A 57,671-nucleotide genomic window follows, 5' to 3' on the forward strand; every position below is an offset into this window, starting at 1 on the left:
AGGAAGCTTTTGAAGTGGCCGACCGCGTGGTCATCATTAACAAAGGAAAAATTGAACAGACGGGGACGCCGGCCGAAGTCTATGAAAATCCTGCCAATCCTTTCGTTTATGACTTTATCGGGAACGTCAATCAAGTGCGGGGCAGGATCCGTCAGGGCTACTTCGTCAATGGAGATATCCGGATACCTTTTGAAGGCGGTAGCCAGGGAGAGACGAGCGGCGTCGCTTTTATCAGGCCCGATCAGATGACGATCACCGCATCGGATCAAAGGGCAGGCGAACGGGCATTTTCAGCTACGGTCACCCATATTCATCCTGTAGGGCCCGTCATCAGGCTCGATCTGGAAAGGCCGGATGCCGGCCAGCGTCTGGAGGCGGTAGTGACAAAGCAGGAATTTGAAAAGATCTCGTTAAGCGAGCAGCAGCATGTTTTTCTGGAGCCCAGGCAGGCCAAAGTATTCACCATCGGTGCATCCGCCGGGGAACAGCGAACTTAAGCCGGTTCCATGAATGTTCCGCATCCGCTTAGTATTTTTTGATTAAGGAAAGAAGGGATACCTTGAATAGAAACAGCCTGACCTATGAAACCTGGCCTGAACATCAGCTTCCTGAATTTGCGGCGGATCATCCGCTAAAAGGGGCGGATCGTGTCCTGCGCTGGACATACGATACGTACGGCGATCGAGTCGTTTACTCGTGCAGCTTTGGCGTTGAGGGCATCGTGCTGATTGATCTAATCAATCAGATCAAAGAAGATGCAACGGTCCTCTTTTTAGATACGGATTTCCATTTCAAAGAAACCTATGAACTGGTCGATCGTGTAGAAGGGCGCTACCCCCGCCTTCATGTGATCCGGCAAAAGCCGCTTCTGACGCCGGCCGAACAGGCGGCCAAGTACGGTGCATCGTTATGGTCCCGGCAGCCCGATCTCTGCTGCCGGATCAGAAAAGTCGAACCGCTGTCCAGGAGTCTTAAAAACTATGATGCCTGGATTTCCGGACTCCGGCACGAGCAGTCGCCTACCCGAAGAAACGTGCAATTTGTCAACAAGGATGAAAAGTTTCAATCGATCAAAATCTGTCCGCTGATTCACTGGACCTGGCAGGAAGTATGGGACTATGTCCGGCTCCATAATCTGCCTTACAATCCTCTCCATGACCGGAACTATCCAAGCATCGGCTGTGCCTATTGCACATCGCCCGTCACGGAAGGCGGCGATCTGCGGGCCGGACGATGGAGCGCTTTCGACAAAACGGAATGCGGTCTTCATATAAACAGTCAGAATAAAAGATAACAAACTTTCGCGCCATGTTTTCATTTCTTCATACAAAAGAACTGCAGTGAAGGCGCCTGCCTGTTCGTGTTTTCATGTTTCATGAAACACCATGCGGCTGCCGCATAGAAAAAGGAGTGGGAACAAAAATGACAAACGCTGCTCATGGCGGCCGGCTCGTTAATCGCCAGTCTTTCGGTAAAGATATCTCCGAAATAAAAAAGACGGTAGCGATTGACCGTGTCGCACTCAGCGATCTTGAATTGATCGCAAACGGGACCTACAGCCCGCTTACCGGCTTTCTCGATGAAGAAAATTATCATTCCGTTGTGGAAACGATGCACTTGAAAAACGGACTGGCCTGGACGATTCCGATCACGCTTCCCGTATCGGAACAGACGGCAGGTGCCGTATCGGCCGGGGACAAAGTCAAACTGAGTTATAACGGAGAGATTTACGGCATTCTCGACGTGACGGAAAAATTTCGTCCTGATAAAGAAAAGGAAGCAGCCCGCGTCTACCTGACCACTGATCCGGAACATCCGGGCGTCCGGCGCCTTTTCAGCCGCGGCCCGATCAATCTGGCGGGTCCGGTCGAACTGATCAAGCGGTCGCCGCGCCCGGCAGAATTTGCGCGCGATTATCTTGATCCGGCCGAAACAAGACGGCTGTTCACAGAAAAGGGCTGGCGGACGATCGTCGGCTTTCAGACGCGCAATCCGATCCACCGGGCTCATGAACATATCCAGAAAACAGCGCTTGAGACAGTCGACGGGCTTTTTATCAACCCGCTTGTCGGCGAAACAAAGGCAGACGACATCCCGGCCGACATCCGGATGCGCAGCTACCACGTCCTGATCGACAACTATTATGTCAAAGAGAGAACGGCGTTAGCCGTCTTCCCCGCCGCGATGCGCTATGCAGGACCGAGGGAAGCCGTCTTTCACGCGATCTGCCGCAAAAATTTCGGCTGTACGCATTTTATTGTCGGACGCGATCATGCCGGTGTCAAAGATTACTACGGGCCCTATGACGCGCAAAAAATTTTCGCGCACTTCACGCGCAAGGAACTTGATATACAAACCCTGTTTTTCGAAAACAGCTATTACTGTACGAAATGCGGCGGAATGGCTTCCAACAAGACCTGCCCCCATGATTCGTCGTTTCATGTCGCTCTCTCCGGGACAAAGGTCAGGGCCATGCTGCGGGCAGGCGTCCGTCCCCCCGAAACATTCAGCAGGCCCGAAGTCGTCGATGTCCTGATCGAGGGACTGAATCGAAAACAGACGGCAAATGCCGATCATCAGGAGGTCTGAACTCATGAACCCTATCGTCCAGCACCCGGCAACCGTAAAAAAAGCCGACCGTGAGAAAGCAAGCGGTCATAAAGGAGCGGTCGTTTGGCTGACGGGACTGTCCGGGTCCGGCAAATCGACATTGGCCAATCGCGTGGAAGCCGCACTCTTCTCCCGCGGTATCCGCACCTATTTGCTTGACGGAGACAACATCCGCAGCGGTTTGAACAGCGACCTTGGTTTTTCGGACGCCGACCGAAAGGAAAATATCCGCCGGATCAGCGAAGTTGCCAAACTGTTCGTCGACAGCAATGCCGTCGTCCTGACTGCATTCATTTCTCCATTTAGAAAGGATCGTCTTGCAGCCAGAAAACGGTTCGAAAGCGACGAATTTATAGAAATTTATGTCGCGTGCCCGCTGAAAGTCTGCGAATCACGCGATCCGAAAGGTCTGTATCAAAAAGCCCGCTCCGGTATCATCAGCGATTTCACAGGTATTGATTCCCCCTATGAAGCGCCGGAATCACCGGAACTTGTCGTCGACACCGATAAACAAACGCTTCCTGAAAGTGCGGATCAGATTGTCCGTTTTCTTGAAAAAAGAGGCATTATCGGCAGAGTGACGGATCAGGCCTAAACGGGACAGCCAACGTCGATCAGATCCGAAGGAACACGGCGGCTGCGGCTGCCGGAACAGAACCGGAATGAAAAGAACTCATTTTCATCCGGCCCTTTTTCAGACGCTTTTCAGACCCAAAAACAAATAAAGGAAAAAAGCGGAGAGAAAAGGCCGGGCTTTTCTCTCCGCTTAATTATTTTTTGGCGGCTTTCAGGTCAGCCTCTTCCTGCCTGATCAGGCTCTGAAAAGGCCCGGACGGCCCTGAAAACCGCGCCGCCGCAGCCCATGTCAATCATTTGAAAAAAGGCCGTCCTACAAACTATCGGTTGCGGCCATTCCCGGCATAAAAATTTTTATCCCATAAAAAGCGCGCCGAACAGCAGTGCGCCGGCAATGATAAAAGCCGGGTGGAGGCTGAACCGCTGCATCAGAATGAAGCTGAGTGTGCCGATCACGATCATCGGCAGCCAGCCGGACGCCTGTTCGGATGCGGCAAAAAAGTTATATGCCATCATGCCGAGCATGACGACAATGATCGGGCGGATCAACATCGTCAGCCGCCTTACCTTGGGGGAGTCCTTGAATCTGTACAACAGTTTGAGCAGCAGAATCAGCAGAATCAGCGACGGGGCGACCGTCGCGAAGATGGCAATCAGCGAACCGGCGGCTCCTCCTTTTGCAAAGCCTATATAGCCGGCCAGTTCCGGCGCAATCGGGCCGGGAAGCGAGTTGGCAAATGCGAGCACGTTGCTGAAGGTGGTGACCGACATCCAGTGGTAGCGGCCGACGACCTCGTTTTCGATCAGCGGGATCGATGCCGGTCCGCCGCCGTAGCCGAGAATGCCGGGAATGAAAAACGCAAGGAAAATCCGCCAGTAAAGAATCATTTTCGCCCACCTGCCGATTCTTTCCGTTTCACAGGCATAATGAGCACATAGAGTAAAGTCAGTGCGATCAGTATCGGCGGCTGAACATGGAGGATTTCCATCAAAATGAAACTGACTGCGATCAGAATCAGACTGACCGTCCAGCCCATCCCCTTTTTAGCGCTTGAAACGAATCGCCAGGTCAACTGTGCCATCAGCACACCGACAACCGGAAGTACAGCCTGCGTCATCCCTCTGACCCATCTCTGCTGCTGAAAAACATCGAGAAAGCCGAGCAGGACGATTAACGCGACCACCATCGGAAAGACGCAGGCAACCAGCGCCGTCAGCAGACCGCCGATCCCCTTCAGCTTCCAGCCGATATAACCGGCCAGTTTCGTATTGATCGGACCCGGCAGTGCATTGGCTATAGCCACAATATCGCCGAATTCCTCGAGAGCCATCCACTTGTACTTTTTGACAACCTCGGCCTCAATCAGCGGAATCCCCGAAGGACCGCCGCCGAAGCTCAAAATGCTTGAACGGAAAAAGGCAATGAAAATATCTGAATAGTGAGCCCGAGGGCCTCCTTTTGCCGCCGCCCGCTTTCCCCGGCCGTCCTTTTCTATCTGCGCCATCCAATCGACCTTTCTGTTCATATGTCTTCTGCTGCTTTTTTGTCTGAATACTTATTTTAAAACACCATTTATTAAGTTCATACCTTTTCAGGCAAACATTTTTTTAACTTTTTAACAGCCGGCAGTGTGCGGTCCCCGCTCAGACTGAACTTCAGATTGTGATCGGACAGCATCGAAAAAGAACCTTTTCAGCGCCGTCTGTCTCTTCCGGACTGTTTGTATTATCCAAAGTTAAGGAGCGGTTTCTGCAGAACACTCCGCACCTCGTCAGTCGTTCGTACGTTACATGAATACAAGATCTTCAACTTCGCCTATAACGGCGGGGGATGCTTAAATTATTTCCATGCGACGGGACAGGCTATTGGGAACCGATGCTCGGTATTTGTTCAGTTCCGGGATCACCATGCGGCGATCATCCCGTCGGCCCGCGATTCCGTGCCCCCTGTCAGGACACCGGTATCGTTGTTCCGCCAGATAATCTGTCCGCGGCCGAAGGAACCCGGATCGAGAGCGACTTCAATGTGATGCCCGCGTCTTGCCAGCGCACGGGCGATCGAATTAGGAAAATCCGGCTCAACGATGACCTTTTTCCCGCTTATCCACTGCCACCGCGGCGCATCAAGCGCAGCCTGGGGATGAAGATGAAAGTCGATCGTGTTTGTAATCACCTGCAGATGGCCCTGAGGCTGCATGTACCCTCCCATGACGCCAAACGGGCCGACTGGTTTCCCGGCCCGGGTAAGGAAACCCGGAATGATGGTGTGGTACGTCTTTTTCCCCGGAGCAAGTGCATTGGCATCCGTTTCATTCAGCGAAAAAGTATGACCGCGATTTTGAAGCGATATACCGGTTTCCGGGATGACGACGCCTGATCCGAAGCCTTTGTAATTGCTCTGAATGAATGAAACCATGTTGCCTTCCCCGTCGGCCGCCGCAATATAGACTGTCCCGCCCTGCGGAAGCGTCCCGGCTGCCGGCTCAAGCGCCTCAGTCCTTATCAGCTCGGAGCGTTTTCGCGCATATTCCTCCGACAGAAGATAAGAAACTTCATCTGTCATGCATCGGGGATCCGTAATGTATTTTTTACCATCTGAGAAAGCAAGTTTCAAAGCCTCAATCAGTTTATGGCTTGTATTTGCAGATTCCCTGAAGTTCAGGTCAAAGTTTTTAAGAATGTTCAGTGCGATCAGTGCAATAAGGCCCTGACCGTTCGGCGGCATCTCCCAAACATCGTAGCCGCGATAATTGACCGAGATCGGATCCACCCATTGCGGCCGATAATCCTCAAGATCGCTCTTTCTGATAAAGCCCCCGTGTTCTGTCGAAAAACGGTCAATTCGTTCTGCAAGATCACCCTTGTAAAAGGCTTCTGCCCGTGTTTCGGCAATTTTTTGCAGCGTTGCGGCCATTGCCGGAGAGGACCACATCTCTCCGGCCCGGGGCGCGCGGCTGTCCGGCGCAAACGTGTCAAACCACGGCTTGAACAGCGGGTCGGCCGGCTTTTCATGAAAGCGCCGATAGGCTGTCTCCCAGTTCTTTGCCACAATGGGAGACAGCGGAAAGCCATTTTTTGCATAGTTGATTGCAGGTTCCAAAAGGTCTGCAAACGGAAGCCTGCCGAAACGGCGGGAACATTCCGCCCATGCTGCCGGTGCACCCGGAACCATAACCGGTTCAAAACCATGCACGGGCATTGCATCATAGCCTCTTTTTCTGACCGCGTCGATCGATATTGACTGCGGAGCGACCCCGCTCGCATTCAGGCCGTGTAATTTCCCCTCTGTCCAGATCAGTGCAAACGCGTCGCTTCCGATCCCGTTCGATGTCGGTTCAAGAACCGTCAAACTGGCTGCCGTCGCAACGGCGGCATCGATCGCATTCCCGCCTCGTCTTAATATATCCAGCCCGGCCTGCGCCGCAAGCGGCTGTGCCGTCGCCACCATGCCTTTCCGTGCAAAGACCGGTGTCCTGCGAACCTGATAAGGAAAATCCTGATAATCGAAGTGCAATTGAACTGCCCCCTGTCTCCCTTTTGTTTTTTCGAATTAACCTTATTTTAAATTATAATAGCGAAAAATCTTTGAAACAATGATAACCTCGGTCAACAGTTGCTGCTGTATTCCGGAACTTCATCATGGACACTGCCTTTGTTCCTCATCAGGCGGCCGATCGGTTCTTTATCGCTGTTTATAACAGATACACCCTAAGCTCGTTTTGCATTGCGGCAGCGATCCGGCACAACGGTCCGGATTTCCCGATGCAAAAAGGACACCGCATTGTCCGGCCTTCAAAAGTCGGACCATCAGGCAGCGAAGGGAGTGTAAAAAAAATAGGTATCCCCTCAACTCATGTATCCAGCCGGGCCGCGGCGTGAAAATGCCATCGGTTCCTCTGAAAAGCGATCGATTTGCACGGACGGCAGTCTATTCCTCCGAATGTTCATGCAAACAGCGGTGCATTCCTCTGAAGGGAGATATCCTGCGTTACATGGGCGGAAACGCCTGATCTTTTTTCGGACCGCTGCGTACTCCTGCAAGTCGGGATGAAAATCGCCGGGAAACGAGAATGTATCATCAGTAAAAGTGAAAAATATCTACAGTTCAGCGTGAAAAACCGACAGTAATCGGATTGAAATCAATAAGAGTGAATAATCGGCCGGTTTGGGTATCCTTCCGGCCGGATTTCGGGTTCTATCGGCCAATTCCCGGTCCCTTCCGGCCGAATTCAGCGTTCTATCGGCCGAATTCGCACCCCTTCCGGCCAAATTCAAGGTTCTTCCGGCCGAATTCGCACCCCTTCCGGCCAAATTCAAGGTTCTTCCGGCCGAATTCGCACCCCTTCCGGCCGAATTCAGCGTTCTATCGGCCGAATTCGCACCCCTTCCGGCCGAATTCCGGGTTCTATCGGCCGGGTTCCGGTGTTAGGCACAGTTTTTCGGTCGGCGCAGAAGTTTATTAATCGCCGAAATGCTCTGTTTCCAAGAGATTATGGTTTCAGAAGGGGTCGATCATCAATCGACGCCGCAGCAGAATGATGAGCTGAGGGGATATCCGTAAAATAAAAAATGGGGCTGTTCCATCATCGAAAAATCGATGATGGAACAGCCCCATCTAAATTCCTAATTCCAGTCCCGGTCCGCGGGCTGCTTAATCAAAAGGCCTATGGAACAGCCTCCGGATTTGATTGTCTACGGCATTTCCCGCAGCCGGATTTTCTCAAAAAACGCTGCTTTGCGTCCAGTCATTTGTTATTGGCCGTTTGTTCCGGTGCCTGCCTGATCCGCGTTTGTTGATTGCGCAGCGGACGACGGGGCTTTCACATCAGTCGTTCCTTTAGCCATATAGGCTTCCGGACTGACCGGTGCATCGTTTTTGCGGATTTCAAAATGCAGATGGGTCCCGATGCTTTTGTTGAATGCTTCCGTACCGGCCGTACCGATTGTTTCGCCCTGAGCAACCTGCTGTCCAAGCGATACGTTGATCGACGCCAGGCTCTGGTAAAGGGTTTCAACTCCATTGCTGTGTTTGATCGTTACCACATAGCCGAGAAGGCTGTCTTTTTTCGCCTCCGTCACTTTTCCGCTCATCGCCGCCGTTACCGTAAACGCTTTTCCATCTTTCGCTCCAATGTTGATGCCCGTATTTTGGACGTAAGTTTGATCATAGTTTACGAGAGCGGCTTGCTGTTCCTGCTGCGATCCGTTGACATCATAGTAAGGCTGAATGACTTTTGTGTCCGCCTGGACGGCCGGCCATTCAAATACTTCGGCAGTGGCGGCCGCCGGCGCAGCCGGCTTGTCCTGATTAAATACAACCTGGTTTTCTTCCTTCTGATTCTTTGCCTGCTCCGTGCCCAGTACCTGAAACAGGAGCATGCCTGTTATAACCAGAGAAGCCGCGCCAAGATATAAGGCAGGATAGAACCAGCGCCGTTTTGCTAGTTTGCGAAGACCGGTCAGCTCTTTCTCCTGTGAATTCTTTTGATTCTTGTCTTCTGTCATCTTGCATCACCTCAGCAATCATTGTGATCAGATTGCGGGCGATCTATACATCGGCAATGAAAAAATGCCGATTTTTTTCAGAAAAATCGGCTATTTCTTTAAAAAAGCAAAATTTGTTTCCTATTTTCCGAGATTTGGTCCCCTATTCGAACCGTTTTCCCGAATTTCTTTAAACAATCATGCCTCTTTGCTGTGATTTAATTTATGGCAACAGCATGATCGGCGGTCACGGTCATCCGGCTGATCGAGGTCCCCCGATAGTAGTATGCGGCAATCTGAGCGGCATTCTTTCCTTCTCCCGCCATTCCATCGGCTCCGTACTGGCTCATGCCGACGTCGTGCCCGCTGCCGCTCATGGTCGCAATAATCCGGCCGCCGTTCCGGATCAGCTGAAAGTCGGTAGAAGCAAGATTCAATTTTTCACGTATCTCTCTTCCCGTAAAGTCACGGCCGGCGATCCGGTAAACAGCAATGTGATGAGTCGCCGTTCGCCGGATTACTTTGCCGAGTTCACCGCTTCCGCCGCCCGGTTTAACATGAAGAGCATGTTCTACTTCGGCAGCGGCGAGCGTTTTTTCGGTTTTATATTTCGGAGAAAGTTTATCCCATGGACTCGGCACGGACCTCAGATAGGGAACGTCCGCCGTCCAATAGTCGGCAGCGTTTTCCGTCTGTCCGTTACTTGTCGAGAAAAAAACAGGGGTAATCAGTTTTCCCCGGTAGGTGATGACCTCATTTTCCGTCTGTGACACGGCCGCTTCGACTTTTGCCATTCTCCGCCCGTAATCCTTTCCCCATATCTTTTCCAGATCTTGACGGCTCTTATACACCTGATTCTGTACGGTATCCGTCACCGCGGCAGTCGGGTTATCGATTATCCGTCCTATAATATAGGTGCGTGCCGCAAGGGCCTGCGCCTTCAGTGCTTCGAGATGAAAAGTCGCCGGCATTTCCGAAGCGACCACTCCGGCCAGGTAGTCATCAAGCGCAACATGATCGGTCTTTCCCTGTGCCGACCGGTAAACGGCGACAGTGACAGCCGGGGGCCGGTCCTTTTCGACGACTGCCTGCGGCAGAGCCTTCCCCGCCTGCTGCCGGCCGCTGTTTTGCGAAAAGAGCAGAACGATGGCGGCTGGAACAGCCATGGCAGCTAGAGAAAAAAGGAACAGCAGTGCGGCGGCTTTCTTCATATTCTGACCTCCAACACATTTTTACCCTATTTCTATGCCTGTCCGGCCCCTCATAGAACTTAAGAGGGCAAACCCGGCAGCCGCTCTGCACCCTTCAACGTCGGATCGGGAGCCTCGCTTTTTATTGACGAATCCGGTCTAAATAAATTTAGGAGGCATATAATGCTGAGTGGGCAGAGCCCGCCGCCGTTACAAAAACTTCGGCATCTTCTTTGCTCATATACGGCGGTCTATCGGCTTAAAAGGCTATGTTCTCCTTCGACAGCCGATAAAAATCCCGGCAACAATCAACATTTCACTGCTAACGGCCGATATATGTATGGAGGATTGATATTTCAGACGATAGTCGTACTGCGTGAGCCCCGTTTTATCTTGGGGTAAAAAAAAGAGACGCCGGTTTTATCACCGCATCTCCGTCAGATCTTTTGATTTGATTATGCAAATTTCGGATTGATTCCGATCTGTGTTCCCAGCGGCTCCGCGACAGCCGCTGCGGGCTGTTCCGCTTCTTCAACACGCACGCGTTCAATCTCGGCGCCGAGTGCCCGCATTTTCCCCGCCAGATCGACGTAACCGCGGTCGATATGGTGCAGGCCATTGACACGTGTATAGCCCTTGGCGGCAAGGCCCGCAATCACAAGCGCCGCTCCGGCGCGCAGATCGGTAGCCGCTACTTCGGCCCCCTGCAGATCGCACGGAGCGCTGACAATGGCAGAACGGCCGTCAATCTTGATCGAGGCGTTCATCCTCCGAAATTCTTCGACATGCATAAAACGATTTTCAAATACCGTTTCCGTTATGACGGAGGTTCCGGCTGCTTTAAGAAGCAACGCCATCATCGGCGCCTGCAGATCCGTCGGGAAACCCGGATGAGGCATTGTCTTAACATCTACAGCCTGCAAATGATCCGTCCCAATGACACGGATACCGCCCAGTTCCTGATCCACTTCAACGCCCATTTCGCGCAATTTGGCGATCAGAGGGCGCAGCGCATCCGCTTCGGCATTTTCAACCAGTACATTGCCGCCTGTAATGGCTGCGGCAATCATGTACGTTCCTGCTTCAATCCGATCGGGCAGAATGGTGTGTTCCGCACCGTGCAGCTGATCAACACCGATGATTCTGATTTTGCTTGTGCCGGCGCCGCTCACTTTTGCACCCATCGCGTTGAGGTACTGTGCCAGACTGACGATTTCCGGCTCGCATGCCGCATTATCGAGGATTGTTTCGCCTTTTGCCAGCGAGGCCGCCATAATGATATTTTCTGTGGCGCCGACACTCGGGAAGTCGAGACAGATGATCGAACCCTTCAGTCTTCCGTCGACGCGTGCTTCAATACAGCCGTTCCCGATCGTCACGTCTGCGCCCATCGCTTCAAACCCTTTAAGATGCTGATCAATCGGCCTGGATCCGATTGCACACCCGCCGGGAAGAGCGATTTTGGCATGACCGATCCTTGCCAGGAGAGGACCCATGACAAGAAAAGACGCCCGCATTTTCCGTACATACTCAAAAGGAGCTTCCGTTAATAATTCGGCCACCGCATTGACGGTAATCGTTCCGTTTTTATAACTTACCGATGTGTTCAAATAGCGCAAGACTTCGTTTATCGTGTATACATCAGCCAGTTCCGGTACATTATATATTGTGCTTATGCCTTCGTTTGCCAGCAGCGAAGCGGCAATTACGGGAAGTACAGCGTTTTTCGCGCCTTCAATTTTAACTGAGCCAGAAAGCCGTTTCCCTCCACGAACAATAATTTTCTCCAAACTTTTCCCCTCCGCGTCCATTTATCTCTCGCTCGATCCGGAAGTGCCCTCCGTGCTACATCCAGTGCATAGCGGTTCCGTTTCTTGGAAACCATACTCTACATTAATATTCAACCGTAATGATTGGCGTGCCCAAAGTGATGGCGACACGGCCATCGTCATTTCTTAAAGCCACCTGAAGATTCATTTTTTGTTTTCCGGAATAAATGCCATCGTTCCATGTCTTAGTATATGCGGATATCGATACAAACGTTTTTTCATCCACTTGTTCAATGGGAACAGCTGAAAACAGCTTCAGATAGCGTTCTCCTTCTTCAGATAAGCCAAGACTCATTTTATCACTCCCATGGGCCTTTACACAAGAGAAGAATTGCTCTTGTCCGCTGAAAATTTCAGCCATATCTTTCTTCATTTGCTGTTCTTGAGCCGGCCACCGGTCCGCCTGAAATGAATGATTTTGGAATTGGTAGAGCAAGGCCGTTTGCAGACGGCTGCCGACAGGATAAGCAAGATAAGTTATTCTGATTTCCGTTCCTGACGGCTTTGATTTTTTTACGCCTTCCCAGCCTGTGTACTCATCCTTTTTCCCGATTTTATGCCAAGCGTAACCGGCAAACTTTCCAGTCATCTGACCGGCCTTTTCCTGAAATTCCCCTTCATTGTCCATGGCCTGCTGTTGCTCGCGCGCATAGACCGTCCAACTGTCGACTGCTGCGGAACGCTCCTTCAGTGCTTTAACAAACAAAGGAACACGATCCATTGCATCCGTTCGTCCGGTAAAAGTGCTGTTGTCAGCCGCCTTGCCTGCATAGGTTCCGCTGAAAATCAGCGAAGCGATTAAAAAAGCAGCCAGTGCGAACAATAAGTTCCGAAACATATATTTCACGCCCCTCTCCCTTTTTCAGTATTTCCTTTAGAGAGAGGAAGGTATACTTGGAACTTTTCGTCAGCACAGGCGTTGATTCGCGCCTAATCGGCCGTTTTTTCCTCCTGCCTCGAGAAATGTTCAGCCGTAAATCTTAGGCAGCGTCAGCGACCAGTCTATATAGCTGAGAAAGAACTCGGCTACCGGATAGCTGATGGCAATAGCCAGAAGAACATACAGAACTCTCACTTGCGGGCTTTTCGGATGACGAAACAAATCGTCAATTTTGAGGCCTTGGAGCGCCCACCACGTCAGAACCAGCGTAATCAGATGAACCAGGAGACTGATCAGGGCCTGTAGGCCGACATTCATGATCTTTGACACCTGCCTGAGCCTTAAATATGTATTGCTCCCTCCCACTTCTGCGCTTCAGCACAGATTGCCGCTTAAATCCGGTTAATGAAAAGCAGCATACTTGCAAAAGCAGGCCAAAAGTGGAAACTTACCAGCCATCTCCTTGTCTGTTACACAAATGTAATATAACAGTAATACAAGAATAATCTTGATTGACCTGTGTATATTCTAACGCGATTGACATAAAATGACCATACTTTTAACGATGATTGTTTTTTCAGAATTAATACATGATGTCGAAAAAAAGCATTTTGTTACAATTTCATTACTTGAAATTGCGGTATTTCCCGATATTGTTACAAAATCGAAACCGAATCGGTCCGCAGAGGTTTGCAACATTTACCAGGCCTGCATGCCGGAAATTCGCCGATAAATTCATTATATCGGTTATTTCTAAACAAAAAATGAACAAATAGGATCGCGTCCGCTTTTTCAGACAGACCGGCAGCTAAAAAAAGAAGAGCGCCTCAAAAGTCGAAATACCGGCTTTGAGACGCCCTTTATCGGAAAGGCCGACTGCCTCTCCCTGTAATCAGCTTTCCTGGACTTTTTCTTTGATGGCGGCCGTACTCAGACGCAATTCGGCTCGTTTGAGTTTCAGCAGAGCCGCCGCATAACCTTCCGAGCTCTCGTGCAACGTGCTGAGCGCCTTCTGAGCCTCATCGCGGGCTTTCTGCGCCCTTTCGACATCAATCTGATCTTTCATTTCGGCAGCTTCCGAGAGAATCGAGATCCGATCAGGAGCCACCTGGATAAATCCGCCGTGAACGGCCGCATAATCAACATTTTCTTCATTTTCGTGTTTTAAGCGAACCAGGGCGATTTCAAGAGGAGCGACAATCGGCATATGATGCGGGAGTATCCCCATCTCGCCGCTCGTCGCCCGCACGCATACCATGTGAACGTCTCCTTCATAGATCTTGCCCGCGGGTGTGACGATATCCGTATGCACTGTACTCATCTGCAAGCCCCCTTTTGATGGTCTGACCGATTCATCCGATCCCGGACAGATCAGGCCAGTTGTTTCGCTCTTTCCAGAACATCTTTCATCGTTCCGGTGTTCCGGAAGGCTTCTTCGGGAACATCGTCATATTTGCCGTCGAGGATGCCCTTGAATCCCTTTATCGTTTCCTCAACCGGAACATAAGATCCCGGAACGCCGGTGAACTGTTCGGCAACGTGGAAGTTCTGGCCAAGGAAGAACTGGATGCGGCGGGCACGGCTGACAGTCAGCTTGTCTTCATCGGAAAGTTCGTCCATGCCGAGAATCGCAATAATATCCTGAAGTTCGCGGTACTTCTGCAGTGTCTGCTGAACACGTTCGGCAATTTCGTAGTGCTCTTCGCCGACTATCTCCGGAGCGAGCGCACGCGATGTCGACGCCAGCGGATCGACGGCAGGATAAATACCGATCTGCGTCAGTGAGCGTTCCAGGTTCGTTGTTGCGTCAAGGTGTGAGAACGTGGTTGCCGGAGCGGGATCGGTATAATCGTCGGCAGGCACATACACGGCCTGAATCGACGTTACAGAGCCCTTATTTGTCGACGTGATCCGTTCCTGCAGGCGGCCCATTTCAGTGGCCAGCGTCGGCTGATAGCCGACGGCGGAAGGAAGACGTCCGAGCAGAGCGGACACTTCGGAACCGGCCTGTGTGAAACGGAAAATGTTGTCAATAAACAGCAGCACGTCCTGACCTTCTGCATCGCGGAAATATTCGGCCATGGTCAGACCGGAAAGTCCCACGCGCATACGGGCACCCGGCGGCTCGTTCATCTGGCCGAACACCATCGCTGTCTTTTTGATAACTCCGGAATCGGTCATTTCAAAGTATAAGTCGTTTCCTTCACGGGTCCGCTCGCCAACACCGGCAAAAACGGACACACCGCCGTGTTCCTCGGCAATGTTATGGATCAGTTCCTGAATCAGCACCGTCTTGCCGACTCCGGCACCGCCGAACAGCCCGATTTTTCCGCCTTTAATGTACGGCGTCAGAAGGTCGATAACCTTAATTCCCGTTTCAAGTACTTCCGTTTCGGTCGACAGTTCTTCAAATTTCGGGGGATCTCTGTGAATAACGTTTCTTTGGACGTCTTCAGCGATCGGCTTGCCGTCGATCGGCTCGCCGAGAACATTGAAAACACGGCCAAGTGTTGCATCGCCAACGGGAACGGAAATCGGTGCGCCCGTATCGACAGCTTCCATACCGCGGACCAGTCCGTCCGTAGAGTCCATGGCAATCGTCCGGACAGAATCATCGCCGAGGTGAAGGGCCACTTCAAGCGTCAGATGGATATCCGTTTCGTTGGAGGACTTGGCTTTATAATTAATAGTCAAAGCGTTGTAGATTTCAGGCAAACGACCGCGTTCAAACTTAACGTCGACGACCGGTCCTGTAACCTGAGTTACATACCCTTTGTTCATCACACTACCTCCTATCAGCATTTTTCCAGCATTAAATTTATTCGAGGGCGGCAGCGCCGCCGACAATTTCGGTAATTTCCTGAGTAATTGCGGCCTGACGCGCACGGTTAAAGGACAGGGACAGACGATCGATAATTTCGTTTGCATTATCCGATGCACTTCTCATCGCCGTCATTCGCGCCGCATGTTCCGCCGCCTTGGCGTCAAGAAGCGCTCCGTAAATTTGTCCTTCCGCATAAAGAGGCAGCAGCGCCGCCAGAACCTCGTCTTCGTCAGGCTCATATAAATAGACTGCCCTCTTTACCGGCTTTTCTTCAAGATTAGTCAGCGGAAGCACTTGAGTATTAACCAGCCGCTGCGAAATGGCGTTGACAAAATGGTTGTAGATCAGGTGCAGTTCATCAATCTTCTTGTCGCTGAAAAGCGCGACCGCATCCTTTGCAATACCGATCACATCATCAAATGAGAGATTGTCGGGCAGAGCGGTTTTACTGAACGCGACTGGATAACCGCGTTTCGTAAAATAATTCAGCCCGACCTTACCGGTGACGATGACCGTATATTCATCCTTGGACTGATGCTTCTCCTGAATCAGCTCCTGTGTGTATTTCAGCACGTTGCCGTTATAGGCGCCGGCAAGGCCGCGGTCGGCAGTAACGACCAGATAAGCCGTTTTCTTTACCGGCCGGCTTTGAAGCATCGGATGCCTGATGCCGCTCCCCTTGGCAGTGCTGGCTATACTCGCAACGACTTCTCTGAGTTTATCCGCATAGGCTGAATAAGCCTGGGCGTTGCTCTGTGCATGATTCAGTTTAGCCGCCGATACCATCTGCATCGCTTTGGTTATTTTGCTCATTTGCTTTGTGGATGCGATTTTTTCCTTGATGTCACGCACTGAAGGCATGTTCCGTTCACCACCTTTGCAAGGTTGTTAAATCGAGCAGCTTACGTGTGTAAGAGGCTCATCCTGCAATTATGTTTGAAATAAAAGAATCCATGCAGCTGCTTTTATTGGGTATCTGAGGCCACAAATGTCCTTTTAAAGGCTTTTATCGCTGTTTCAAAAGCTTCCGCATCCGGAAGTTCACCGCTCTGATGAATATTATCCAGAATATCGGCATTGTTCTGTTTCAGATAGGCAAGCAGTTCTTTTTCGAAACGCTTGATATCGGAGATGGCTACATCGTCAACGTAACCTTTTGTCAGCGCATAAAGAATGACAACCTGATTCTCGACCGGATACGGATTGTGCAGATCCTGTTTCAGGATTTCTACCGTACGGGCGCCTCTATCCAGTTTGGCTCTCGTCGCCTTGTCCAAATCGGATCCGAATTGGGAAAATGCCTCCAATTCACGGTAAGAAGCAAGGTCCAGCTTGAGCGTTCCGGCTACTTTCTTCATCGCCTTAACCTGCGCGTCGCCGCCGACACGGGAAACCGAGGTCCCGGCATCGACTGCCGGCCGCACGCCTGAATAAAAGAGGTTCGACTCCAGAAAGATCTGGCCGTCGGTGATCGAGATCACATTTGTCGGAATGTAGGCTGAGATATCTCCGGCCTGTGTTTCAATAATCGGCAGGGCCGTAATCGAACCGCCGCCGAGTTTGTCGCTTAATTTTGCCGCCCGCTCAAGCAGCCGGGAATGAAGGTAGAAAACATCCCCAGGGAACGCTTCACGGCCCGGCGGACGGCGAAGCAGCAAGGAAAGTTCACGGTATGCCGCCGCTTGTTTTGACAAGTCATCATAGACAATCAGCACATGTTTGCCGTTGTACATGAACTCCTCGCCCATCGCTACACCGGCATAAGGCGCCAGATAAAGCAACGGAGCGGGTTCGGAAGCTCCGGCCGAAACGACGATCGTCTTTTCCATAACTCCGTAATCTTTCAACGTATTCACAACGCCGGCAACGGTTGATTCCTTCTGTCCGATGGCGACATAGATGCTGATTACATCCTGGTCTTTCTGATTAATGATCGTGTCGATTGCGATCGCTGTTTTACCGGTCTGACGGTCGCCGATGATCAACTCACGCTGTCCGCGGCCGATCGGAATCATCGCGTCAATCGATTTAATCCCGGTTTGCAGAGGTTCGGAAACGTGTTTCCGCTGCATAACGCCGGGTGCCTTTTTTTCAACCGGACGGGTTTTATCCGTATGGATCGGTCCCTTGCCGTCAATCGGCTGACCGAGCGGATTGACGACACGTCCGAGCAGTGCTTCACCGACGGGAACTTCCATAATCCGGCCGGTACGCTTGACTTCGTCCCCTTCATGAATGCCCGTGAAAGGGCCGAGAATGACGATACCAACGTTATCTTCTTCAAGGTTCTGGGCCATGCCCATGACACCGTTGGAAAATTCGACAAGCTCGCCCGACATGATGCTGTCAAGGCCGTGGACGCGGGCAATTCCGTCGCCGACAGTGATCACTGTGCCGACTTCGCTCACTTCAACCGTCGATTGATAATTCTCAATCTGCTGTTTGATTAATGAGCTGATTTCTTCCGCTTTAATGCTCACGATATTTTCACCCCTATTTACCTACTTTAATCTCCTGTCTGAAGCCTGCAAGTCTGCCTGCCATGGTGCCGTCATAGAGAAGATCGCCGATCCGCAGCAAAATGCCGCCGATAATCTCCTTTTTGACTTTGGCATGCATACGCAACTTCTTTCCGAGAACGTCGCCGAGACGCCGGGCCAGATCCTGACGCTCCTCTTCATCCAGAGGGACGGCAGTCGTTACGGTCACATCAAGAATGCCTCGTTTGACGTCCGCCATATGCGTATAGGCTTCAAGCACTTCATCGATGATTGCTTCGCGTTTACGATCAATGAGCAGTCTCAGGAGGTTCATAACTTCCAGCCCGACCTCTTTATCGAACAGCTTGTCAACCAGTGCCTTCTTTTCAGTGCTGTTTACTTGCGGATGCAGCAATACCCGGCGAAGCTCTTCATTTTCCGAGATCGCATGCGCAACGGAAATCAGCTGACTCTCAATCGTATCAACAGCATCACGTTCTTCCGCGACTTCAAAGAGTGCCTTTGCATAACGGTTAGCTACAATTTCGCTCATTGCTGATTCCCCACCTGCTTCATCAGCTGATCGATTTCTTTAGAGTAGTCTTTCGCATTGATCTCTTTTTCAAGCAATTTGGATGCAAGCAGGACAGAAAGATCGGCTACTTCATCACGTATTGAAGCGACGGCTTTTTCTTTCTCCTGATTGATTTCTTCATATGCTTCTTTGATCAGACGATCCGACCGGTTTTTGGCCGCATCGATAATACCCTGTGACTCGGCTGCTGCCTGCTTTTTCGCCTGTTCAATCATTGCGCGCGATTCTTCGCGCACCTTGTCCAGTTCAACTTTCTGCTGCGCCAGATATTTTTGCGATTCTTCACGCGAGTTTTCCGCTTCCGTGATCTGATTGTTGATGTATTTTTTACGCTTTTCCATAATAGCGGCAACCGGCCCGACAGCCTTCCAGGCGACGAGAGCCATCAAAATCAGAAAAATCACTATCTGGGCAAGAATCGTTCCTAAGGAAAATGACATCGCATGGTCACTCCTTTCGCCAATTGTTTTTTGCCATCAATCGTTGTCTGTTCTATTCGGAAATTTCTCGGGCGGCACCGGTCGCCGCGCGCCCGTCTCTTAAATCATTAAAGGTTTTTACAAGAAAGCGGGGGTGAAAAATTCCCACGACCGTTTTTCTTACCCGACAAGTCCGAAGAGTACCAGAATACCGAAAGCGATGGAAATAATCGGCAGGGCTTCAATCAGACCGAAAAGGATCATCGTCTGGCCGAACAGAGTGCCCCTTGCCTCAGGCTGGCGGGCAATGCCTTCCATATAACGGGCGAACAAAATACTGTCGCCGATACCTGCTGCAAGAGCTCCTAAACCGATCATGAGTGCACCAGCAAGAATTGTAGTCATAAAAAGATTCCTCCCAAATGTCTTATGTTTTGTACCACACTAAATGTGTAAAATCCCGTAACCGGACGGTTAATTTGCGGACACTTTCTGTCCGATGTAAACCATTGCCAGAACAGTAAAGATGTAAGCCTGGATGCAGCCGACAAAGACGGAAAAGCCCATCCACACAATGAGCGGGACTGCCGTCAGGTACAGTGCGCCGTCCCGTAAAATGAGAATCAGCACTTCGCCGGCGAAAATATTCGCCCAGAGCCGGGCCGCATGAGTGACCGGCTTTGCCAGTTCATCAATGACGTTGAATGGAAACATCCACCAATACGGTTTAAAATAATCTCTCGCGTAAACAAGCGGATGTTTCACCGCACCGGCAAGATGCGCATAGATCATGATGGCGCCGGCCATCGCGACGGTCACATTCAGATCCGAAGTCGGTGATTTGAACCAGCTGACCGTATGAGTCGTTTTCAGCATATCCGCCGTAATCCCGAGTGAGGGAACCGGTCCGGTAACCTGCGCCGTGGCAATGACAATAATGCCCAGCAGATTGGCGATCAGGACGAAAAGAAATGTGGTCAGTGCAAAACTGATGTATTTATAGGATTCCTTCTTTTCCATCATGATGCCGGTAATACCGTCGATAAAATCAATGATGTACTCCATCACGTTCTGTTTTCCCGTCGGACGGATGCTGAGACGACGCGTCAGCGCCATGACAATCAAAAATACAATTACGGCCGTAACAAGGCTTCCTATAATGACCGTCAGATCAAATGTCATTCCGAGAAACTTCACTTTCGGAGTCAGATCCAAGAGTCTCCCCCCCTTCATCCGAAGAAGCTGTTTTTCTTAAAGAGCAAAAACTCATCACCGCCACAAGCAAGATACAGTCGGACAATAAGGACAGTACAAAAGACCGGAAATCAATCAGGACCGGAAAACGGCAACCCGTCAGTACAGCGGCTGCAGCCGTCGGAAAAACGGCCTTCATCTGCAGCTCTGCCTGCATGCGGGAACCTGACAAAACCCGGAGGCCTGTCATCCTCAGTCAAAAAGAAAGATAGAAAGATTATATAAACTGATTAATCTGCCGAAGAGAAACCGTTCACGAACGCCTTCATCGGTCTGATAAACCAGATTACCCCAAAAAGCAGCGGGAGTATACGCGAAAATCGGAACCGCAGCGAAAACAGCCTGACAGCGGCTCAGTCCTTCATAAAAGATTTCAGCGTATAATAGCAGCTGAACAAACCGAAGAAAAAACCGGCAACGGCACAAATCGGCAGCCACAGATGAGAGAAGCCGAAATGTCCGTCAAGGTATTTGCCGATAAGAGCACCAATGATAATAAATGCAAAAATTTCAAAGCCCATGGCACTGACCATTGCAGCCATCTGTATCGGTTTGATGTCCTTTTTCCCAGCCAAAACCAGACCCCCTTCACGGCTTTCCGGCCCCGTCCGGGCCGCTTTTCCGGAAAGCGGAACGAAACCGCCCTGCCTGCCGGAACATCATTTTATGCACCCGGCCGCTTATTGCTGCCGGCGAGTCGGACAAATCAGGATGCGACATAAATTCTGCAAAAACAGTCTGGAAATTTAAGGAATAAAAAAAAGCTCGATACAGTTATTATCGGTCGGCACTCTTCGAAAAATACCGCTACTGTTACAGTTTAGCGAAAGCGCTGTCTTTATGTCAACATCATTTCGATTTTTTGTGATAAATATCACGTCTGTATAAAGAAAGATGTCTCATCCTGACGTTTTCCGCCGGTCTATTCCTTATACCTAGAATTCTAAACATATTTACCGAAACCTGAACACGTAAATTGTGACAAATCTTTAACAAAGAAAATAAACATCGAATGCATTGACTGCTGGACGAAATATTTTTTCATGACGCTCTCAGCATTTTTTCGCCTTATTTTGTTCCAAACAGCCTGTCGCCGGCATCTCCGAGTCCGGGAACGATATAGCCCTTTTCATTCAGTTTCTCGTCAAGCGCCGCAAGATAAATGTCGACATCCGGATGCACTTTCTGCACCTCGCGGACGCCCTCAGGCGCCCCGATCAGGCACATCAGCTTGATATTGACACCGCCGTGCTGTTTAAGAAAGGTGATGGCGGCAGACGCCGATCCGCCGGTTGCCAGCATCGGATCGACAACAATCAGGTCGCGTTCGGAAATATCCTGAGGCAGTTTGACATAATACTCGACCGGTTTGAGCGTATCGGGATCGCGATACAGGCCGATATGGCCGACTTTCGCCGCCGGAATCAATTGAAGCATGCCGTTGACCATTCCGAGACCGGCCCGAAGAATCGGTATAATCCCCATTTTCTTTCCGGCTATTCTATAAGCCCTTGCTTTAGCCACCGGCGTCTGGACTTCCACCTCTTCAAGGGTCAGATCCCGTGTAATTTCAAAAGCCATCAGTGTGGCAACTTCGTCCACCAGTTCCCGGAACGCTTTCGTACCTGTCCTGTAATCCCGGATCATCGTCAGTTTATGCTGAATCAGCGGATGATCTAAAACAACTAACTTACCCATTCAATTGCCCCCCATTTTTGGAACGATGCGGGTTCCGTTCTGCTTTATCTGTCCATAAATAAAAGGGGGATTCCCCCTTGAAATGAATGCCGGACCGCCGCGATGAGCGGGACGCAGCGGAAAAACCGGCAAATTTTTTCAATCATAGTATCATTCGGTTCGCCGGTCATTTTTACGGGCCATTCCCGCGCCTAACCGGCTGATTGTCAGACATTGTCAGACGCCGGTGCCTGTTTTCTCGGTATAGAGCGGATACTTATCCGTCAGCGCTCTGACACGTGACGCCGATTCGGCAAGGACGGTCTCATCGTCCGGATTTTTCAGTGCTCCGGCAATGACAGATGCGACTTCCCGCATATCGTCTTCATTGAACCCGCGCGTTGTAACGGCCGGCGTCCCCATGCGAATGCCGCTCGTTACGAAAGGCTTCTCCGGATCGAACGGAATGGTGTTCTTGTTTGTCGTAATGCCGATGCTGTCAAGTACGGCTTCCGCCTTTTTTCCGGTGATCCCGAGGTTGCGCAGATCGACCAGTACGAGATGATTGTCCGTTCCGCCGGAAACAAGAGTCAGCCCGTGCTTTTGCAGTGCCTCGGCAAAAGCCTTTGCGTTAGCAACAATGCGGCCCTCATACTCCTTAAATGACGGCTGCAGTGCTTCGCCGAAAGCGACCGCCTTGGCAGCGATAATATGCATCAGAGGCCCACCTTGAATACCGGGGAAAATCGCCTTGTCCAATTTCTTGGCAAACCGTTCCTTGCAGAAAATCATACCGCCGCGGGGACCGCGCAATGTCTTGTGTGTTGTCGTCGTGACAAAATCGCAATAAGGAATAGGGCTTGGATGAAGGCCAGCGGCAACAAGGCCGGCAATGTGCGCCATGTCCGCCATCAGATAGGCACCGACCTCATCAGCAATTTCACGGAATTTCTTGAAATCGATGATGCGCGGATAGGCACTTGCACCGGCGACAATCAGCTTCGGTTTATATTTAAGCGCCTGACTTCTTACTTCGTCGAAATCAATCCGCTGCGTGTCTTTAGTGACGCCGTAGTCAACGAAGTTATAGAGACGGCCGCTGAAATTCACCGGGCTGCCGTGCGTCAGATGGCCTCCGTGCGACAGTCTCATGCCCAGCACCGTATCGCCCGGGTCGAGTATGGTTTCATAGACAGCCATGTTCGCCTGTGCTCCCGAGTGAGGCTGAACATTCACATGATCGGCACCAAATAGTTTCAGGGCCCGGTCTCTTGCCAGGTTTTCAACTATATCGACAAATTCGCAGCCCCCGTAATAGCGATGACCGGGGTAGCCTTCCGCATACTTGTTGGTCAGAACGGAACCGGCCGCCTCAAGCACTGCCGGACTGACAAAGTTCTCCGAAGCAATCAGCTCAATTTTGCTTCTCTGTCTCCCTAATTCCTTTTCAATTGCCCGGAACACATCGGGATCATGCGCTTCAATTGCCTTCATGAATGGTGTGCAACTCCTCTCAAAATCTTTTTCATGTAAAGTTTATCATATTTTATTGATAAAAAGCTTTATTAAATTCATCTGATTGTCAAATTCAACTTTTTTACTGTCGTAAAGTCCGCCGATCATCGTCATTTCACGGATGTTTTTAAATTTTCCGGCAATTATGGGTCAAAAAGTTTTTAATGAGTATCCCCTCCATTTATGTATCCAGCCGGCCGCGGCTTAAAAACGGCAGCGGGTCTTCCGAAAAGCGACCGTTTGGCACGGGAGCCGGCCTTTTTTTGAATGCTCAGGCGAACGACGCTTGACTCCGCTGAAAAGGAGGATATCCTGCGCGGACAATCATTGCATGGCGAAAACACCCGATCTTTTTCTTGGCTCGCCGCATATTCCTGTAAATTGTGGTGAAAATCGGCAGGAAGTGCCGGCTTATCACCAGAAAAAGCAAAATATCAACAGTAATCGGCAGCAATGTGCGGAAGATCAACAGTAACGGCCAAATAATCACAGTAAACGAACCAAAATCAATAAGTGCAAGTAATCAGAACAGCAGGCTTGTCTGATGGATGGATCAACGCGGCCGGAGTTTTATCAACTTCCGGCCGGATTTGCATGGCCATCAGCCGGATTCAAGGTCCTTCCGGCCAAATTCGGGGCTCTTCCGGCCGTTTTCAAGCTCCTTCCGGCCAAATTCAGGCTCCTTCCGGCCAAATTCGGGGCTCTTCCGGCCAAATTCAGGCCCCTTCCGGCCAAATTCAGGGTTCTTCCGGCCGGCGCGCCCGATTCCGTTGCACCCGATTGATCAAGTCGTTGCGGAAGCTTATTGATTGCGGAAACGCTCTCCGTCTTTCGAGAGATTGACAGTTTCAGAAACAATTGCTCATCATTGACGGCACAGCAGGAAAATGAGCTAAAGAGATACTCATAAAGAATTTTTTAAGACATCCATCACTAAGAACAAGCCTATAATCGTAAAAAGGGAAAGCAGCCCGCTTTCCCTTTTTACAGTTATGCTATATTCTCCACACCTTTGCCGCTTCCGGATAGACGGCACGTTCTCCGCCGATCAGTTTCGGCCGAGTCCGTGCCATGGTGATATGCGCGTGTCCGATGTGCACAACTCCGCTCCTGACCGGAACCGCAACGGGTTTAAGATGCATGCCGATCAGTGTGTCGCCTATGTCAATGCCGCCGTCCGCTTTGATAAATTCGACAACGACCGGATCCTGCAGATGCTCATAGGCATAAGTCGCCATTGCCCCGCCTGCGTGCCGTACAGGCCGAACGGTAACCGGTTCGTAGCCGCGCTGCTCCGCAATCTTCCGATCCATGACAAGTGCGCGATTCAGGTGTTCGCAGCACTGAAAAGCGAAATGCACGCCTGTCCGGTCATGGCAGGTTGCCACAGCCCGGTAGATCGACGCCGCCACGTCCATAGAGCCCGACGTACCAATGCGTTTTCCGCCCACTTCGCTTGTGCTGCACCCTAAAACAAGCAGATGGCGGGCATCGAAAGCCATCGCTTTCTCAAGATCATGAAGTGCCCGACCTACTTCTTCTATAATATCCTCATTGAGTACTTCCATTTCCATTCCCTTCTTGTTCGAGAGAAGTTCTCTGCCTACTAAGTTTATTATAACAGGTTGAGCACGAATTGATGTCCTAATCTGTGGGAAGCCGAATATTCAAGCATGTCTAGGGCCGGCGCATAAAATAAATCCGTCCGCCTCTACAAAAAGGCAGACGATACAATCACAAGCGGAAAAATCCCGACAGAATCAAAACATCTGATTTTCACCAATCCCTCCGGCACGGCTGGACACCGATTCGACATTCCGTCGGAAATTTTTAAGCCCGCTCTCGACAATTCCCCGGGAAATTCTGTGTTGAAAAAGCGGAAATCAACGCAAAAAAAGAGGAGCGAACGGGACATACAAGGAGAATATGCACAGTTTGCTTTAGTTTGTTTCCTTTTGTCAGAGGAGGGTTAAGGCCGTCTATCCTTGGAGCAGAGAAAGTCCCATGGAACTTACGCATCGAATCGAGAAGGTTAAACTCCACGGAAGCGGCAATGCTGCGTTCCGGCTATTCTCGGCTATGACGGGAATGACTCCCCTGTGTCTGCTCTTCTCAGCGCAATTTATCGGTCGTTACGCTGAGTTTATCGGTCGTCGATTTATCGGCCTTCCGCTCATGTTTATCGGTCGTCACCCATTTATCACTGTATCCGCCTGCCGCATTCTGCAGATCGGACCCATCTTGAACTACATGAGTCAGCCTGACAAATGCTCCGTTCGCCTTCGGTCAGAGATGAAGGTGAAACAGCAGCTTTAAGCCGAATATGAACATGATCATGCCGCCCAGCGCCTCCCCATACCGCCCGAAAAAACGATGGGTTCGTCTTCCGACAAAAAAACCGGCCCAGGCCATAATCATACTCAGCAGGCCGAAAAGGAGAATCGTGAACATGACTCTCGCTCCGAAAATGCCCATGCTGAGTCCGACCGAAAAACTATCAATGCTGACACTGATGGCAAAAAGCATCAGTCCGGCGTCTGTCGTGTAGATCAATTCTTTCGGTCCCCGGTCACGGCTCATTACGGAAAAGATCATCTGGATCCCAATCAGAATCAGAAGAACGCCGCCGGCTCTTCCGGCAATATCACCGAAACGATGGGACAGAATGTGCCCGAGAGCCATGCCGGCAAGCGGCATCAGCGAGTGAAAAAAACCGATCATCGTGCCGATTTTCACGGCCTGTCTCAGCCGAAAATCGCTCATGCCCATTCCCATGCACACAGAAAAGGCATCCATCCCGAGAGCCAGCGCCATCATACATAAGGTCATGCCTTCGCCGATCAGATCAGCTGCCGTCAAGCCCGCTCCCCCCTTCCTGTCCCGTAAATCACTTTATGCATGTCCACCGGACAATAGAAGGAGAAATGAAACGTTTTGATGAGAAAGCCAGATGCTGCGCGGCTTAGAATGCCAAATTGCGGATACAGCGGCTTCACATGAAACCGCTCTGCGCACAGAAGCCCAGATTTCTTCTTCAAAAAAGAAAAAATCTGGGCTTACGGAATTCCAACCTATGAAATAAACGTTTAATCAAGCATCTATCTTTTATGTCTGCCCGACGGTCCCGGGCAGCAGGCAGCGCCCGGTTCTCTTTCTGCAAAAGCCGGACGTTTCCTACTCTATGACCCGGCCGGCCGCCGCTTTGGACAGACGGTTCATAATCGCCTTGCCGATGCCTTCTTCCGCAAACGTTTCGCTATAGATTACATCGACTTTTCTGCTGTCAAAATCCCTGAGTACGGCGAACAGATTGTGGGCAACGCTTTCCGGCTCACTTCGCCGGCCGCAGGCAAGCACGACATCGGCAAGCGGATAACGGGTTCTGTTTTCTTCCGTCGTCAGAACGCCGACCCGCCGATCGCTGTTTTTCTCGTGAGCGACGAGGCCGCGGATCTGTTCCCCGCCGCCCGGCACTAGATACATGACGGCTTCCGGAGCATAATGCTTGTACTTCATTCCCGGTGCTTTTGGAGTCTGATCCGGGCGGGTCATGGCCGGGTCGTCGGCAACCGGACCGATTGCCTCAATCAGCTGTTCGCGGGAAATGCCTCCGGGACGAAGAATGGTAACGGGCGTGGTTGTGCAGTCGACAACAGTGGATTCGACGCCCACCCCGGTCTCGCCGCCGTCAATGATTCCGGCGATACGGCCGTCCAGGTCATGCAGTACATGCTCGGCTTTCGTCGGGCTCGGATGCCCGGACCGATTCGCCGACGGGGCCGCGATCGGCAAATGGGCTGCACGGATCAACGCGCGGGCTACCGGATGGTCCGGCATTCGGATCGCTACGGTCGACAGTCCGGCCGTTACTGCATCGGATACTTCGCCGCGCGAAGGCAGAACGAGGGTCAGCGGCCCCGGCCAAAAAGTATCCATCAGTTTTTTGGCAATCGGATTGATCTCCGTACAGATTTCCCTGACCTGCTCCAGCGTCGCAACATGAACAATCAGCGGATTGTCGCTCGGCCTTCCTTTTGCTTCATATATTTTCTTAATCGGTTCTCTTGATTTCGCATTTCCCCCCAGTCCGTACACCGTTTCCGTAGGAAAAGCGACGACCTCACCTTCGATCAGGCATTGCGCCGCAGCTTTGATCTGCGGATCATTTTCCAGCCCGGCGGCCTGAGGATCCGCCCGCCACTGTTTTGTCTCTACCATGACGATTTCTCCTTTTTATTCAATAAATTAACCGCTCCGTCCCGTTTGCTTTCAGATCACCACACTGCAAAAACCGGCTTTTCGGCCGGTCCGTTTGCTTTATATTTGCTATCAGTATACACCATTTTACCATTCTTAGGCTGTGCCCCTCAACGGTCCGCCGTGAGCTCCGCCTTTTTATCCCATCACTGCATCCCAGAGTTTCACAACAAAGTCAAAGACGAACGAGTGAACTTCAACCTGCTTGGCCTGAGCCCCTGCCCGGCCGGCCGCTGCGGTTTTCATTGAAGCCTTCTGCGCAGAGCCGGATGTGCCATTTGTATAGTTGTCCCTGACCGCCTCGCTGTTGGAAAAGTCGAGGAAACAGAGCGGAGGAAACAGGACACACCACCAGTTGGCTCCCTTCCCGTCACCGAGTGAGATCACCAGAGCCTTATATTTTCCGGCAGGGTAGACATAATTTCCGTACATTTTTGTCGGAAAGTCCGCCTCTCCGAGTTTTATATTGAAAGTCTCACTTGCATGAACCTTGCGCAGCGTTTGCCTGACAATCTGCCGCAGTTCAGGCATGTGAGAGCGGATGACCGTATCGGCCTGCTTCTCCGATTTCAGATCTCTGACCCAGCCGGTGATGTTGCTGTTGACCGCATCGCGCACCTGGCGTTTCACTGCCTGATCGGCGGGCGTGTCGCTGTTTGCAAGAATACGCAGCCGGATCGCATCCTGCGGGATCGGTCCCTGCCCGGCCGCCTGGAACGGACCGTTTTGCCAGAAGAAAAAAACAGATGCTAGAGTGATAGATAATAGAATAAATGCGGATAAGGATTTTTTCATGAGACCCGCCTCCTTATCCGACATTGTAGTCAGGAAGACGGGAAACTAAACATGCCCGGCGGAGATTATTTTTTCTCGATGACAGCCAGAACGTTGCGGTCGCGCCCCGACAGATCCTTTTCAACCGCCAGATTTTCAATCCGGCCCGGAAATGCCTGTTCCACCAGTGCCTGTACCGCCGGGCCTTGCGAAGCGCCGATCTCGAACGCCAGCAGAATACGGGGCCTGCTCCCGATGATTGCCGGAAGTATCTGCAGAATCCGGCGATAAAAATCGAGGCCGTCTTCCCCGCCGAACAAGGCCAGATGCGGTTCATAATTCTTCACCGTGTCGCTCAATTCCCCCATTTCCAGGCAGGATATATAGGGAGGATTGGAAACAAGCACATCGAACGCTCCGCCTTTGAACGGTTCAAGCAGGCTGCCCTTCCGGAACAGGACCGGCGCCCCCAGAATCTTCGCGTTTTCCTCGGCAATCACAAGCGCATTGGCTGAGATATCGACTGCGGCCACCCGCCATTCGGGATGTTCCAGAGCAAGCGTCACGGCAATCGCTCCGCTGCCGGTCCCAATATCGCAGACGGACAATCGGGAGCCGGCAGCGAAAAATCGCTTGGCCCAGACCCCGACCCGGTAAACCAGTTCTTCCGTTTCCGGGCGCGGAATCAGTACATCGGGAGTCACCTTGAACAGGCGGCCGTAAAACGGCGTCTGTCCGACCATATACTGGGCAGGCGTCCCTTTCAGCGCATGCTCCGTGATATGCTCTCTCAGCCAGGCGGCGTCCTGATCCGAGAGCGGTTCGCGGATATCGGCCAGAAGATCCGTCCGCGTCAGGCCGAGCCTGCTGCAAAGTAGAATTTCGCCGATGTTTTCGTCGCGATTGTATTTTTTTAAAAAAGAGGACGCCCACCTGAGCGCTTCAAATCGTTTCCATGTCACCGGACATCCGCCTGTTCCATTTTTTTCGCCTGTTCATTTAAAATCAGCGCGTTGATAATTTCGTCAAGTTTTCCGTTCAGGACCTGGTCGAGCTGGTGAACGGTCAGCCCGATCCGGTGATCGGTCACGCGATTCTGAGAAAAGTTGTAAGTACGGATCCGTTCGGAACGGTCTCCGCTGCCCACTGCCGATTTTCTTGTCGAATCGTACTTCGCCTGCGCTTCTCTTCGATATTTGTCATAGACGCGGGCGCGCAGCACTTTCATCGCCTTTTCTTTATTTTTGATCTGCGATCGCTCCTCCTGGCAGGAGACAACAATGCCGGTCGGGATATGTGTCAGCCGGATCGCCGACATCGTTGTGTTGACGCTCTGCCCGCCGGGACCGCTGGAAGCGAAACGGTCGACACGGATGTCCTTCTCGTTCAGCTCGACCTCGACCTCTTCTGCTTCCGGAAGAACGGCTACTGTTGCGGTCGACGTGTGAATCCGCCCTCCCGATTCCGTTTCCGGCACCCGCTGAACGCGGTGCGCGCCGTTTTCATACTTCAGCCTGGAATATGCGCCCTTGCCGGTAACCATAAAGACGATTTCCTTATAGCCTCCGATTTCATTCGGGCTGGCATCGACAATCTCTGTCTTCCAGTTCTGCTGTTCGGCGTAACGTGAATACATCTTAAACAAGTCGCCCGCAAACAGTGCCGCCTCATCGCCGCCCGCCGCACTGCGGATCTCAACGATCACATTGCGGTCATCGTTCGGATCCTTCGGAATGAGCAGCCGCTTGAGCCGCTCTTCAAGCGACGCTTTCTCGGCCCCGAGACGGTCGATCTCATCGTGAACCATTTCTTTCATACCGGCGTCCATCCGGTCGTCGAGCATGGTTTTCGCATCGCCGAGTTCAGCAATCGTTTTTTTATAACTCCGGTAGACGGCGACGATCTCCTGAAGATCCGACTGCTCCTTTGAATAGTCGCGCAGCTTTTTCGGATTGTTGACCACGTCGGGATCGGCCAGAAGCTGGTTCAGTTTCTCATAGCGCTCCTCCAGCGTCTGTAATCGTTCAAACATTTTTTCACCCCATCTATTGCAGAAAAGCATCCGGCATCCGTGTATGATTCTTTAATCATTATATTATACGTTTCTTTAACGCGTCAAAAACAGGCGGACGAACCGTGTCAGATTGGCGGATGCAGATAGCAGCGCCTGCAGACCGGATAATAGCTCTCATTGCCGCCGATTTGAATCTGATCGCCGCTGTAGACCGGTTTTCCGTTGCCGTCAATCCTCAGATTCATCGTTGCTTTTCTCTCGCAGAACCAGCAGATCGTTTTTATTTCTTCGATCTTGTCGGCATAGAGCAGCAGATACTTGCTTCCTTCAAACAGCTCATTGCGGAAATCATTTTTGAGCCCGAATCCCATCACGGGAATATGGCATTCATCGACTATTTTCGCCAGCTGAAGCACATGGACTTTCGTCAGAAACTGGGCTTCATCGACCAGAACACAGTAAGGCCGCGGTTGATAATCGCAGACGATGCTGAAAATATCGGTTTCGGGAAAAATCGGAATCGCCTTTCGCTTGAATCCGATCCGGCTGGAAATCGATCCGACTCCGTCCCGATTGTCCAGACCCGATGTAAACAGCAGAACGGGTTTCCCCTGTTTCTCGTAGCTGTGCGCGACTTTAATGATCTCAATCGATTTGCCGCTGTTCATCGTTCCATACTTGAAGAAGAGCTGTGCCATTTTTTTCTTCCCTTCCGCGTCTTAAAAATCATTGTTCCGATCTAACCGCCGGCCGGATTCAGCAGCTTTCCCGTGTTTCAGCGTGTGTTTCCTATCAGAACCCGGCCGGATCCGACCGGCTGCGCTGCAAAAGAATCGGCCGGCGGCTAAACAGCCAAGGTTTTTCCTTAAGGCCGAGCATTATTTTCATTGGAAAATCCGGCCTCGCCAGGCCTCCGGCGCAGACAGGCCTTCGCTGCAGGGACGGGGCCGCAGGACGCGGCGCTTCCCATTCGGCCGTTTATCCTATTTTATACTTTCCGCGGTATAAAAAAACAGGCAGGATGCCCTGCCCGCATTTTCTGCCTCTCAGGTTCAAAAAAGCGAAAACGGCCGATTCCGCATGGCACAGTTGAAAAACAAATCCTGTGCCGATCGAAAAAGCCGTTTTAATTTCCTGCCGAATATCAAAACCAGATCATTTGATGTTATATTTCTTCTTAAATCGATCGACACGGCCGCCCTTGTCTGCAAATTTCTGGCGGCCTGTATAGAACGGATGCGAATCGGAACTGATTTCGACCGTTATCAGCGGATATTCGTTGCCGTCTTCCCACTTGATCGTTTGATTCGATGTTTTTGTAGAACCGCTCAGAAATTTGAAACCGGTGCTTGCGTCCATAAATACAACGGGATGGTAATCAGGATGGATGCCTGCTTTCATCTCATTCATCTCCTTTTCGCCCTGACTGTTCTCTCAAGCCAGAGTCTGATAGCATAATGCACAACGAGTATTATAGCAAGCCGGCCGGCGATTTGCAAGCGTCCGTTCCGCGTGCTTGCGTAGACAGGCGGCCGCAGCCTTCATCCGGCAGAAAATCGTCTATACCGAAACGAAGAGCGGCCGCAGCAGGCCGCACAATGAACGTGCTGTCAGCTCTGTGCATGAATCAGGCCGCTTTTTTCCTTATCAAACAGATCGAAAAATTCCTGATTCGACTTGGTTTCCCTGATCCGTTTATAAAAATGTTCCACAAATTCCTGTGATTCATCCATCGTCTTGCGCATGGTCCACAGTTTTTCAAGATGATCCTGACTGATCAGCAGTTCCTCTTTTCTCGTTCCCGAACGGCGGATATCGATTGCCGGGAAAATGCGCCGTTCCGCGAGACGGCGGTCGAGGTGCAGTTCCATGTTGCCTGTTCCCTTGAACTCTTCATAAATCACGTCGTCCATACGCGATCCCGTGTCGATCAGCGCCGTGGCCAAAATCGTCAGGCTGCCGCCTTCTTCAATATTCCGCGCCGCACCGAAGAACTTTTTCGGTTTGTGGAAAGCCGCGGGATCGATCCCGCCGGAAAGCGTGCGGCCGCTCGGCGGAATGACAAGATTGTAGGCACGTGCCAGCCGGGTCAGGCTGTCCATGAGGATGACGACGTCCCGCTTGTGCTCAACGAGACGCATGGCCCGCTCAAGCACAAGCTCCGATACTTTTACATGATTCTCGGGCACTTCGTCAAAGGTCGAGCTGACGACATCTCCTTTGACCGAGCGTTCGATATCCGTCACTTCCTCAGGCCGCTCATCGACAAGCAGAACCATCAGTTCCACGTTCGGATAATTGATGCTGACGCTGTTTGCAATCTCTTTCAGCAGCGTTGTCTTTCCGGCCTTCGGAGGCGCGACAATCAGTCCGCGCTGCCCGAATCCGACCGGAGAGATCATATCGATAATCCGCGTCGAAAAGCTTTCTCTCGTTGTTTCTAAAATCATCTGCCGGTTCGGGTAGAGCGGAGTCAGCGCCGGAAAATGGACCCGTTCTTTCGCCGTATCGGGATTTTCCCCATTGATCGCCTCAACCCTCAGCAGGCCGAAATAGCGCTCGTTTTCTTTCGGCGGCCGTACCTTGCCCGTTACTTTATCGCCATTGCGCAGGTCGAAGCGGCGAATCTGTGAAGCAGAAATATAAATATCCTCCGAACTCGGTGAATAGTTGATCGGGCGCAGGAAACCGAACCCTTCCGTCGGAATGATTTCCAGAATGCCTTCCATCAGGGACAGCCCATCCTGTTCCGCCTGCTTCTTCAATATCGAAAAAATCAGTTCGCGTTTGGTCAGTTTGCTGTAATAGGATACTTTGAATTCCTTAGCATGCTCATATAATTCTTTCAGTTTCATATTTTCCAATTCTGCTAATGTTATTGTCATTATCGCACCACACTTCTTTAGAGTTGTATTGCCATTTTTTCGATTGTCTTTTATGGTGAAAGGTGTTTAATTTAGAAGGTCTCATGCTGATGCTTGCCGTCGGCATGGTTTCATGCCCGAAATGTAAGAAGCCCGCACGTTGCTGTGCGCCGGAGAGAAAACTGGAGCTCATTTGAAAGAGTATCACTTGCGCGAACACAAGCTGATGAGGCGATCAGGAAACGGACAACCCGTCTCCATAATCAGATCGCAGACTGAGCCACTGATCGAACTGCCTAATTCACCCGATTTTAAACTTATTCTATTTCTTTTTTATCACATTATACCCGTTTTAGCAACTCTTACAACATTAAAAAAACGAAAACTTCGGCGGCAGACTGGGACCGGGACGGTATTTCCGCTGCCGTCCGCTGTTCCGGCTGCACCTTCGGGCAAATAAAAAACACGGAAAACAATTCATCCGCGTTTTTCCATTTTTTCTTTTCAATATGTTCTTCTAATCCCTTTTCTCAGACTACCTGTATTTCAGGAAGCACGAGACCCGGTTTCCGGCTGAGGATGTGTGCCCCGTTAATAAAACGGAGTGTGCCCGATTTTGCACGCATGACCAGTGAATGGGTCTCGCCCCGGTCCGCCTTGGGATAACGAACGCCCCGCAGCAATTCGCCGTCCGTTACGCCTGTAGCGGCAAAAATCGCATCATCGCCGCTGACCAGATCCTCCATGCGCAGGACCTTGCCCGGATCCTCGATCCCCATACGGCGGCAGCGTTCCTTTTCATGAACGGAGCGGGGCAGAAGCCGGCCCTGGAAATCACCGCCCAGACACTTCATTGCCACCGCCGAAATCACGCCTTCAGGTGCGCCTCCCGACCCAAGCAGCATATCTACCCCCGTCTTGTCAAATGCTGCATTTAACGCACCGGCAATATCTCCCGCGGGAATCAGTTTGATTCGCGCCCCCGCTTTGCGGATCTCGGCAATCAGCCGTTCATGCCGTTCCCTGTCCAGAACGGTCACGACCAGATCGCAGACGTCCTTTCCTTTGGCCTTCGCTACCGCCCGCAGATTATCGGCCACCGGAGCATCAATGTCGACCTTCCCCGCCGCTTCGCATCCGACAGCCAGCTTATCCATATACATATCCGGCGCATGCAGCAGATGGCCGTGATCGGCGACCGCCAGCACAGCCATCGCATTCCACGAACCTGCCGCTACGATGCTCGTTCCTTCAAGCGGATCAACCGCGACATCGACTTCGGGTCCGCAGCCCGTGCCGAGCCGCTCACCGATATAAAGCATCGGTGCATGGTCCATCTCCCCTTCGCCGATCACAACAGTTCCGCGCATCGGAATCGTATCGAAAACACGACGCATGGATGAAGTTGCCGCTTCATCCGCCTCATCTTTTTTACCAAGCCCCATCCATCTTGCCGATCCCAGGGCTGCCGCTTCCGTCACCCGGACAAGTTCCATTGACAAACTTCTTTCCACGTCATTAGCCCCTTTTCAAAGAGATTGCTGTCACATGTCATATATGAGTTATATTTCATTAAATATGATACACTATTTAGCCTCTTTTGGAAAGCGCTTTTATAACGAAGCATTAAAAAAAGGCGCGCATCATCCGGACGAAAAATCCCGGCCAGTGCGCCGCCTCTGTTCCATATTTATAAATATCAGGGTCCGTATGCCGCAGCGGATCCTCTGTCATTCATTTCTGCAGCTCTAACTCTGCTTGCGAAAGTTCCGCTTCAGCCGGATGGGCTTATTCCTGCTCCTTCAGGCTTTCGCGGACCTCCTCATCCAATAGCGGTTCACGCCAGACATAAGCACCGATTCCCTGCAGCTTTTCCATCAGATGGTCGTAGCCGCGGTCAATATGCTCCACGCCGGCAATTTCCGTAATGCCGTCAGCGATCAGCCCGGCAATCACAAGAGAGGCACCCGCCCGAAGATCGGTCGCCTTGACGCGTGCTCCTTCCAGCCCTGCTGGACCGCTCAGAATGGCCGACCGGCCTTCCACTTTGACACTGGCACCCATACGCCGCAATTCATCAATATGCTTGAAACGTGCTCCGTAAATTGTATCGGTAATAATGCTTGTTCCGACCGCCTGTGTCAGCAGACTGGTCAGCGGCTGCTGCAGATCGGTTGGGAATCCCGGATAGACAAGCGTCTTTACATCGGCGCTTTTCAGGCTTCCCCTGCTTTTCGAAACGAGGATCTGGTCTTCGCCGACCTGGACATCCGCTCCCATCTCAAGCAGCTTGGCCGTCAGCGATTCCACGTGCTGAGGGATAACATTGTCGATCAGAAGCTCCCGGCCTTCCGCCGCGCCGATAATCATGAACGTTCCTGCCTCAATCCTGTCAGGGATGATCATGTGGCGGCAGCCGTGGAGCGTATCGACACCGTCGACACGGATCACATCGGTACCCGCTCCCTTGATCTTTGCGCCCATGCTTGTCAGAAGCGTTGCCACATCAATAATTTCCGGTTCTTTGGCCGCATTTTCAATCACCGTCTGACCCTTAGCCCTGACCGCAGCCAGCATGATGTTGATCGTCGCCCCGACGCTGACCACGTCCAGATAGATCCGTGCGCCTCTCAGTTCCTTTGCACGCAGATAAATCGCACCGCGTTCATTCGTCACTTTGGCTCCGAGTGCTTCAAAACCCTTGATGTGCTGATCAATCGGACGCGGCCCCAGGTTGCATCCGCCCGGAAGGCCGATGACGGCTTTGTGGAAACGGCCGAGCATCGCCCCCATCAAATAGTACGAGGCACGAAGCTTCTTAACCGAACCGTTCGGAAGCGGCATGTCCACCATTTCTCTCGGATCGATGATCAGCGTATTATCATGAAAAGTAATTTTGCCGCCTATTTCGCGAAGCAGCCGGCAAAGCGTCTGGACATCCGAAATATCGGGAAGCTGGTCGATAGTTACGGGCGAGTCGGCAAGAATAGTCGCCGGGATCAGTGCGACCGCACTGTTCTTTGCTCCGCTCACCTGAACGGAGCCGCTCAGAATGTGGCCGCCTTCAATCAGTAATTTTTCCATGGTCAAAATTCTTCCTTTTCGATTCAATCGCTTTGTAAGCCATTCTCATAATCGCCGGAAAAATCGGCAGAATCTCCGCTGAAAAATGGGCAGGCCGGCTAAATCATTCTATGTACGGACATAGGTATCCTTACCATTTTTAGAAAAGTTTTTTTCAGATCCGAAGTCTACGGACCGCATTCCGCCTTTTAAAAATCTGGTGCAAACCCGTCTGCTCTCCGCCTTTCACGGATAAAGGATCCCTTGTACGATGCCGTGCATTGAGCTATCACCCACAGTATAGCACAAAAAAGAAAATCGTGCCGCCGCTCGTTGCAGGATCGCTGGATGACGCAGCCGGTACGTCGGCCTGTTTCATTTTTTTAGCGATTCGTCTGTATTTCAGGCGGCGCTTCCCTTTTTACAAGATCCGTCAGTTCCTGAAGATCGAACGGTTTTGAAAAATGAGCAATCGCACCGCCGGCTATTGCATTTCGAATGATATCCTGATCGCCGTATGCGGTCATAATCACAACTTTAACTTCCGGCTTTTCCTGCTTGATCCTTTTTAAAGTCTCGAGGCCATTCATGCCCGGAATCTTCATATCCAGCAGGACAAGTACCGGATCGTGTTCATGAACCGCCTTCAGCGCCTGCGGGCCGCTCGAAGCGAGCAGGGTTCGATATCCTTCTTTTTGAAAAATTTCATTGAGAAGAAGCCGGATGCCATACTGGTCATCCACGATCAATAGTTTCACGCCATGATCCGCTGCAGTATTTTCCATTCCTGTGCCTCTTTTCCTGTCTGGGGATGCCTGATTTCATGTCGGCTGCACAAATTCACCATTTTGGAATACTTTCTGAATATTCTAGGCGGCTTAACGAATGTCCTTCTTTTTGTCTCATTTAAAAGTGAACTTTTCTCAATAAAAAAGACGGCAGGCGGAAATGATTCATCCGCCTGCCGGATTCAATTTCTGCCGGTGAAAATCCGTTTGATGCAGAATCGTGCAGATTCAGGCAGGAAGTACAGGTTTTAACGTTCATTTTTCAGTGCCGCACCTACAAAATCGCGGAATAGAGGTTCGGGACGTGTCGGCCTTGACTTGAACTCAGGATGAAACTGGCAGGCTACGAACCACGGATGATCGCTGAGTTCGATCATTTCAACAAGCCTGTTGTCCGGGCTCAGTCCGGAAAAAACGACTCCATGCTCAGCCATCTGCTTGCGGTACTCGTTATTGAATTCGTAGCGATGGCGATGGCGCTGATAGATAATTTCCTTTCCGTAAGCCGCATAAGCCTTCGTCTCCTTGCGTATCTTGCACGGATAAAGGCCGAGGCGCAGCGTTCCGCCCATATCTTCGACATCCTTCTGTTCCGGAAGAAGATCGATAATCGGTTCCGCAGCCGTCTCGTCGAACTCCGCAGAATCGGCGCCGGACAGCCCGAGCACGTGACGGGCAAACTCAATCGATGCCAGCTGCATGCCGAGACAGACGCCCAGGAACGGCACCTTGTGTTCGCGTGCATACTGAATGGCCAGAATTTTTCCCTCGATGCCGCGCTCGCCGAAACCGCCGGGGACGATGATGCCGCGGACATCTTTCAAGACATCGACGTTGCCGGGATGAAGATCTTCTGAATTGATATATTCGACGTGCACTTCGGCGTCAAAGTTGTATCCGCCGTGTTTCAGCGCTTCGACAACCGAGATGTAGGCGTCCTGAAGTTCCACGTATTTCCCGACAAGCCCGATTTTAACCTGCTTCTTTGGATGAAGAACCTTGTCCACAAGATCATGCCACTGGCTCATATCGGCTGTTCCGGCCGGAAGCTGCAGTTTTTCACAGACAATATCGTCAAGGTGCTGATCCTGAAGCTGCAGCGGGACCTGATACAGTGTCTCCGCATCGCGTGCCTCGATCACTGCTTTTTTATCGATGTCGCAGAACAAAGCGATCTTATCTTTCATTTCCTGAGAGATCGGCAGTTCTGTACGGACAACAATGACATTCGGCTGGATGCCCAGGCTGCGCAATTCCTTGACACTGTGCTGCGTCGGTTTCGTCTTCATCTCGCCGGCCGCCCGCAGATAAGGAATCAGTGTGCAATGGAGATAGAGCACATTCTCCAGGCCGACGTTGCTCTTGATCTGGCGAATCGCTTCAAGAAACGGCAGGCTTTCAATATCGCCGACGGTGCCGCCGATTTCCGTAATGACAACATCAGCGCCCGTCGTTGTCCCGGCACGAAAAACACGGTCCTTAATTTCGTTCGTAATATGGGGGATTACTTGTACCGTTCTTCCTAAATAATCGCCCCGTCGTTCCTTCTTCAGCACGGTCGAATAGATTTTGCCCGTCGTGACGTTGCTGTTCTTGTTCAGATTAATGTCGATAAACCGTTCATAATGTCCGAGATCGAGATCGGTTTCCGCTCCGTCATCGGTGACGAAAACTTCGCCATGCTGATACGGGCTCATCGTCCCCGGATCCACATTAATGTACGGATCGAATTTCTGGATCGTGACCTTCAGTCCGCGATTTTTCAGCAGCCGTCCAAGGGAAGCAGCAGTGATCCCCTTCCCGAGAGACGACACAACGCCCCCTGTTACAAAGATATACTTTGTCATCCTCTTCGTTTCCCCCTTCTCACAGCATCACGGTTGTGCATCGCAGCATCCGGCTGAACTGCTTTCTTTTTTATAAATTTATAAAAAAACAAAAGCGAAACCACTCCCCTGGGAGGGCCCGCTTTTGCCTTATTAAACCAGTTCTATAATAGCCCTTTGCAATTCTAACAGACTTGCCGATGTGAATCAAGAGTCCTTGTCCGTAAAAACGCAGTCATTCCTGCTCCCGGACTGTCAGCAAAACAGCAGACACCCCGCCGAAATCATTCTTCTTCGTCGTCGATGCTGACATTTCTTTTAATGCGCTGGACATCGTCATCGTCGTCATGATCATCATAGTCGTCGTCATCCGAATTATTGTCAGCCAGATCCTGATCGTCGTCATCGTCATCGTCCGAATCATCGTCAGCATCGTCCTCGTCGTACGACTCGTCATAATCATCGAATCCGTCTTCGGCAAGCTTGCTTTTTCTTTTATGCGCTTCGGCCTGCCCGAGCGATTTGGCAGCGTCGTCTTCGCGCTGATCGAGCGGATACCAGTTGCGCAGAGCCCAGAGATTATTACCGAGACTCAGGAACCGTCCGTCAAGCGACAGCGTCGTGTACAGACGGGCAAGCGTTTCACCGTCGTCCGCCTCAATTTCGCCTTTTTCAAAGACCTGATCCGTCATTTCATAAAACGACTTCGGTTCCTTGCTTTTCGCCAATATATCGTACAATTGATCCACTTTTGATTGCTCGACTGCGTGTTCTGCCAATGGAAACATCCTTTCCTTTCATCGATGCCCCCCCCTTTAATGAGGGCAATGCTCCCGCCGGAACCATGTGTTCCGGCACGTTCAACTCCTCACGGGACAGCCGGCTGACAGAATTTTATCGATAACCGGAAGTCCCGGCAGCCGATCGGCCTTTAACGAGGATGAGCAAGATCGCTACAAGGTTATACAGTTTATACAATAATCTGTTTCTATGTTAAAATCAAGTCCGGGTCCCATGAATCTTTTCGGACAGATCCGCATGTACAGTTCTCCGTTTCTGCATCAGCCTGAATCGGCCTTTCGCATTCTCTCTGTCGATACACGGCTGAAATTGGGATATATTAAGAGCAAGACGCTTTACCGTTCCGGATCCGGAAACAGAGAACCGGTGAAAATCAGATTGGAGGAACAAACTATCGATGACTGCCCTGCTCGCTGCCGTTTTGATTATTTTGCTGCTGGCCGTTCTTTTGACTGCCGGCATCCTGCTCGATATTTACACAGGCATTAAGGTGAAGCGTCCGACGCTTCCGAAAGGCCCGTTTAGAACCGGGATGAACCGCCTCCGTTATTTTACAAACGGGCGGGATCTCTTCAATGATATGCAGGAATCGATTGAAAACGCCCGCAGCCACGTTCATTTATCCTTTTTTATTTTTAAAACCGACGATGTCGGAAACAGATGGCTTGATCTTCTGAAGAAGAAAGCCGGAGAAGGTATCGAAGTCCGTCTCATGGTCGATTATCTCAATAGCGGCGACATCCGCAAGAAAAGAGCCGAACTGACCCGGGCCGGTGTGCAGATTGCTTTTTCCGGAAGGCCGGGATTTCCGTTCACTTTTTATTACCTGAACCGGCGCAATCATCGAAAAATTGCCGTGATCGACGGGCATACTGCTTTTTTCGGCGGTTTCAACGTCAGCCGGGAATACATCGGCAATAAGGCGGAGACGGGGTCCTGGCATGACAATCATCTGAGAGTGGAGGGCGAAAGCGTTGCCGACCTTCAGCGCCTGTTTCTCGAAGACTGGCGGCTGTCTGCCGGCCGGCCGGCGGACAGCTCCGCTTTTTTCCCGGCGCCGACCAAAGGGCCGTCACAGCTTGCCTTAATTGCAACAAGCGGCAAACAAATCGAGGATATTTTTGCCGAAAGATTCATGGCCGCCCGCTCCTCAATCATGATCGGCTCGCCTTATTTCATCCCAAGTCCCGGACTGATGAACGTGCTGCTCGGCTGTCTGAACCGCGGCGTCGAGCTGACGATTCTGCTGCCGATGAAAAAAGATCATCCGTTCGTCAAGCCGGCTTCTTATCTCTATCTCCGTCCGCTTGTCGAGAAAGGTGCGCGCGTGTACCACTTCTATCAGGGCTTTTATCATTCCAAGGTTTTTGTCGTCGATCGGCGTCTCTGCTACACCGGCACCGCCAATTTTGACCGGCGCAGTTTTTTCTGGAACGACGAACTCTCGGGTTTTACCGAGGATCCCGCGCTCATTCGCAGCGTTCTCGATCAGTTTGACAAGGAGATCCGCGAGGAGTCGGTTGCCGTCACGTTGAAAGCGATCCGGGAACGATCTCCTCTTGAAAAACTGAAATCGGCCGGTTCCGGCTGGCTCAGCCCCTTTTTATGATCCTTGCAAAGGGGCCTGTGCCTGTCTGACGGCCGGGAAAACGAAAAGCGAAAACCGTTGTCTTGATTTTAAAAATAAACACGGCCTCCGATCGGGGGCCGTGCTGCTGTTTTCTGTTTACATTTTTTCCGGAGCGGAAACGCCGATCAGATCCAGGCCGTTTTTCAATGTAATGCGGACGGCTTTCATCAGAGCAACACGGGCTTTACTGAGCGGGACATTGTCTTCGTCCAGAACTTTTTCCGCATTATAGAAACTGTGCAGGCTGGACGCCAATTCAAACAAATAGGACGGAATGTGCTGAATGGCCAGTTTTGCGGCACTTTCCGCGACTACGGCAGGAAATTCACCCAGCTTTTTGAGCAAATCAATTTCTTTCTCACCGGAAAGCAGCTCCAGATCAAGATCCGCGGAATCGGCCGGTTCGAATGCTTCGGCTTTCTTCAGCATGCTGCCGATCCGGGCATAGGCATATTGAATGTAGTAAACCGGATTTTCATTCGAGTGGGAAATGGCCAGATCCAGATCAAAGTCGAGATGGCTGTCCGAACTGCGCATCGTGAAGAAATAACGCGCCGCATCGACACCGACGTCCTCCATCAGTTCGCGCATGCTGACCGCTTTGCCGGTCCGCTTGCTCATTTTCACTTTTTCCCCGTTTTTGAACAGATTGACAAGCTGAATAATCTGGAAAGTCAAATGGCCGGGTTCGTAGCCGAGTGCCTGCACCGCTGCTTTCATCCGCGGCACATAGCCGTGGTGATCGGCGCCGAACACATCGATCAGCCGGTCAAAGCCGCGGTCAAACTTATCTTTATGGTAGGCAATGTCCGGCATAAAATAGGTGTACGAGCCGTCCGATTTAACGAGGACCCTGTCCTTATCGTCGCCGTATTTAGTGGTTTTCAGCCAGACGGCACCGTCTTTTTCATACGTTTCGCTTTTGCTTTTCAGAAGTTCGAGTGCATTCTCCACTTTTCCCGTTTCATAAAGCGAACGCTCCGAATACCAGCAATCGAACGTGACCCGGAAGTCGGCCAAATCTTTCTTAATGCCGCGCATGAGATGCCCGACGCCGAATTGGCGAAAGAACCGGATCCGTTCCTCATCCGGTTTTTCGGAGAGCGTATTCCCGTACTCCGCCACAAGCTGTTTCGCCAGTCCGATGATGTCCTTACCGTGATAGCCGTTCTCCGGGATCTCCGCATCCTTGCCGAGTTCCTGAAGATAGCGCGCTTCAAGCGACACAGCCAGGTTGGTGATCTGGTTGCCGCCGTCGTTAATATAATATTCAGCACTCGTCTCGTAACCGGCCTTCCTCAGCAGCTTGCAGAGCGTGTCGCCGACTGCCGCCCCGCGCGCGTGGCCAAGGTGAAGATTTCCGGTCGGATTGGCCGAGACAAATTCGATCATCACTTTCTTGCCGGCTCCGCTTGTCGTCGCGCCGTATCTGTCGCCCGCTTCGATGATTGTCGGAATCAGATCCGTCAGATAACGATTATCCAGGAAAAAATTGACGAATCCCGGCCCGGCGATTTCAATTTTGCGGATATGCCCCTTTTCTTTATCAAAATGTTCAACCAGTTCTTCCGCGATTTTGCGCGGCGGCTTCTTCGCAATCCGCGCCAGCTGCATCGCCATATTGGACGCAAAATCACCATGCGCTTTATCCTTCGGTGCTTCGAGAACGACAGCCGGAATCTGATCCGGCTGAGCCAGTTCCGCTTTCACCACAGCCTGTTTTATTTCTTCTTTTAATTGCTGCTTGACTTGCTCGACAATCGTCATGTTATAACCTCCAAAATTGCGTTCAGACTCCATCATCAGTGCTTTGCTTCATCCCTCTGAACCGGAAATCGAGCCGGAATCGGCCGCTATACTGTCCCTCCAGCATCATTTCGTAAATAAGGCCGGCCGTTCCGGAACGGGTTTCCCGATCCCAGGATGATTCTATCTTCAATGCCGTTGCTTCCGTTTTCAGCTTTCCAAAGGGGGTTTCGTACGTCCCTTCCGCCGGTGTTCCGACGAACAGGGGCTGCCTGAGCGGAACGGCGCCCTTGCGCCGAATCAGCGCCTCCCGGCCGTCTCCGCTTATTTTAATTGTATAATCGGCCGGTCCGGCTTCCGGAACCGCCGCACTGAAAATCAGGTACAGACTCCCCGCACCTTCGGCAATGCGTCCCCGCAGCACGGATTTTGTCATTTGATCGGCATCAGGCTGCTGCCTGTTCATCGTCCGGCTCGTAAAGACAATCTCGGCCTCATGAGTCTTCATCCGCTCACCTCCGCTCAGACTGCAAGTCCGTCTATCAGACAATCGCACCTGTATTCATACTTACTTTACTATAAAATAATGCTTCCGCTCGGGCAAGACTCAGTCCGCTTTTTTTTTACAAGGTGCGACCTGTTTCTGCCAAATCTGCGTCCATCCGGCAGCGGCTTTTATCCAGACATTTCGCGGCCGGTTCCGTCTCTCAAGCATTGCCGGAAAAATGAAAGTTTAAGCCGGAACGGGTGTTTAGAAAAACTCTCCTTAAACCATAATGTAGAAAAAGCAAAGGAAAAACACAAGGACAATCAGCACTGAACAGCGGACTGAAGGAGGTTCCAAGATGCGTTTCATCCGGCGGCTGCGGGAAACAAATAAAGACTATCTGAAGTGGGCGGCCCGTCTCGGCGCGCTGCTGGCGGCCGTGATCCTCGCATCTTTCGGCATCCTTCTCGCGGCAGCGAAACTGGCCGGACCGATGGATATTCCGGCAGCAAAGCCTGCCGTTTTTTATGATGACCGGCAGCAGCCGATCGGGAAATGGCAGGGAAAAAGCAGCCAATGGATCTCCATTGACACGATGTCTTCTCCCATTAAAATGGCGACGCTGGCCGTCGAAGACCGTCGTTTCTTTCAGCATCACGGATTTGATTTCCGGCGGATCGCCGGATCGGCCATGGTCGATCTGCGCAGTTTTTCAAAAGCCGAAGGGGCAAGCACCATCACCATGCAGTATGCTAAAAATCTCTTTCTGACGAATAACAGGACATGGCAGCGCAAAGCGGAAGAAATGTTTTATACACTGCGTCTCGAGATGAATGAATCGAAGAAAGATATTCTGGAAGGCTATCTGAACACGATCTATTACGGCGAAGGTGCGTATGGCATTGAAGCAGCGGCAAAAACCTATTTTAACAAAAATGCAAGCGACCTGACGCTTGCGGAGGCCAGCATGCTGGCCGGTATTCCGAATGCTCCGAGCCTTTATTCCCCTTTTCTTCATTATAATCAGGCAAAGATGCGGCAGAAGACCGTTCTTGAAGCGATGGTTGAAAGCGGATTTCTGACAAAAAAACAGGCAGAGACCGTCTATTCCGCTCCGGTCCGCCTCGTCCGGGGCCGGGAAAAAACAGCGGAGGAAGCGCCCTATTTTCAGGATGCGGTCCGGCAGGAGCTGACCCGGCTGCATTTTAGTCAGAAAGAACTGGCTTCAGGCGGGCTTAAGGTGTACACAACGCTCAACCCCAATGCTCAGCAGGCCGCCGAGTACTGGGTACGAAAAACACTCCCGGCAAATTCCGGCCTGGAGACCGCTCTTATTGCCCTTGATCCGAAAACAGGCGGTGTCGCGGCAATGATCGGCGGACGCGACTATCAAAAAAGCCCGTATAACCGGGCCATTTCAGCGGAACGCGCACCCGGTTCAACCTTTAAACCCTTTCTTTATTATGCGGCGCTGCAAAACGGCTTTACTCCGGCTACTCTGTTAAAAAGCATGCCGACGGTTTTTACGTTCGATAACGGCAAAGCGACTTACGCACCCAATAATTTCGGGGGCTACTATGCAAACGGCCCGATTACGATGGCCCAGGCTCTCGCGCTTTCCGACAATATCTTTGCCGTGAAGACCCATCTGGCGATCGGCATGGGGGAAATGATTCAAGCAGCCAGGCTTGCCGGGATCACCAGCCCGCTTGAGGCCGTTCCGTCTCTTGCGCTCGGATCCGAACCGGTCAGTGTGCTGGAGATGGCCAGGGGATACGCCACTTTTGCCAACGAAGGTGCAAGAATCAATCCCCAGTTCATCACAAAGGTAACCGACGGTCAGGGCCGCGTGCTCTATGAATGGCACCCCGAAAAAAAACAGGTTCTGAACAAACAGGCTTCGTTTGTTCTCTCACAGATGATGACCGGAATCTTCGACAGCCGGCTGAATGGCTATACAAAAGTGACTGGCGGAACGGTCGCAAACATGCTGACCCACACCCTGGCGGCTAAAACCGGCTCGACGCCGACCGACAGCTGGATGACCGGATTTTCGCCCGATCTCGTCTCCGCCGTCTGGGTCGGCTACGATAAGGGGGAAACCATCAACACCTATCCCGACGGCAGCTATGCTAAAGAAATCTGGTCTCATTTCATGGAATCCGCACTGGACGGCACCCCAAAGAACCTTTTCACGCCGCCTGAAGGAGTGATCCGTGTCAGCATCGATCCAAAATCCGGGCTGCTTGCCTCTGCGCAATGCCCTGGCCGGCCGACTTATTTTGTCAAAGGGACCGAACCGATTCTGCATTGCAGCGCCTCGCAAGGCCATCCGGACACGAAAGCAAAGCAGCCTCTCCGGGAAAGGAGCTTCCTGTACCGGCTGTTCCACTGGTGGTAAAGAACAATGCCGGCAAGAACGATCTTCAGGGCTTCAGCCCGCAGGATCCGAATAAGGTACGGAACGGATACGAAGGCGAAACGTCCGGCCTCCGAGTGAACTTTTCCGCATCCGGAGTCTTTTGAAATTTTTTAAAAGAGTGGCCCTCACCGGATTCCATGAAGCTGCACTCCGACTATTTGATCCGGTTGATCGTCTGCCTTTCGCCGCGATGGACGGACACCCCGATCATTTAAAGCCGGCTGTCTGCATTTCCTGGCACAGCCGCTGCACTTTGCATACGGGAGACATGCAGCCGGGACCTTATTCCCGCGGCCTCGGCTCAGCTCCCCTTTTACAGGTCACTCTTTTCCAGCTTTTCCTTCAATTCGGCGTTCGCCCGCTGCCACTGACCCGGATCGGCCTTTTCTAAAAAATCGCGCAGCACTCTTTTCGACGGGGCGTCCATCTCGTCAATCGCGACTTTGCCCTTCAGTGCTTTATCCATTTTATTGACATGATCGGCAAGCACTTTATAACCGCGCCGGATCTGCCGGTTGATGATCATTTCGGCGGCTCCCGCCCCCGAGTAATGCGGACCCTCTTTTGTAATTTCCGTATTCACCCAAACGAGCCAGTACTTCTTCCCGCCGCCCTGGAGATCAGCCTTATCTTTAGAAAAACGGATACGCCTTTCGACGTCGCTGCGGGCGTGAAGCGCGCCGATATCCACGGCAGCCGTTCCCGCCTCGACATCGATAATGACCGGAGACAGATTATCGAGATTAACCAGGCCCGCACCGAAACCGCCATGGCCCTTTGTCGCGTCGCCTTTTATAATGTTAAATCCTGATTTTTTCCCGTCCTGATGAAAAATATCCAAATCATTCATCCCTTCGCAGACTCGCTTCATTTGATAGAGCTATTTTATCACATGGATCCGCTTTCCGCTTCTAAAACGGCCGGGGGCGGCTGTGAATCGATCTGTTCTGAGCCGGCAGCCGGCCGGACTTTTTTTTCATGTCTCTTCAGATTCCTGCAACCATTGCCAAATTGGGAGACAACCCTTATTCTGATAATAGTATTCTTTTAATCTGGGGGATTTACTGACATGATTCTGGTCCGATGCATTAAAAATGTGTACGGGGAAACGGACGATATTGCGCTGGGCTTACTGGAAGGCCGGCTGCTTTTCAAGGTCAACAATTTTTATATGGCCGATCAGGATGAGGATGGCCACCTTGTGACACAGGACGAGGAAGGCGAACCGCACATCATCGCGGACAGCCGTGAAGTGCTGAACAGCGATTCATGGTTTCGCGAACATTTCATTCTTATCTGACCCGGGCAATCGGCGTCAGACGACTGACTATTTATTCTAAGATCAGAGGTGCAAAATAATGAGCAGCATTCAATATGAAATCGTCAAACGCGTCGGCACCCTTTCCGAATCGCCGAAAGGGTGGCAGAAACAGCTGAACATCATCAGCTGGAACGGACGGGCGCCGAAATACGATTTGAGAGACTGGGCACCGGATGGTGAAAAAATGGGCAAGGGCCTCACTCTGTCTCTCGACGACCTCAAGGCGCTTAAAAAACTGCTGAATCATATGGAAGAACTGCAGGAACCATAAAGCACGAGGCAAAGCCGCAGCAACGGCCGATCCGGAGTCCTGAAAAAGAGCCGCATTCCCCGCAAATGACGGAAAAGAGCGTCTGAAAGCCGAACAGCGGCTTTCGGACGCTCCTGTTGATTCTGCAGACTTGATTCATCGCCGTTTAAGCATGCAACTTTATTCTTTAATAAATAAAACGGCTTTTTCTCTTCAGACTTTTATAAATTTAGGCGAAATGGCATTCCCAATCATTTCCCCGTAATTAAAGGTTACCGGCTTGCGGTCAAACTCAAGCGGCAACCGGGGAAACAACAATTCGGCAACCCGGTAGGCCTCCTCCAGATGCGGATAGCCTGACAAAATAAAGCGCTCGAAACCCGCCTGGCGATATTCAAGAAGCCGTTTTGCAACGTTTTCAGGATCACCGACCAGGGCCGTTCCTGCGCCGCCTCTGACCAGTCCGACACCCGCCCACAGGTTCGGGCTGATCTCCAATCTTTCTCTGCTCTTATTCCCGGCAGAATGAAGACGGCTCATCCGCCGCTGGCCGATCGAATCATATCTTGAAAGCACCTGATCGGCTTCCCGGATTGCCTTATCGTCAACATAGCCGATGAGCCGGTCCGCTGCCTCCCAGGCCTCTTTTTCCGTTTCACGGACGATCACATGGATCCTGAGGCCGAATATAACTTTTCTTCCCCGCTCTTCTGCCAGTTTTTTTACTTTGGCAATTTTCTGCGCCGCCTGTTCCGGAGGTTCTCCCCATGTTAAATAAACATCGGCGTGTTTTGCCGCCACTCTAATCCCGGCTTCAGAAGATCCGCCAAAAAAGATCGGCGGATGCGGTCTCTGAACCGGCGGAAAAAGAAGACTGCCGTTTTCTACCTTTACGTGTTTTCCCCGGAAGGAAACCTTTTCTCCGCTTAATAAACGTTTCCATACTTCTAAAAATTCATCCGTTGCTTCATAACGCTGATCATGATCCAGGAACAGTCCGTCGCCCGCCAGCTCTACAGGGTCCCCGCCGGCCACAACGTTAATCAGCGCCCGGCCCTCAGAGATGCGGTCCAATGTCGCCGCCATTCTGGCTGCAAGAGTCGGCGACATTAACCCCGGCCTGACGGCAACAAGGAAGCGCAGATGATCGGTTACCGATGCTAGCGACGCGGCAAGCAGCCACGGATCCTCGCAGGATTTTCCCGTCGGAAGCAGCACTCCTTTATAGCCCAGCTGATCCGCCGCCTGAGCAATTTGTTTAAAATAACCGTATGAACCGGCCCTTCCTCCTCTTGTCGTCCCTAAGTACCTGCCGTCTCCATGTGACGGAATAAACCAGAAAATTTCCATATTATGCTCCCCCGAATCACATTTTATTTAGGAACTGGCCTTGTACGAATTTTAAATGCCGCCTTTATAAGTATCCTGCCATTTTAAGAAATGCCGCTCCATAAGTTTCACAAGCGAATCGGTCAGTTTGCCGACAATCGCGAAAATGATGATGCCGACAAAAACGACATCCGTATTGCTGAACTGCCTGGCATCCATAATCATATAGCCTATTCCTGCCGTCGAGCCCATCAGCTCGGCCACGACAAGAGATAACCAGGCCGCTCCCATTGATAAACGGATGCCGAGCAGTATATTGGGCAGCGCGGCCGGAATAATAAGCAGCTTCAATTTTTTCCATCTGCTGAATTCAAGAACACGTGCTACATCAAAGAACTTTGCATCCACCCGGCGGATACCCAGAAATGTATTGACATAAATCGGGAAGAAAGCGCCCATGGCAATCAGCAGAACTTTCGATGTATCCCCCAGACCGAACCACAATATGAATAGAGGCGCCACAGCCAGATGCGGGATGGTCCGCACCATTTGCAGGCTCGGATCGAGAACGTTTTCCGATTTTACGGACAGCCCCACAATCAGACCAAAAATCAGACCCAGCCCTCCCCCGATTGCAAACCCTCCCGCAGCCCGGGCAATACTGATCCCAAGATCCGGGAACAGAACCCCGTCAACCGTCAAATTCTCGGCCGCCGACAGGATCTCGGCGGGGGTCGGCAGAACCGCTTTTGTGAAAAATCCTAAAGAACCGATTAATTGCCAAATCAGCAGGATAAGAAAAGGGACAATGAGCCCGGACAGGAACTTACTGACCTGACTTTTTGAAAACGGCCGAATGATTAACCCTGAAACCTGAAGTTTCGGCAGGGTGGGAAACGCATGTACGATTTCCTTCTTGCTCATGGAGCATTCACCTGCTTCTGTCATTTTTTCAATGCTTTTTCGATGTACTGGTTGTCTACTACTTTGCCGGTATCGATTTTGTTATTTATAATCTTTAATGATAATTGGAAATCGGCCGTCTTCTGCTGAGCATGAATGATCTTTTCCGAAATCGGCACGTTAATTGACGGATTACTTTTTAATGCACTGGCGACCACCCTTTTATCCAGGTTCTTAGCTTTCGCATAGATAGCAACCGCCTCATTAAAATGCTTATTTTGCCATAATCGCGCTTGTTCATAAACCTTTAAAAAAGTCACGGTCAGATCCGGATGATCTTTGGCAAATTGCGAGCGTACAAGAAGAAAACTTGGCGACAGGCTGTTCAGATCCGACTCGGTACTGAGCACTCCGGCCTGATGCTCTATGGTTTCATAAGAAACAAACGGTTCCCATACCGCCCAGGCATCGACCTTTTTTGAATTGAAAGCAGCCTGCGCCTCATCCGGCTGAAGCTGGATAATTTGTACATCGGAATCTTTTAATCCGGCATGCTGCAATGCTTCATACAAGAGGTTGAATCCGCTCGATCCTTTGGCAACAGCAATTTTTTTGCCTTTTAAATCTCTTATTGTTTTAATAGCGCTTCCTTTGGAAACCAGTATGGCATCCGCTTTACCTCCGATACGTGTGTTTGAAATCTCCGTGAATCCAATACCTGCTGCCTGAGCCGAAATCACCGGAGAGTTGCCCACACTTGAAAAATCAAGATGATTGGCGGAAAGCGCTTCGATCTGAGGCGGACCGCTTTGAAATTCCGTCCATTGCACCTTGGCATGCTCTTTGGCAAATGCTTGTTCGAACCATCCTTTCTCCCTCGCCAGAAGCAGGGGATCGACGTTCTGCTGAATGCCGATATTTACAATCGTCTCAGTGCCGTTCGCCTTCCCGTTTGCCTGGTTCGCGGCACATCCGGACAGTGCGGTCATCAGTAAAAGAAATCCGACGATGAAAAGTAAAACGGATTGTTTTTTCATCATGATCACTCACTCACTGGTTTTGTTGTCTGACTAATGAAAATTCATCAGCGCTTTCAAATTCCTGCAGCACGTTTTGTCTTATTTTTTGAAACGACGGATGTGTCCTTTGGCGGGGAAACGGCAGATCGATGCGGATCAGCCGCTGTATCCTTCCCGGATGCGTCCCCATGACAACGACACGATTGCCGAGATAAACAGATTCGTCCAGATCGTGTGTGACTAAAATCATGGTTGTCTCCGTTTCCAGCCAAATCTGCAGAAGGACCTCCTGCAAATGCCGGCGGGTAAAAGCGTCCAGCGCTCCGAATGGTTCGTCCAGTAATAAAACTCCCGGTTTTCTCAATAAAGCTCTGGCAATTGCCACCCGTTGCGACATTCCTCCGGACAATTCTTTAGGATAGGCCTTCGCAAAGCCTCTGAGTCTGACAATATCGATTAACTCATCCACTTTTTTTCGAATGGCCGCTTTTTTGAGCGGCAGATTGCCGGCGATATTTTCTTCAACGGTCAGCCACGGGAACAGACGATGTTCCTGAAAAACAAATCCCTGTTCAATGCCGGGCCGGTTCACCGCACGTTTACCGATTTGAACACTGCCCTCATAATCAGAATCCAGGCCGGCGATGATTTTTAACAGAGTACTTTTCCCGCAGCCGCTGGGTCCGATAATGGTGATAAATTCACCATTATCAATGTCGAGGTGAATATCATCAAGCACAGTCATGACCCTTTGTCCCTTGGCAAACGATTTATTTCTGATATCGATACTGATCTCCAAACCTGTCTCACCCCAATTGTTTTTAATGTTTCTTCTTCGGGCACTATGATCAGGCATTTGTCATTTAAAGAGGCGGCAGGCTAATGTACAATGACGGTTCGGATGCGATTTTTCGAAAGTACTGATATAATAAAGAGTGTGTGTTGCGGGTAACGGTTCGGGACGTCGTGGGTGCTGAGCCGTTACTCCTTTTTTTGAATCCGGGATTTTAAAATTCCAGTAGATGTTCCGGCCGGCCAGTCAAATAGTGTCATCTTATTTTTATTTATGCATGATTGTCCGGCACTTGGCGATCTCTTTATCATGGACATTCTCTTTCCCCCCTTTCCCTTGATTGTTTAAAGAAAATTCAACAAATAGACAATTATCACTTTAAATGATGTGATTGACCTCATATTAATTCCTATATTCTTATAAGTCAACTATGAATTAAATTTTTCAACCGCTGTTCTACTTCTTTCTTCCGTTGTTTCTCCACTGCGGCCGATTGTTCAATTAATTGAAATCCATCTTTTAATCCATTAAACTCAGAGTAGTTAAGCCGACGATTTAAGATTTTTCAGCACTCCTCTATCTCTCTCTGAACGGAAGACGAATCGTGCAGGAACGGTTTTGAAATTAATGAATGCGAGGAATAATATATGCCTGACGACAAACGACTTTCCCCCTCAAGTCTGATGACAAAGGGTTATTTCGGACTTGAACGGGAAAATTTAAGAATTAATCCGGACGGATCCCTGGCCTTGACGCCCCATCCTGCCGCATTCGGAGACAAACTGACCAACCCCGAAATTACAACGGATTTTTCTGAGAGTCAGATTGAAATCATCACACCTGTTTCGACCTCTCTTCCCGAGCTGCTGTTCCGTGAAAAATACCTGATAAAAAAAGTCTATCGGGGAATCGGCCCCGAGCTGCTCTGGCCGTTGAGCAGCCCGCCCGCGCGCCTGCCTGCGGAGGAGCGGATCCCAATAGCGGACTTCGGTCCGGCGGGAAAAGATAAAAACGACTACCGCGCCTATCTCGCCCAAAAATACGGACGGCGCAGACAACTCTATTGCGGCATTCATTTTAATTTTTCATTTGCCGAAGAAAATCTGTACAATGAGGGAGCAGGCGTAGAAGAACGGAACCGGCTTTATCTGAAGATGGCAGCTGTAGCGATGCGCTATCGTTTTTTTCTTGTTCATCTGCTGTCGGCAAGCCCCGAGACGCACGGCGGCGTCTGTTACCGATCCGCCCGTCTCAGCGCTTCCGGCTATAAAAACATCGAACCGGTCTATCTTGATTATTCGAATCCCGCCGCGTATCTCGCTTCGCTGTCGTCTGCCGTGGAGACAGGGCTTATTGAAAGTCCGCGCGAGCTGTATCAGCTTGTCAGGATTAAGGGAAAAGGATTTGAAGACCTCATGTGGCGGCCCGAGGCCGACCGGATCGAACTGCGCATTCCGGATCTGAATCCGCTCTATGCAGAGGGTATCAATCCTGATGACTTGTATTTGATGCATCTTTACTTAATGTGGGCGGCCCAGGAGGAAGACGAACCTTTTGACCGCGAAAGCCAGGCATGGGCGGATCGATTATCCGATGAGGCGGCACGGATGGCCGTCTCCGATCCCTTGGCGTATCAGATGCGCTATGTATTCGGCAGGCTCCGTTCTTTCGTCCGGCAGAAAAATCTGCCTGAAATTTACGCAAACGCGCTCAATCAGGCAGAAGGAAGATGGCTCCATCCGGCTCGCAGATACGCGGAACGGATCTGCGGACGTATCCACGGAGAAAGTACGTTCGCTGCCGGCACGGTTCTCGCAAAAAAAATAAAATCCGTTTACCTCCATACGGCAGAGAGCCGGCGGGCTGAATGACGATCGTCCGCGCGCTCCGTCCCCCGAAGCGCGCGGAGAAACTTAAACAAATGTTTGCTTAACGCGGCTGTTCTGCATCCGGGCCGGACGGCTGCCGCCTGCTTGCAGAAAACTTCAAGTATCGTTCCCAGCTATCGCGGCAGGGAACGTGCTTTTTATGGGTTCGCTTTTTTCAGGCGGGCCTTCCGCCATTCCGATCTCAGAAGGCTGTATATTTCGTGATTGACAAAATGATCATAGATCCATTCGGCATCGCGGATTGTGCCTTCATGTGCGAAACCGAGCCGTTCGGGAATTGCCCGGCTTTTTGCATTCTGGGTGGCCGCCCCGATCTCGATCCGGTTTACAGCTGTCGTTTCAAAGGCATCGTCAATAACCGCCCGGCAGCACCGTGTCATGATGCCCTTTCCCTGCCTGTCTCCGGAGAGCCAGTAACCGATGCTCGTTCTCCGGTTTTGTAAGTCGTACGGATGAAAGCCGATCATCCCGCACAGTTCGCCGCGATAAAGAATTCCGGCCTGAAATCCCAGTCCCTGGCGAAACTGTTCCGTCCAGCCGGCAATCGATGCAAAATAATTTTCCGCCGATGTGACACGATCCACCCAGGGGAGAAATTCCCGCAGATAGTCGCGCTGTCTGTCGATCAGAACAAACAGCGGGAACGCGTCAGGCTGTTCTAACAGTTTAAGCTGAATTTCGTCATCCACCCTGAATGTAAACATTTTTATTCCCCCTGATCCGGGCGGACGGCCCGAACGGTTTATTTGCGTAGAGCGCAGCTATAAAAGTATATGCCCGCCGCACATCGGTTTGATTAAAATGTTTCCCGATTGCCTGTGCCTTTTCAACGGCCGACTCGCGGGGCAGCCGATCGAAATAAAGCAGAATGGATACGAGTTCGAGAAAGGCAGCCGTCTCGGCATTAAGCTTTTCCACTGCACTTTTAACAGACGGAAGCTGATTTTCCGCGTGCGCCAGAAAAGTTCTGCCTTCTTCGGTCAGCCGATAGCAATAGCGGCGTTTGCCGCCTGTCTCCTTCTGTTTTTCTAAAAGGAAACCGAAATCGCACAATTCTTCCAGCTGCATCGTCAGTTCTTCGGAATAAGGCCCATAGAAAAGAAAGCGATAGGTTTCATGAAACGGAAAACCTATCTTTTGCAGTATGTATACCATTTTCTGCAGCTTCTTTCTGCCGGCGATCTCGCCTGCCTGATCGATCAAAGCCGCAATTTTAGCATGATCCTCCAGCATTTTCGCAAATTCCCCCCGATTAATATTGATTTTATCTGTATTGTCCGGCCGCAGCGGCAAAAACAAGTCAGCCATTTTCAAACTGCGGCCGGCATGGCTTGGCCGCTATCGTAGACAGGTTTCGGCGTTGCCAAAAAGCGAATCGGTTTCTGGCTATTCGCACTTATTGGTTCCAGGCCGTTTACTGTCGATTCTTCAGGCGTTACTGACGCCTCCTTGCGATGAACTGCTGATTCGTGGCCATTTACTGATGATTGGCCGCTCTTTTCTGTTGACTGTCCGGCCGTGTGTTTCTGTGAGCACATGGAAATCGGCTTTTTCTGCCTCTGTTGTCACAGTCTCCCGAGAAAATGGCTGCATTGCCGCTCAATGAAGCGCTCTGCTTTATTGCGGATGGTCCATAACTTTGAATCTGAGACGGCGGTGAACAGATGGTTTGAGGATCTTCCAACGAAAAAAGAATTTTCGGTCAGGAACGTACACAGCTTCTGTCCGTACGCCCTGTGCATCACGCAAAAGTCACCGCGTTCCGTGAAAGTACATCCTGTGAACTGCTTCGGAATCATCATGCTCTGTGCGGCGAACATCTCCTGCCTTGCTGGAGCTGCCGCATCTGCGGACAGTGCACCGTACTTTTTCATATATGCAAGAGTTCGCATATTTCTTTTTTTGCTTTTGAGTGATTCGGCAGGTCGAGCACCCTGTCCTTCGGATAATACAATTTATGATCGGTACGCCTTTTTCCCGTAATCGCGCCTACGACATCCGATTCCTGCGATAATTCATGCAGCTTGCCGTCCGGCATCAGCAGCTGAATCGGCTGACGTTCTTCCTCTTCACCCGGACGATAAAAATCATATGGGCAATCCGAAGAAGAATCGACCTCAAGATAATACTCCGGATCGATTCCCGCCTCGATGAATGCTTCTTTTAATTTATCGTCAACATTCAGCTGATCTTTTGAGATCTGGACGTATTTAAAGAGGCGGCGGTTTATGAAGCGGCGGCACAGGTCGCTGAGAATCGGATCGTCCTCCTCCTGCCAGACCTGAAAGAAGTACATGATCACTGATTCGTCCAGCCTTAAATAATCCTGAAGCGTCATCCTGCCCTCAAAAAGCGTCTGCAGCGGAACCGGCCGATACTTGAATCTGAATCCGGAACGATACAGCATTTTGGCCCGGTGAAGGATTTTGGTCAAAATAACTTCGGCGCTTCGTGTCACCGGATGAAAATAAACCTGCCAGTACATTTGATAACGGCTCATGATGTAGTCTTCCACCGCGTGCATGCCCGAAAGCTTGAAAACGATCTGATCATTACGGGGCCTCATCACACGCCAGATCCGTTCCATATCGAAATGGCCGTAGCTGACGCCCGTGAAATAGGCGTCACGCAGCAGATAATCCATCCGATCTGCGTCAATCTGGCTGGAAATCAGGCTGACGACCAGCCGGTTCTTGTACGTTTTCCCAATCACATCTGCAACTTTTTGTGGAAAATCGCCGTCAACCTGTTCCAAAAGGCGGTGAATCTCCGTATCGCCGAGAATGATCGCCTGTGTATACTGTTCGTGATCGGTGCCGAACACCTTTTCAAAAGAATGCGAGAACGGCCCGTGCCCGACATCGTGCAGCAGCGCCGCGCACATTGAGAGCAGCGTCTCTGAGTCGTCCCAGTCATTTCTGTTTTTAAAAATATGAATCATCTGGCGTGTAATCTCGTAGACGCCGAGCGAATGGCCGAAACGGCTGTGTTCCGCCCCGTGAAAAGTCAGAAATGTCGTCCCCAGCTGGCGGATGCGCCTCAGCCTCTGAAATTCCGCAGTGCCGATCAGATCCCAGATCAGCCGGTCGCGGACATGAATATAGCGATGCACCGGATCCTTGAAAACTTTCTCTTCATCCAGCCTCTCAAACTGTTGGGTCACGACGACCACGCCCCTGTTATTTTTCTCCGTTCAGCCACCGTATCCGAGGCCTTTCCGGAGGGCTCTGTGACCCATTATAGCTTTTTTATGCAAAAAAGGGAACGGCCGGCCGGCGCGGCTTGTCTAAACAGGAACCCTCCCTGTGTTTCTCTTCTTTGCCATTCATCTCGTTCCGTTTTTGCATTTCCGTTCGCCCTCCTCCGAAACATACACGGAGCGCAGCGGCTTCTGCGCCATGACGGACAGCGCATGCTTCGGACAGAAGACTCTTTGTTTCTATGTCATCGCCCGGCCGGTTGATTTTATGAAATCCGTATAGTACATTGATAAACGATGTCAATAACTTTCACTCTATCTAATATTAAAGATAAAATGCTGTTCTTCCAATTTATGTGGCCAGCCGGACTGCGGTGTGAAAACGTTTTCTGTTTTTCCGAAAAGCGATCTGCTTATACGAGCGGCAGTCTATTCCTTTGAATGTTCATGCGAGCAGCGATTGATTCTGCTGAAAAGGAAAATACCCTGCCGGACCGACGTTAAATGGCGGAAACGACTGATCTCTTCTTCGGCCGGCCGCGTATTCCTGTAAATCGCTGCAAAAACCACCGGAAAACGCTGCCTTACCATCAGTAAAGCGCGAAATATCGCCAATAACGTGCGGGAGAACCGACAGGAACAGCCAAAGAATCGGCAGTAAACGGACCGGAAACTATGGTTTCGGTCGCGCCAGGCAGTTTTTCGGTCTGCCTTGGCTCTGTATCGGTCGGCACAGACGATTTTTCGGTCGTTACACTGCGTTTATCGGTCGGGACCAGGAGTTTATCGGTCGCGCTCGGTTTTTCGATCACGGCCGCGAGTTGATCGAACGTGAGCTGCTATTTTGCGGGCGGCGGCAGACGATTATCGGCCGGTGACTATGGTTTCGGTCGCGCCAGGCAGTTTTTCGGTCTGTCTTGGCTCTGTATCGGTCGGCACAGACGATTTTTCGGTCGTTGCACT

Annotated in this window: 55 protein-coding genes (2 of these 55 cut by a window edge); 12 read left to right on the forward strand and 43 right to left on the reverse strand. The window is 51.2% G+C overall.

Features of this window, described 5'->3' with window-relative positions:
* From OYT88_RS06745 to cysC, 4 genes are all read left to right on the forward strand, one after another.
* Positions 1-497, forward strand: the final stretch of a protein-coding gene (locus OYT88_RS06745) for a sulfate/molybdate ABC transporter ATP-binding protein (RefSeq protein ID WP_274398812.1). 592 nt of this gene lie to the left of the window's left edge; only the last 497 of its 1,089 coding nucleotides appear in the window; the start codon falls outside the window, past its left edge; it ends in the stop codon at positions 495-497.
* Positions 498-559: 62 nt separating this feature from the next.
* A complete protein-coding gene (locus OYT88_RS06750; protein ID WP_274398814.1) occupies positions 560-1,294 on the forward strand; it encodes a phosphoadenylyl-sulfate reductase in 735 nt (244 codons plus the stop codon).
* A 128-nt stretch (positions 1,295-1,422) separates the two neighbouring features.
* Entirely contained in the window at positions 1,423-2,589 is a 1,167-nt protein-coding gene (gene sat / locus OYT88_RS06755; RefSeq protein WP_274398815.1) for a sulfate adenylyltransferase, read from the forward strand.
* A 4-nt stretch (positions 2,590-2,593) separates the two neighbouring features.
* Entirely contained in the window at positions 2,594-3,205 is a 612-nt protein-coding gene (cysC, locus tag OYT88_RS06760; RefSeq protein WP_274398816.1) for an adenylyl-sulfate kinase, read from the forward strand.
* Positions 3,206-3,540: 335 nt separating this feature from the next.
* Here cysC and OYT88_RS06765 read toward each other — a convergent pair whose 3' ends face one another.
* The 19 genes from OYT88_RS06765 to glyA form a co-directional block, all read right to left on the reverse strand.
* Positions 3,541-4,074 (reverse strand): chromate transporter, encoded by a 534-nt coding sequence (locus tag OYT88_RS06765; RefSeq protein WP_274398817.1) that lies wholly within the window; start codon positions 4,072-4,074, stop codon positions 3,541-3,543.
* Complete coding sequence (locus OYT88_RS06770) at positions 4,071-4,712, reverse strand: chromate transporter (RefSeq protein WP_274398819.1); 642 nt, start codon at positions 4,710-4,712, stop codon at positions 4,071-4,073. The genes OYT88_RS06765 and OYT88_RS06770 overlap by 4 nt, the downstream gene beginning before the upstream one ends.
* Positions 4,713-5,089: 377 nt before the next feature.
* Positions 5,090-6,700, reverse strand: coding sequence for a gamma-glutamyltransferase family protein (locus OYT88_RS06775; RefSeq protein ID WP_274398821.1), 1,611 nt, complete (start codon positions 6,698-6,700; stop codon positions 5,090-5,092).
* 1,238 nt (positions 6,701-7,938) lie between these two features.
* On the reverse strand, positions 7,939-8,691 hold the full coding sequence (gene spoIIQ / locus OYT88_RS06780; protein WP_274398823.1) for a stage II sporulation protein SpoIIQ: 753 nt from the start codon (positions 8,689-8,691) through the stop codon (positions 7,939-7,941).
* Positions 8,692-8,888: 197 nt separating this feature from the next.
* Positions 8,889-9,881: a stage II sporulation protein D gene (spoIID, locus tag OYT88_RS06785; RefSeq protein WP_274398825.1), complete on the reverse strand. Its 993-nt coding sequence runs from the start codon at positions 9,879-9,881 to the stop codon at positions 8,889-8,891.
* A 434-nt stretch (positions 9,882-10,315) separates the two neighbouring features.
* Positions 10,316-11,650 carry a UDP-N-acetylglucosamine 1-carboxyvinyltransferase gene (gene murA / locus OYT88_RS06790; RefSeq protein ID WP_274398826.1) on the reverse strand — a complete coding sequence of 445 codons (1,335 nt, stop codon included), beginning with the start codon at positions 11,648-11,650 and terminating at the stop codon, positions 10,316-10,318.
* Between the two features lie 103 nt (positions 11,651-11,753).
* The gene (locus tag OYT88_RS06795) at positions 11,754-12,527 is read right to left on the reverse strand and encodes a YwmB family TATA-box binding protein (protein WP_274398828.1); all 774 of its coding nucleotides are present in this window, start codon (positions 12,525-12,527) and stop codon (positions 11,754-11,756) included.
* Between the two features lie 129 nt (positions 12,528-12,656).
* Positions 12,657-12,887, reverse strand: a complete 231-nt coding sequence (locus OYT88_RS06800) for a DUF1146 family protein (protein WP_274398830.1) — start codon at positions 12,885-12,887, stop codon at positions 12,657-12,659.
* A 574-nt stretch (positions 12,888-13,461) separates the two neighbouring features.
* Positions 13,462-13,890 (reverse strand): F0F1 ATP synthase subunit epsilon, encoded by a 429-nt coding sequence (locus OYT88_RS06805; RefSeq protein ID WP_274398832.1) that lies wholly within the window; start codon positions 13,888-13,890, stop codon positions 13,462-13,464.
* Between the two features lie 50 nt (positions 13,891-13,940).
* Positions 13,941-15,350 carry a F0F1 ATP synthase subunit beta gene (gene atpD / locus OYT88_RS06810; RefSeq protein WP_274398834.1) on the reverse strand — a complete coding sequence of 470 codons (1,410 nt, stop codon included), beginning with the start codon at positions 15,348-15,350 and terminating at the stop codon, positions 13,941-13,943.
* 37 nt (positions 15,351-15,387) lie between these two features.
* The gene (atpG, locus tag OYT88_RS06815; protein WP_274398836.1) at positions 15,388-16,254 is read right to left on the reverse strand and encodes an ATP synthase F1 subunit gamma; all 867 of its coding nucleotides are present in this window, start codon (positions 16,252-16,254) and stop codon (positions 15,388-15,390) included.
* Between the two features lie 104 nt (positions 16,255-16,358).
* The gene (gene atpA, locus OYT88_RS06820) at positions 16,359-17,873 is read right to left on the reverse strand and encodes a F0F1 ATP synthase subunit alpha (protein ID WP_274398837.1); all 1,515 of its coding nucleotides are present in this window, start codon (positions 17,871-17,873) and stop codon (positions 16,359-16,361) included.
* A 13-nt stretch (positions 17,874-17,886) separates the two neighbouring features.
* A complete protein-coding gene (locus tag OYT88_RS06825; protein ID WP_274398839.1) occupies positions 17,887-18,426 on the reverse strand; it encodes a F0F1 ATP synthase subunit delta in 540 nt (179 codons plus the stop codon).
* On the reverse strand, positions 18,423-18,908 hold the full coding sequence (gene atpF / locus OYT88_RS06830) for a F0F1 ATP synthase subunit B (RefSeq protein ID WP_274398841.1): 486 nt from the start codon (positions 18,906-18,908) through the stop codon (positions 18,423-18,425). Before atpF ends, OYT88_RS06825 begins: the two co-directional genes overlap by 4 nt.
* A 159-nt stretch (positions 18,909-19,067) precedes the next feature.
* Positions 19,068-19,292 (reverse strand): F0F1 ATP synthase subunit C, encoded by a 225-nt coding sequence (atpE, locus tag OYT88_RS06835; protein ID WP_274398843.1) that lies wholly within the window; start codon positions 19,290-19,292, stop codon positions 19,068-19,070.
* A gap of 69 nt (positions 19,293-19,361) precedes the next feature.
* Positions 19,362-20,102 (reverse strand): F0F1 ATP synthase subunit A, encoded by a 741-nt coding sequence (gene atpB, locus OYT88_RS06840; protein ID WP_274398845.1) that lies wholly within the window; start codon positions 20,100-20,102, stop codon positions 19,362-19,364.
* Positions 20,103-20,494: 392 nt separating this feature from the next.
* Positions 20,495-20,716 carry an AtpZ/AtpI family protein gene (locus OYT88_RS06845; protein WP_274398846.1) on the reverse strand — a complete coding sequence of 74 codons (222 nt, stop codon included), beginning with the start codon at positions 20,714-20,716 and terminating at the stop codon, positions 20,495-20,497.
* Between the two features lie 493 nt (positions 20,717-21,209).
* Positions 21,210-21,839, reverse strand: coding sequence for a uracil phosphoribosyltransferase (gene upp / locus OYT88_RS06850; protein WP_274398848.1), 630 nt, complete (start codon positions 21,837-21,839; stop codon positions 21,210-21,212).
* Between the two features lie 216 nt (positions 21,840-22,055).
* Positions 22,056-23,312 carry a serine hydroxymethyltransferase gene (glyA, locus tag OYT88_RS06855; protein WP_274398850.1) on the reverse strand — a complete coding sequence of 419 codons (1,257 nt, stop codon included), beginning with the start codon at positions 23,310-23,312 and terminating at the stop codon, positions 22,056-22,058.
* Between the two features lie 565 nt (positions 23,313-23,877).
* On the opposite strand from glyA, the gene OYT88_RS06860 reads away from it, so the two are divergent.
* The gene (locus tag OYT88_RS06860) at positions 23,878-24,117 is read left to right on the forward strand and encodes a hypothetical protein (protein ID WP_274398852.1); all 240 of its coding nucleotides are present in this window, start codon (positions 23,878-23,880) and stop codon (positions 24,115-24,117) included.
* 211 nt (positions 24,118-24,328) lie between these two features.
* Here OYT88_RS06860 and OYT88_RS06865 read toward each other — a convergent pair whose 3' ends face one another.
* From OYT88_RS06865 to rpoE, 14 genes are all read right to left on the reverse strand, one after another.
* A complete protein-coding gene (locus OYT88_RS06865) occupies positions 24,329-24,901 on the reverse strand; it encodes a TIGR01440 family protein (RefSeq protein ID WP_274398854.1) in 573 nt (190 codons plus the stop codon).
* Between the two features lie 718 nt (positions 24,902-25,619).
* Complete coding sequence (locus tag OYT88_RS06870) at positions 25,620-26,162, reverse strand: manganese efflux pump MntP (protein ID WP_274399191.1); 543 nt, start codon at positions 26,160-26,162, stop codon at positions 25,620-25,622.
* 345 nt (positions 26,163-26,507) lie between these two features.
* Entirely contained in the window at positions 26,508-27,551 is a 1,044-nt protein-coding gene (locus OYT88_RS06875) for an L-threonylcarbamoyladenylate synthase (RefSeq protein WP_274398855.1), read from the reverse strand.
* 177 nt (positions 27,552-27,728) lie between these two features.
* Positions 27,729-28,385, reverse strand: a complete 657-nt coding sequence (spoIIR, locus tag OYT88_RS06880; protein WP_274398857.1) for a stage II sporulation protein R — start codon at positions 28,383-28,385, stop codon at positions 27,729-27,731.
* Positions 28,386-28,450: 65 nt separating this feature from the next.
* Positions 28,451-29,326, reverse strand: coding sequence for a peptide chain release factor N(5)-glutamine methyltransferase (prmC, locus tag OYT88_RS06885; protein WP_274398858.1), 876 nt, complete (start codon positions 29,324-29,326; stop codon positions 28,451-28,453).
* Positions 29,323-30,396, reverse strand: a complete 1,074-nt coding sequence (gene prfA, locus OYT88_RS06890) for a peptide chain release factor 1 (RefSeq protein WP_274398860.1) — start codon at positions 30,394-30,396, stop codon at positions 29,323-29,325. Before prfA ends, prmC begins: the two co-directional genes overlap by 4 nt.
* Positions 30,397-30,503: 107 nt before the next feature.
* The gene (locus OYT88_RS06895) at positions 30,504-31,076 is read right to left on the reverse strand and encodes a thymidine kinase (protein WP_274398861.1); all 573 of its coding nucleotides are present in this window, start codon (positions 31,074-31,076) and stop codon (positions 30,504-30,506) included.
* A gap of 457 nt (positions 31,077-31,533) precedes the next feature.
* Complete coding sequence (locus OYT88_RS06900) at positions 31,534-31,779, reverse strand: type B 50S ribosomal protein L31 (protein ID WP_274399193.1); 246 nt, start codon at positions 31,777-31,779, stop codon at positions 31,534-31,536.
* A gap of 209 nt (positions 31,780-31,988) precedes the next feature.
* The gene (gene rho, locus OYT88_RS06905) at positions 31,989-33,263 is read right to left on the reverse strand and encodes a transcription termination factor Rho (protein ID WP_274398862.1); all 1,275 of its coding nucleotides are present in this window, start codon (positions 33,261-33,263) and stop codon (positions 31,989-31,991) included.
* A gap of 509 nt (positions 33,264-33,772) precedes the next feature.
* Positions 33,773-34,756, reverse strand: a complete 984-nt coding sequence (gene glpX, locus OYT88_RS06910; RefSeq protein ID WP_274398863.1) for a class II fructose-bisphosphatase — start codon at positions 34,754-34,756, stop codon at positions 33,773-33,775.
* A gap of 274 nt (positions 34,757-35,030) precedes the next feature.
* Positions 35,031-36,326, reverse strand: a complete 1,296-nt coding sequence (gene murA / locus OYT88_RS06915) for a UDP-N-acetylglucosamine 1-carboxyvinyltransferase (RefSeq protein ID WP_274398864.1) — start codon at positions 36,324-36,326, stop codon at positions 35,031-35,033.
* A 362-nt stretch (positions 36,327-36,688) separates the two neighbouring features.
* The gene (locus OYT88_RS06920; protein WP_274398865.1) at positions 36,689-37,090 is read right to left on the reverse strand and encodes a response regulator; all 402 of its coding nucleotides are present in this window, start codon (positions 37,088-37,090) and stop codon (positions 36,689-36,691) included.
* Between the two features lie 251 nt (positions 37,091-37,341).
* Entirely contained in the window at positions 37,342-38,940 is a 1,599-nt protein-coding gene (gene pyrG / locus OYT88_RS06925) for a CTP synthase (protein WP_274398866.1), read from the reverse strand.
* 263 nt (positions 38,941-39,203) lie between these two features.
* Complete coding sequence (gene rpoE, locus OYT88_RS06930) at positions 39,204-39,698, reverse strand: DNA-directed RNA polymerase subunit delta (protein WP_274398868.1); 495 nt, start codon at positions 39,696-39,698, stop codon at positions 39,204-39,206.
* A gap of 419 nt (positions 39,699-40,117) precedes the next feature.
* Between rpoE and OYT88_RS06935 the strand changes: the two genes are divergently transcribed.
* Positions 40,118-41,329 (forward strand): phospholipase D-like domain-containing protein, encoded by a 1,212-nt coding sequence (locus tag OYT88_RS06935; protein WP_274398869.1) that lies wholly within the window; start codon positions 40,118-40,120, stop codon positions 41,327-41,329.
* Positions 41,330-41,446: 117 nt separating this feature from the next.
* On the opposite strand, the gene argS is transcribed toward OYT88_RS06935, so the two are convergent.
* Together argS and OYT88_RS06945 are read right to left on the reverse strand one after the other, a co-directional pair.
* Positions 41,447-43,117, reverse strand: coding sequence for an arginine--tRNA ligase (argS, locus tag OYT88_RS06940; protein ID WP_274398870.1), 1,671 nt, complete (start codon positions 43,115-43,117; stop codon positions 41,447-41,449).
* Positions 43,118-43,139: 22 nt separating this feature from the next.
* Positions 43,140-43,604 carry a YwiB family protein gene (locus OYT88_RS06945; RefSeq protein WP_274398871.1) on the reverse strand — a complete coding sequence of 155 codons (465 nt, stop codon included), beginning with the start codon at positions 43,602-43,604 and terminating at the stop codon, positions 43,140-43,142.
* Between the two features lie 337 nt (positions 43,605-43,941).
* On the opposite strand from OYT88_RS06945, the gene OYT88_RS06950 reads away from it, so the two are divergent.
* Positions 43,942-45,984, forward strand: a complete 2,043-nt coding sequence (locus OYT88_RS06950; protein ID WP_274398873.1) for a transglycosylase domain-containing protein — start codon at positions 43,942-43,944, stop codon at positions 45,982-45,984.
* Between the two features lie 334 nt (positions 45,985-46,318).
* Here the strand turns inward: OYT88_RS06950 and OYT88_RS06955 are convergent, their stop codons facing one another.
* Complete coding sequence (locus tag OYT88_RS06955; protein WP_274398874.1) at positions 46,319-46,855, reverse strand: YwhD family protein; 537 nt, start codon at positions 46,853-46,855, stop codon at positions 46,319-46,321.
* Between the two features lie 219 nt (positions 46,856-47,074).
* Here OYT88_RS06955 and OYT88_RS06960 point away from each other — a divergent pair, with 219 nt between their 5' ends.
* Positions 47,075-47,305 carry a hypothetical protein gene (locus OYT88_RS06960; RefSeq protein WP_274398875.1) on the forward strand — a complete coding sequence of 77 codons (231 nt, stop codon included), beginning with the start codon at positions 47,075-47,077 and terminating at the stop codon, positions 47,303-47,305.
* A gap of 58 nt (positions 47,306-47,363) precedes the next feature.
* On the forward strand, positions 47,364-47,597 hold the full coding sequence (locus OYT88_RS06965; protein WP_274398877.1) for a YdbC family protein: 234 nt from the start codon (positions 47,364-47,366) through the stop codon (positions 47,595-47,597).
* A 192-nt stretch (positions 47,598-47,789) separates the two neighbouring features.
* On the opposite strand, the gene ssuD is transcribed toward OYT88_RS06965, so the two are convergent.
* Genes ssuD through OYT88_RS06985 form a run of 4 tightly spaced genes read right to left on the reverse strand, consistent with a single transcriptional unit; the run spans position 47,790 to position 51,626 of the window.
* Positions 47,790-48,926: an FMNH2-dependent alkanesulfonate monooxygenase gene (gene ssuD / locus OYT88_RS06970; protein WP_274398880.1), complete on the reverse strand. Its 1,137-nt coding sequence runs from the start codon at positions 48,924-48,926 to the stop codon at positions 47,790-47,792.
* A 51-nt stretch (positions 48,927-48,977) separates the two neighbouring features.
* Complete coding sequence (locus tag OYT88_RS06975; RefSeq protein ID WP_274398882.1) at positions 48,978-49,829, reverse strand: ABC transporter permease; 852 nt, start codon at positions 49,827-49,829, stop codon at positions 48,978-48,980.
* Positions 49,830-49,849: 20 nt separating this feature from the next.
* Positions 49,850-50,845, reverse strand: coding sequence for an aliphatic sulfonate ABC transporter substrate-binding protein (locus tag OYT88_RS06980; RefSeq protein WP_274399194.1), 996 nt, complete (start codon positions 50,843-50,845; stop codon positions 49,850-49,852).
* A 13-nt stretch (positions 50,846-50,858) separates the two neighbouring features.
* Positions 50,859-51,626, reverse strand: coding sequence for an ABC transporter ATP-binding protein (locus tag OYT88_RS06985; RefSeq protein ID WP_274398884.1), 768 nt, complete (start codon positions 51,624-51,626; stop codon positions 50,859-50,861).
* Between the two features lie 641 nt (positions 51,627-52,267).
* Here OYT88_RS06985 and OYT88_RS06990 point away from each other — a divergent pair.
* A complete protein-coding gene (locus OYT88_RS06990; protein ID WP_274398886.1) occupies positions 52,268-53,491 on the forward strand; it encodes a glutathione synthase in 1,224 nt (407 codons plus the stop codon).
* A gap of 155 nt (positions 53,492-53,646) precedes the next feature.
* Here OYT88_RS06990 and OYT88_RS06995 read toward each other — a convergent pair whose 3' ends face one another.
* From OYT88_RS06995 to OYT88_RS07005, 3 genes are all read right to left on the reverse strand, one after another.
* Positions 53,647-54,213, reverse strand: a complete 567-nt coding sequence (locus tag OYT88_RS06995; protein WP_274398887.1) for a GNAT family N-acetyltransferase — start codon at positions 54,211-54,213, stop codon at positions 53,647-53,649.
* Positions 54,191-54,742 carry a YwgA family protein gene (locus tag OYT88_RS07000; RefSeq protein WP_274398888.1) on the reverse strand — a complete coding sequence of 184 codons (552 nt, stop codon included), beginning with the start codon at positions 54,740-54,742 and terminating at the stop codon, positions 54,191-54,193. The genes OYT88_RS06995 and OYT88_RS07000 overlap by 23 nt, the downstream gene beginning before the upstream one ends.
* Before the next feature lie 637 nt (positions 54,743-55,379).
* Positions 55,380-56,672: an HD domain-containing protein gene (locus OYT88_RS07005; protein WP_274398889.1), complete on the reverse strand. Its 1,293-nt coding sequence runs from the start codon at positions 56,670-56,672 to the stop codon at positions 55,380-55,382.
* A gap of 711 nt (positions 56,673-57,383) precedes the next feature.
* On the opposite strand from OYT88_RS07005, the gene OYT88_RS07010 reads away from it, so the two are divergent.
* Both OYT88_RS07010 and OYT88_RS07015 read left to right on the forward strand, forming a co-directional pair.
* Positions 57,384-57,533 (forward strand): hypothetical protein, encoded by a 150-nt coding sequence (locus tag OYT88_RS07010; protein WP_274398891.1) that lies wholly within the window; start codon positions 57,384-57,386, stop codon positions 57,531-57,533.
* A gap of 19 nt (positions 57,534-57,552) precedes the next feature.
* Positions 57,553-57,671, forward strand: the 5' portion of a protein-coding gene (locus tag OYT88_RS07015) for a hypothetical protein (RefSeq protein ID WP_274398892.1). The gene runs 46 nt beyond the window's last position; the window shows 119 of its 165 coding nt (coding positions 1-119); its start codon is at positions 57,553-57,555; the stop codon falls past the right edge of the window.

The sequence above is a fragment of the Sporolactobacillus sp. CQH2019 genome (assembly GCF_028765345.1).
GTDB lineage: Bacteria > Bacillota > Bacilli > Bacillales > Sporolactobacillaceae > Sporolactobacillus.

Coding starts and splice junctions, on each gene's coding strand:
- OYT88_RS06870 (WP_274399191.1), bottom strand. CDS start 26,162: ATGACCTTATGTATGATGGCGCTGGCTCTCGGGATGGATGCCTTTTCT.
- OYT88_RS06800 (WP_274398830.1), bottom strand. CDS start 12,887: ATGAATGTCGGCCTACAGGCCCTGATCAGTCTCCTGGTTCATCTGATT.
- OYT88_RS06795 (WP_274398828.1), bottom strand. CDS start 12,527: ATGTTTCGGAACTTATTGTTCGCACTGGCTGCTTTTTTAATCGCTTCG.
- OYT88_RS06935 (WP_274398869.1), top strand. CDS start 40,118: ATGACTGCCCTGCTCGCTGCCGTTTTGATTATTTTGCTGCTGGCCGTT.
- OYT88_RS06945 (WP_274398871.1), bottom strand. CDS start 43,604: ATGAAGACTCATGAGGCCGAGATTGTCTTTACGAGCCGGACGATGAAC.
- sat (WP_274398815.1), top strand. CDS start 1,423: ATGACAAACGCTGCTCATGGCGGCCGGCTCGTTAATCGCCAGTCTTTC.
- OYT88_RS06920 (WP_274398865.1), bottom strand. CDS start 37,090: ATGGAAAATACTGCAGCGGATCATGGCGTGAAACTATTGATCGTGGAT.
- OYT88_RS06995 (WP_274398887.1), bottom strand. CDS start 54,213: ATGTTTACATTCAGGGTGGATGACGAAATTCAGCTTAAACTGTTAGAA.
- OYT88_RS06980 (WP_274399194.1), bottom strand. CDS start 50,845: ATGAAAAAACAATCCGTTTTACTTTTCATCGTCGGATTTCTTTTACTG.
- spoIID (WP_274398825.1), bottom strand. CDS start 9,881: ATGAAGAAAGCCGCCGCACTGCTGTTCCTTTTTTCTCTAGCTGCCATG.
- OYT88_RS06875 (WP_274398855.1), bottom strand. CDS start 27,551: ATGGTAGAGACAAAACAGTGGCGGGCGGATCCTCAGGCCGCCGGGCTG.
- OYT88_RS07010 (WP_274398891.1), top strand. CDS start 57,384: ATGGTTTCGGTCGCGCCAGGCAGTTTTTCGGTCTGCCTTGGCTCTGTA.
- argS (WP_274398870.1), bottom strand. CDS start 43,117: ATGACGATTGTCGAGCAAGTCAAGCAGCAATTAAAAGAAGAAATAAAA.
- OYT88_RS06765 (WP_274398817.1), bottom strand. CDS start 4,074: ATGATTCTTTACTGGCGGATTTTCCTTGCGTTTTTCATTCCCGGCATT.
- OYT88_RS06990 (WP_274398886.1), top strand. CDS start 52,268: ATGCCTGACGACAAACGACTTTCCCCCTCAAGTCTGATGACAAAGGGT.
- OYT88_RS06770 (WP_274398819.1), bottom strand. CDS start 4,712: ATGAACAGAAAGGTCGATTGGATGGCGCAGATAGAAAAGGACGGCCGG.
- OYT88_RS06825 (WP_274398839.1), bottom strand. CDS start 18,426: ATGAGCGAAATTGTAGCTAACCGTTATGCAAAGGCACTCTTTGAAGTC.
- pyrG (WP_274398866.1), bottom strand. CDS start 38,940: ATGACAAAGTATATCTTTGTAACAGGGGGCGTTGTGTCGTCTCTCGGG.
- murA (WP_274398864.1), bottom strand. CDS start 36,326: ATGGAAAAATTACTGATTGAAGGCGGCCACATTCTGAGCGGCTCCGTT.
- atpF (WP_274398841.1), bottom strand. CDS start 18,908: ATGTCATTTTCCTTAGGAACGATTCTTGCCCAGATAGTGATTTTTCTG.
- ssuD (WP_274398880.1), bottom strand. CDS start 48,926: ATGGAAATTTTCTGGTTTATTCCGTCACATGGAGACGGCAGGTACTTA.
- rho (WP_274398862.1), bottom strand. CDS start 33,263: ATGACAATAACATTAGCAGAATTGGAAAATATGAAACTGAAAGAATTA.
- OYT88_RS06805 (WP_274398832.1), bottom strand. CDS start 13,890: ATGAGTACAGTGCATACGGATATCGTCACACCCGCGGGCAAGATCTAT.
- atpG (WP_274398836.1), bottom strand. CDS start 16,254: ATGCCTTCAGTGCGTGACATCAAGGAAAAAATCGCATCCACAAAGCAA.
- OYT88_RS07000 (WP_274398888.1), bottom strand. CDS start 54,742: ATGCTGGAGGATCATGCTAAAATTGCGGCTTTGATCGATCAGGCAGGC.
- spoIIQ (WP_274398823.1), bottom strand. CDS start 8,691: ATGACAGAAGACAAGAATCAAAAGAATTCACAGGAGAAAGAGCTGACC.
- upp (WP_274398848.1), bottom strand. CDS start 21,839: ATGGGTAAGTTAGTTGTTTTAGATCATCCGCTGATTCAGCATAAACTG.
- OYT88_RS06950 (WP_274398873.1), top strand. CDS start 43,942: ATGCGTTTCATCCGGCGGCTGCGGGAAACAAATAAAGACTATCTGAAG.
- OYT88_RS06965 (WP_274398877.1), top strand. CDS start 47,364: ATGAGCAGCATTCAATATGAAATCGTCAAACGCGTCGGCACCCTTTCC.
- prfA (WP_274398860.1), bottom strand. CDS start 30,396: ATGTTTGAACGATTACAGACGCTGGAGGAGCGCTATGAGAAACTGAAC.
- OYT88_RS06865 (WP_274398854.1), bottom strand. CDS start 24,901: ATGGAAGTACTCAATGAGGATATTATAGAAGAAGTAGGTCGGGCACTT.
- OYT88_RS06895 (WP_274398861.1), bottom strand. CDS start 31,076: ATGGCACAGCTCTTCTTCAAGTATGGAACGATGAACAGCGGCAAATCG.
- OYT88_RS06955 (WP_274398874.1), bottom strand. CDS start 46,855: ATGAATGATTTGGATATTTTTCATCAGGACGGGAAAAAATCAGGATTT.
- OYT88_RS06860 (WP_274398852.1), top strand. CDS start 23,878: ATGGATGGATCAACGCGGCCGGAGTTTTATCAACTTCCGGCCGGATTT.
- glyA (WP_274398850.1), bottom strand. CDS start 23,312: ATGAAGGCAATTGAAGCGCATGATCCCGATGTGTTCCGGGCAATTGAA.
- cysC (WP_274398816.1), top strand. CDS start 2,594: ATGAACCCTATCGTCCAGCACCCGGCAACCGTAAAAAAAGCCGACCGT.
- atpD (WP_274398834.1), bottom strand. CDS start 15,350: ATGAACAAAGGGTATGTAACTCAGGTTACAGGACCGGTCGTCGACGTT.
- spoIIR (WP_274398857.1), bottom strand. CDS start 28,385: ATGAAAAAATCCTTATCCGCATTTATTCTATTATCTATCACTCTAGCA.
- OYT88_RS06960 (WP_274398875.1), top strand. CDS start 47,075: ATGATTCTGGTCCGATGCATTAAAAATGTGTACGGGGAAACGGACGAT.
- OYT88_RS06900 (WP_274399193.1), bottom strand. CDS start 31,779: ATGAAAGCAGGCATCCATCCTGATTACCATCCCGTTGTATTTATGGAC.
- atpE (WP_274398843.1), bottom strand. CDS start 19,292: ATGACTACAATTCTTGCTGGTGCACTCATGATCGGTTTAGGAGCTCTT.
- OYT88_RS06975 (WP_274398882.1), bottom strand. CDS start 49,829: ATGAGCAAGAAGGAAATCGTACATGCGTTTCCCACCCTGCCGAAACTT.